Origin of the sequence: Nocardia sp. NPDC058705 (assembly GCF_042749305.1) — a bacterium.
GTDB lineage: Bacteria > Actinomycetota > Actinomycetes > Mycobacteriales > Mycobacteriaceae > Nocardia.
In genome coordinates this window covers 55996-103361 of the sequence record NZ_JBHYRN010000026.1, presented here as the reverse complement: position 1 = coordinate 103361, position 47366 = coordinate 55996, and the positions used below count along the sequence as shown (strand labels likewise).

Annotated in this window: 44 protein-coding genes and 1 pseudogene (1 of these 45 running past the window's edge); 24 read left to right on the top strand and 21 right to left on the bottom strand. The window is 68.5% G+C overall.

Going from position 1 to position 47366, the window contains the following annotated elements:
• Positions 1 to 130: 130 nt before the first annotated feature.
• Positions 131 to 1489: a class I SAM-dependent RNA methyltransferase gene (locus ACFW6D_RS25420; RefSeq protein ID WP_379332069.1), complete on the bottom strand. Its 1359-nt coding sequence runs from the start codon at positions 1487 to 1489 to the stop codon at positions 131 to 133.
• Between the two features lie 36 nt (positions 1490 to 1525).
• Entirely contained in the window at positions 1526 to 3523 is a 1998-nt protein-coding gene (locus ACFW6D_RS25415; RefSeq protein WP_379332044.1) for an APC family permease, read from the bottom strand.
• A 172-nt stretch (positions 3524 to 3695) separates the two neighbouring features.
• On the opposite strand from ACFW6D_RS25415, the gene ACFW6D_RS25410 reads away from it, so the two are divergent.
• Together ACFW6D_RS25410 and ACFW6D_RS25405 are read left to right on the top strand one after the other, a co-directional pair.
• Positions 3696 to 4361, top strand: a complete 666-nt coding sequence (locus tag ACFW6D_RS25410; RefSeq protein WP_379232037.1) for a potassium channel family protein — start codon at positions 3696 to 3698, stop codon at positions 4359 to 4361.
• A gap of 2 nt (positions 4362 to 4363) precedes the next feature.
• Positions 4364 to 5035, top strand: coding sequence for a potassium channel family protein (locus ACFW6D_RS25405; RefSeq protein ID WP_379332042.1), 672 nt, complete (start codon positions 4364 to 4366; stop codon positions 5033 to 5035).
• Positions 5036 to 5039: 4 nt separating this feature from the next.
• Here ACFW6D_RS25405 and ACFW6D_RS25400 read toward each other — a convergent pair whose 3' ends face one another.
• The 3 genes from ACFW6D_RS25400 to ACFW6D_RS25390 all read right to left on the bottom strand — a co-directional run bounded on the left by ACFW6D_RS25400 (position 5040) and on the right by ACFW6D_RS25390 (position 6966).
• Complete coding sequence (locus tag ACFW6D_RS25400) at positions 5040 to 5678, bottom strand: sigma-70 family RNA polymerase sigma factor (protein WP_379332068.1); 639 nt, start codon at positions 5676 to 5678, stop codon at positions 5040 to 5042.
• 130 nt (positions 5679 to 5808) lie between these two features.
• A complete protein-coding gene (locus ACFW6D_RS25395; protein ID WP_379332040.1) occupies positions 5809 to 6555 on the bottom strand; it encodes a DUF3159 domain-containing protein in 747 nt (248 codons plus the stop codon).
• Between the two features lie 3 nt (positions 6556 to 6558).
• Positions 6559 to 6966, bottom strand: coding sequence for an OB-fold nucleic acid binding domain-containing protein (locus ACFW6D_RS25390; protein WP_101466671.1), 408 nt, complete (start codon positions 6964 to 6966; stop codon positions 6559 to 6561).
• A gap of 74 nt (positions 6967 to 7040) precedes the next feature.
• Here ACFW6D_RS25390 and ACFW6D_RS25385 point away from each other — a divergent pair, with 74 nt between their 5' ends.
• A complete protein-coding gene (locus tag ACFW6D_RS25385; protein ID WP_379332038.1) occupies positions 7041 to 7790 on the top strand; it encodes an alpha/beta fold hydrolase in 750 nt (249 codons plus the stop codon).
• A gap of 188 nt (positions 7791 to 7978) precedes the next feature.
• Here ACFW6D_RS25385 and ACFW6D_RS25380 read toward each other — a convergent pair whose 3' ends face one another.
• Both ACFW6D_RS25380 and dut read right to left on the bottom strand, forming a co-directional pair.
• On the bottom strand, positions 7979 to 8872 hold the full coding sequence (locus tag ACFW6D_RS25380) for a DUF3710 domain-containing protein (RefSeq protein WP_379332066.1): 894 nt from the start codon (positions 8870 to 8872) through the stop codon (positions 7979 to 7981).
• Between the two features lie 5 nt (positions 8873 to 8877).
• Positions 8878 to 9348, bottom strand: coding sequence for a dUTP diphosphatase (gene dut, locus ACFW6D_RS25375; protein ID WP_379332036.1), 471 nt, complete (start codon positions 9346 to 9348; stop codon positions 8878 to 8880).
• 102 nt (positions 9349 to 9450) lie between these two features.
• Between dut and ACFW6D_RS25370 the strand changes: the two genes are divergently transcribed.
• Positions 9451 to 9957 carry a DUF3093 domain-containing protein gene (locus ACFW6D_RS25370; protein ID WP_379332064.1) on the top strand — a complete coding sequence of 169 codons (507 nt, stop codon included), beginning with the start codon at positions 9451 to 9453 and terminating at the stop codon, positions 9955 to 9957.
• A gap of 40 nt (positions 9958 to 9997) precedes the next feature.
• Here ACFW6D_RS25370 and ACFW6D_RS25365 read toward each other — a convergent pair whose 3' ends face one another.
• On the bottom strand, positions 9998 to 10300 hold the full coding sequence (locus ACFW6D_RS25365; protein ID WP_056811237.1) for a DUF4193 domain-containing protein: 303 nt from the start codon (positions 10298 to 10300) through the stop codon (positions 9998 to 10000).
• A 376-nt stretch (positions 10301 to 10676) separates the two neighbouring features.
• On the opposite strand from ACFW6D_RS25365, the gene cei reads away from it, so the two are divergent.
• Complete coding sequence (gene cei, locus ACFW6D_RS25360) at positions 10677 to 11360, top strand: envelope integrity protein Cei (RefSeq protein ID WP_379332034.1); 684 nt, start codon at positions 10677 to 10679, stop codon at positions 11358 to 11360.
• Here cei and ACFW6D_RS25355 read toward each other — a convergent pair.
• Positions 11357 to 12256, bottom strand: coding sequence for an inositol monophosphatase family protein (locus tag ACFW6D_RS25355; protein ID WP_379332032.1), 900 nt, complete (start codon positions 12254 to 12256; stop codon positions 11357 to 11359). The two genes, cei and ACFW6D_RS25355, sit on opposite strands and share 4 nt — an antisense overlap.
• Positions 12257 to 12352: 96 nt before the next feature.
• On the opposite strand from ACFW6D_RS25355, the gene ppgK reads away from it, so the two are divergent.
• The 3 genes and pseudogenes from ppgK to ACFW6D_RS25340 all read left to right on the top strand — a co-directional run bounded on the left by ppgK (position 12353) and on the right by ACFW6D_RS25340 (position 15841).
• A complete protein-coding gene (gene ppgK, locus ACFW6D_RS25350) occupies positions 12353 to 13111 on the top strand; it encodes a polyphosphate--glucose phosphotransferase (protein ID WP_379332030.1) in 759 nt (252 codons plus the stop codon).
• 229 nt (positions 13112 to 13340) lie between these two features.
• A pseudogene (locus tag ACFW6D_RS25345) lies at positions 13341 to 14732 on the top strand (RNA polymerase sigma factor); the annotation flags it as partial.
• A gap of 206 nt (positions 14733 to 14938) precedes the next feature.
• Positions 14939 to 15841 (top strand): MHYT domain-containing protein, encoded by a 903-nt coding sequence (locus ACFW6D_RS25340; RefSeq protein ID WP_379332028.1) that lies wholly within the window; start codon positions 14939 to 14941, stop codon positions 15839 to 15841.
• Here the strand turns inward: ACFW6D_RS25340 and ACFW6D_RS25335 are convergent, their stop codons facing one another.
• Genes ACFW6D_RS25335 through ACFW6D_RS25325 form a run of 3 tightly spaced genes read right to left on the bottom strand, consistent with a single transcriptional unit; the run spans position 15842 to position 17919 of the window.
• Positions 15842 to 17020, bottom strand: a complete 1179-nt coding sequence (locus tag ACFW6D_RS25335; protein WP_379332026.1) for a cation:proton antiporter — start codon at positions 17018 to 17020, stop codon at positions 15842 to 15844.
• 7 nt (positions 17021 to 17027) lie between these two features.
• Complete coding sequence (locus tag ACFW6D_RS25330) at positions 17028 to 17510, bottom strand: cation:proton antiporter regulatory subunit (protein ID WP_379232017.1); 483 nt, start codon at positions 17508 to 17510, stop codon at positions 17028 to 17030.
• Between the two features lie 37 nt (positions 17511 to 17547).
• On the bottom strand, positions 17548 to 17919 hold the full coding sequence (locus ACFW6D_RS25325; protein WP_379332024.1) for a DUF952 domain-containing protein: 372 nt from the start codon (positions 17917 to 17919) through the stop codon (positions 17548 to 17550).
• Positions 17920 to 18323: 404 nt separating this feature from the next.
• On the opposite strand from ACFW6D_RS25325, the gene ACFW6D_RS25320 reads away from it, so the two are divergent.
• A complete protein-coding gene (locus ACFW6D_RS25320; RefSeq protein ID WP_266291007.1) occupies positions 18324 to 18518 on the top strand; it encodes a hypothetical protein in 195 nt (64 codons plus the stop codon).
• A 105-nt stretch (positions 18519 to 18623) separates the two neighbouring features.
• On the opposite strand, the gene ACFW6D_RS25315 is transcribed toward ACFW6D_RS25320, so the two are convergent.
• Positions 18624 to 19376 (bottom strand): TetR/AcrR family transcriptional regulator, encoded by a 753-nt coding sequence (locus ACFW6D_RS25315; protein ID WP_379332022.1) that lies wholly within the window; start codon positions 19374 to 19376, stop codon positions 18624 to 18626.
• A 138-nt stretch (positions 19377 to 19514) separates the two neighbouring features.
• On the opposite strand from ACFW6D_RS25315, the gene ACFW6D_RS25310 reads away from it, so the two are divergent.
• Positions 19515 to 21437, top strand: coding sequence for a DEAD/DEAH box helicase (locus tag ACFW6D_RS25310; RefSeq protein ID WP_379332062.1), 1923 nt, complete (start codon positions 19515 to 19517; stop codon positions 21435 to 21437).
• Positions 21437 to 21985, top strand: a complete 549-nt coding sequence (locus tag ACFW6D_RS25305; RefSeq protein ID WP_379332020.1) for a hypothetical protein — start codon at positions 21437 to 21439, stop codon at positions 21983 to 21985. The genes ACFW6D_RS25310 and ACFW6D_RS25305 overlap by 1 nt, the downstream gene beginning before the upstream one ends.
• Before the next feature lie 191 nt (positions 21986 to 22176).
• On the opposite strand, the gene ACFW6D_RS25300 is transcribed toward ACFW6D_RS25305, so the two are convergent.
• A complete protein-coding gene (locus tag ACFW6D_RS25300) occupies positions 22177 to 22914 on the bottom strand; it encodes an SDR family NAD(P)-dependent oxidoreductase (RefSeq protein WP_379332018.1) in 738 nt (245 codons plus the stop codon).
• Between the two features lie 161 nt (positions 22915 to 23075).
• On the opposite strand from ACFW6D_RS25300, the gene ACFW6D_RS25295 reads away from it, so the two are divergent.
• Positions 23076 to 23678, top strand: a complete 603-nt coding sequence (locus ACFW6D_RS25295; RefSeq protein WP_379332016.1) for a TetR/AcrR family transcriptional regulator — start codon at positions 23076 to 23078, stop codon at positions 23676 to 23678.
• A gap of 52 nt (positions 23679 to 23730) precedes the next feature.
• Here ACFW6D_RS25295 and ACFW6D_RS25290 read toward each other — a convergent pair whose 3' ends face one another.
• Positions 23731 to 25458: a DEAD/DEAH box helicase gene (locus tag ACFW6D_RS25290; protein ID WP_379332060.1), complete on the bottom strand. Its 1728-nt coding sequence runs from the start codon at positions 25456 to 25458 to the stop codon at positions 23731 to 23733.
• Positions 25459 to 25646: 188 nt separating this feature from the next.
• On the opposite strand from ACFW6D_RS25290, the gene ACFW6D_RS25285 reads away from it, so the two are divergent.
• The gene (locus ACFW6D_RS25285) at positions 25647 to 26816 is read left to right on the top strand and encodes a YihY/virulence factor BrkB family protein (protein WP_379332014.1); all 1170 of its coding nucleotides are present in this window, start codon (positions 25647 to 25649) and stop codon (positions 26814 to 26816) included.
• On the opposite strand, the gene ACFW6D_RS25280 is transcribed toward ACFW6D_RS25285, so the two are convergent.
• A complete protein-coding gene (locus ACFW6D_RS25280) occupies positions 26783 to 27025 on the bottom strand; it encodes a DUF3039 domain-containing protein (RefSeq protein WP_379232005.1) in 243 nt (80 codons plus the stop codon). The genes ACFW6D_RS25285 and ACFW6D_RS25280 overlap by 34 nt on opposite strands.
• A gap of 143 nt (positions 27026 to 27168) precedes the next feature.
• On the opposite strand from ACFW6D_RS25280, the gene ACFW6D_RS25275 reads away from it, so the two are divergent.
• Positions 27169 to 27525, top strand: a complete 357-nt coding sequence (locus ACFW6D_RS25275) for a DUF3099 domain-containing protein (protein ID WP_379332058.1) — start codon at positions 27169 to 27171, stop codon at positions 27523 to 27525.
• Positions 27526 to 27549: 24 nt separating this feature from the next.
• On the opposite strand, the gene ACFW6D_RS25270 is transcribed toward ACFW6D_RS25275, so the two are convergent.
• A complete protein-coding gene (locus ACFW6D_RS25270) occupies positions 27550 to 28881 on the bottom strand; it encodes an MFS transporter (RefSeq protein ID WP_379332012.1) in 1332 nt (443 codons plus the stop codon).
• A gap of 300 nt (positions 28882 to 29181) precedes the next feature.
• On the opposite strand from ACFW6D_RS25270, the gene ACFW6D_RS25265 reads away from it, so the two are divergent.
• The 3 genes from ACFW6D_RS25265 to ACFW6D_RS25255 all read left to right on the top strand — a co-directional run bounded on the left by ACFW6D_RS25265 (position 29182) and on the right by ACFW6D_RS25255 (position 32661).
• Positions 29182 to 29919 carry a VOC family protein gene (locus tag ACFW6D_RS25265; RefSeq protein ID WP_379332010.1) on the top strand — a complete coding sequence of 246 codons (738 nt, stop codon included), beginning with the start codon at positions 29182 to 29184 and terminating at the stop codon, positions 29917 to 29919.
• A gap of 104 nt (positions 29920 to 30023) precedes the next feature.
• Complete coding sequence (locus ACFW6D_RS25260) at positions 30024 to 31523, top strand: methyltransferase (protein ID WP_379332008.1); 1500 nt, start codon at positions 30024 to 30026, stop codon at positions 31521 to 31523.
• Positions 31524 to 31692: 169 nt separating this feature from the next.
• The gene (locus ACFW6D_RS25255) at positions 31693 to 32661 is read left to right on the top strand and encodes a sigma-70 family RNA polymerase sigma factor (protein WP_379231998.1); all 969 of its coding nucleotides are present in this window, start codon (positions 31693 to 31695) and stop codon (positions 32659 to 32661) included.
• A gap of 258 nt (positions 32662 to 32919) precedes the next feature.
• Here the strand turns inward: ACFW6D_RS25255 and ACFW6D_RS25250 are convergent, their stop codons facing one another.
• Positions 32920 to 35913, bottom strand: coding sequence for a GNAT family N-acetyltransferase (locus ACFW6D_RS25250; RefSeq protein WP_379332006.1), 2994 nt, complete (start codon positions 35911 to 35913; stop codon positions 32920 to 32922).
• Positions 35906 to 37147 (bottom strand): acetoin utilization protein AcuC, encoded by a 1242-nt coding sequence (locus ACFW6D_RS25245; protein ID WP_379332004.1) that lies wholly within the window; start codon positions 37145 to 37147, stop codon positions 35906 to 35908. Before ACFW6D_RS25245 ends, ACFW6D_RS25250 begins: the two co-directional genes overlap by 8 nt.
• A 129-nt stretch (positions 37148 to 37276) precedes the next feature.
• Between ACFW6D_RS25245 and ACFW6D_RS25240 the strand changes: the two genes are divergently transcribed.
• The gene (locus ACFW6D_RS25240; RefSeq protein WP_379332056.1) at positions 37277 to 37963 is read left to right on the top strand and encodes an iron dependent repressor, metal binding and dimerization domain protein; all 687 of its coding nucleotides are present in this window, start codon (positions 37277 to 37279) and stop codon (positions 37961 to 37963) included.
• A 3-nt stretch (positions 37964 to 37966) separates the two neighbouring features.
• Positions 37967 to 38947: a UDP-glucose 4-epimerase GalE gene (gene galE / locus ACFW6D_RS25235; RefSeq protein WP_379332002.1), complete on the top strand. Its 981-nt coding sequence runs from the start codon at positions 37967 to 37969 to the stop codon at positions 38945 to 38947.
• Between the two features lie 43 nt (positions 38948 to 38990).
• Here the strand turns inward: galE and ACFW6D_RS25230 are convergent, their stop codons facing one another.
• Positions 38991 to 40166, bottom strand: a complete 1176-nt coding sequence (locus ACFW6D_RS25230) for a DUF4192 domain-containing protein (RefSeq protein WP_379332000.1) — start codon at positions 40164 to 40166, stop codon at positions 38991 to 38993.
• Positions 40167 to 40312: 146 nt separating this feature from the next.
• A complete protein-coding gene (locus ACFW6D_RS25225) occupies positions 40313 to 41158 on the bottom strand; it encodes a sensor domain-containing protein (RefSeq protein WP_379331998.1) in 846 nt (281 codons plus the stop codon).
• 131 nt (positions 41159 to 41289) lie between these two features.
• Between ACFW6D_RS25225 and ACFW6D_RS25220 the strand changes: the two genes are divergently transcribed.
• From ACFW6D_RS25220 to ACFW6D_RS25200, 5 genes are all read left to right on the top strand, one after another.
• Positions 41290 to 42243 carry a proteasome assembly chaperone family protein gene (locus ACFW6D_RS25220; protein WP_379231984.1) on the top strand — a complete coding sequence of 318 codons (954 nt, stop codon included), beginning with the start codon at positions 41290 to 41292 and terminating at the stop codon, positions 42241 to 42243.
• Positions 42244 to 42261: 18 nt separating this feature from the next.
• Positions 42262 to 44760: a DEAD/DEAH box helicase gene (locus ACFW6D_RS25215; RefSeq protein WP_379331996.1), complete on the top strand. Its 2499-nt coding sequence runs from the start codon at positions 42262 to 42264 to the stop codon at positions 44758 to 44760.
• Positions 44761 to 44863: 103 nt separating this feature from the next.
• Complete coding sequence (locus ACFW6D_RS25210) at positions 44864 to 45967, top strand: type III PLP-dependent enzyme (RefSeq protein ID WP_379331994.1); 1104 nt, start codon at positions 44864 to 44866, stop codon at positions 45965 to 45967.
• Positions 45968 to 45975: 8 nt separating this feature from the next.
• On the top strand, positions 45976 to 47178 hold the full coding sequence (speD, locus tag ACFW6D_RS25205; RefSeq protein ID WP_379331992.1) for an adenosylmethionine decarboxylase: 1203 nt from the start codon (positions 45976 to 45978) through the stop codon (positions 47176 to 47178).
• 173 nt (positions 47179 to 47351) lie between these two features.
• A protein-coding gene (locus ACFW6D_RS25200; protein ID WP_379331990.1) for a hypothetical protein crosses the window boundary here: on the top strand, positions 47352 to 47366 show its 5' portion. 507 nt of this gene lie beyond the right edge of the window; 15 of the gene's 522 nt are visible here — the first part of the coding sequence; it begins with the start codon at positions 47352 to 47354; its stop codon lies beyond the right edge, outside the window.

The following is a 47366-nucleotide window of genomic DNA, read 5'->3' as shown; positions in this document are numbered from 1 at the left end:
CGGCGCCGCCGCCTGCAACGCCGGCTAACCGGCGGCCCCTTGGGGCCGCGACTCGAGCGCGCCAGCGCTCCAATAAACACAGCGTCAAACCTCTGGGACTACTAAACCCCCGAAGCTCTGCCGCACAACCTCACCGGTCCAACATCGCCACACACTCAACATGATGCGTCCCCGGAAACGCATCAAACGCCCGCAACTCCGCCAGGTGATACCCCGCATCCAGATACAACCCCAGATCCCGAGCGAAAGCCGCCGGATCACAACCGATGTGCACAATCCGACGAGGATCCGCATCAGTCACCGCAGCGACAACATCCTTACCCGCCCCAGCACGCGGCGGGTCGAGAACAACAACATCCGACCGCCCCGAAGCACCCCGCGCCCACCGCTCGACACGATCGGCCCGCATCACCAACCACGGCAAATCCCCCAACACAGCCATCCCGTCGGCAACCGCCGACCGAGAAGACTCCACCCCGGTCACCGCCCCGGTCTGCCCCGTCTGCTCGGCCAGTCGAGAAGCGAACACCCCGACCCCGGCATAGAGATCCCAGCCTGACCCACCGGGAGCCAGCCCCGACCACTCAGCGATCAGATCCGAATAACATTGCGCCGCACCACGATGCGCCTGCCAGAACCCCGTCGCCGACAACTCCCACCGACGCCCCGCCACATACTCCACAACCCGACCCGAGCCTTCGACCACACACTCCTCACGCGGTGCGTTCATGGCCGACTTCCGCGAAGCCGCCCGATCCCGAATCGCCCCACGCTCGTCGCCCACCGGCGGCGTCGACTCACGACGACGCCCCGGACGCTGCCCACGACCACGACCCGCACCACGCGGAGTCTCGGGCCGACCGGCCGGACCCCCGGCAGGCGTCTCCGCCAGTTCGACGATGTGGCGCGCACCGTCGCCGTCCACCGCGACAACCAGGTCGGCCCCCGGCGTCCACAGCCGATCCGCGACACCGTCGAGCGCACCCGCGACAGGCTGCGGGCAGCGCAGATCGTTGATCACCTCGGTGCTGCGGTAGCGATGCACACCCGCACGCCCCGCGGAATCGACAACCAACCGCACCCGCGTACGCCAACCACCGGTGATGTCACCGGGATCCCCGGCGATCGGCTCGACCGTCACCTCCGGCTCGATCTTGGCCAACCGCCGCAACTGCTCGGACACCACCGTGGCCTTGAGCGCGCGCTGCGCCTCGGGAGTAGCGAAGGAGAAGTCACAGCACCCCGCACCACCAGGCCCCGACACCGGACAGGTGGCAGGCACCCGATCCGGGGACGCCTCGATGATCTCGATCGCGTCGGCCCGGCAGAACGACCCGCCACGGTCCTCGGTCACCCGGGCGCGCACCAGCTCACCGGGTAGCCCGTGTCGCACGAACACGACCCGCCCCTCGTGGCGCCCCACGATGAAACCACCGTGTCCGGGCGCCCCGAGACGCACCTCGAATTCCTGTCCGCTCCAATCACTCACGGTCACACCCACTCTCACCCTCGACCGGCGCGGCGCTCATTCGCGACGTCCTGGTCGTTCGAAACCTCGGCGCACCGAACCCGGTGCGTTCACTTCGCCTGCCTGCTTGGCCCTGGTGGAGGAACTGAGCTGCCACGGCACGCTCGTCACCATCACACCCGGCTCGAACAGCAGCCTGCCCTTCAACCGCAGCGCCGACTGGTTGTGCAGCACCTGCTCCCACCAGTGACCGACGACGTATTCGGGGATGAACACGGTGACCACATCACGCGGTGCGTTCTTGCGCACCCGCTTGACGTATTCGAGCACCGGTTTGGTGATCTCGCGGTAGGGCGATTCGATCACCTTCAGCGGTACGTTGATCTCGCTGTTCTCCCACTCGCGCACGAGCTTGCGGGTGTCGGCGTCGTCGACGTTGACCGTCACCGCTTCGAGAGTGTCGGGCCGGGTCGCGCGGGCGTAGGCCAGTGCGCGCCGGGTGGGCAGGTGCAACTTGGAGACCAGGACCAGGGAGTGGGTACGGCTGGGCAGCACACCGTCCCAGTCGGATTCGTCGAGTTCGCGCGAGACCGAGTCGTAGTGCTTGCGGATCAGCTTCATCACGATGAAGATCGCCACCATCACCACGATCGCGATCCAGGCCCCGGCGAAGAACTTGGTGGCCAGCACGATCACCAGCACCGCACCGGTGGCGGTCAGGCCGATCGCGTTGATCACCCGCGAACGCTTCATCTGCCTGCGCTGGGCCGGGTCGGTCTCGGTGCGCAGCAGGCGCGTCCAGTGCCGCAACATGCCGGTCTGGCTCAGCACGAACGACACGAACACACCGACGATGTAGAGCTGGATGAGCTTGGTCACCTCGGCGCCGAAGACCACCACGAACGCGATCGCCGCACCCGAGAGGAACAGGATGCCGTTGGAGAACGCGAGCCGGTCGCCGCGGGTGTGCAGCTGGCGGGGCAGATAGCGGTCCTGGGCCAGGATCGAGCCGAGTACGGGGAAACCGTTGAACGCGGTGTTGGCGGCCAGCACCAGGATCAGCGCGGTGACGATGGTGATGAAGAAGAAGCCGATCGGGAAGCCGTGGAATACCGCTTCGGCGATCTGCGCGATCAGGGTCTTCTGGTGGTAATCGGCGGGCGCGCCGACCAGATTCGCCGGGTCGTGGGCATAGACGACCTTGATCTTCTGGGCGAGGATGATGATGCCCATCAGCAGCACGATCGCGATGGTGCCCAGCAGCAGCAGGGTGGTCGCGGCATTGCGCGACTTGGGTTTACGGAATGCGGGCACGCCGTTGCTGATGGCCTCGACACCGGTCAGCGCCGCACAGCCCGACGAGAAGGCACGCGCGATCAGGAACGCGAAGGCCAGGCCGTAGAGGTGCTCGTCCTCGGCGTTGAGCCCGAAACCGGCGGACTCGGCCTGGACGTCGTCGCCGAGCACATAGCTACGGAACAGCCCCCAGCCCAGCATCGCGAACATGCCGACGATGAACGCGTAGGTGGGAATCGCGAAGGCGGTGCCGGATTCGCGGATGCCGCGCAGGTTGATCGCGGTGAGGATCGCGATCGCCACCACCGCGAACAGCACCTTGTGGGTGGCGACGAACGGGATGGCCGAACCGATGTTCGAGGCGGCCGAGGAGATCGACACTGCCACGGTGAGGACGTAGTCGACCAGCAGCGCGCTGCCGACCGTCAAACCGGCATTGGGGCCGATGTTCTTGGTCGCGACCTCGTAGTCACCACCGCCGGACGGGTAGGCGTGCACGTTCTGCCGGTAGCTGGCGACGACCACCGCCATCACCAAGGCGACAGCGACGCCGACCCACGGCGCGTACACATAGGCCGAGATGCCCGCCGCCGACAGCACCAGGAAGATTTCCTCCGGGGCATAGGCGACCGACGACATCGCATCGGAGGCGAAGACCGGAAGAGCGATACGCTTGGGCAACAACGTGTGGCCGAGCGAATCGCTACGGAACGGCCTGCCCAGCAGCACTCGCTTGGCTGCCGTCGTCAACTTGGACACCGGGCTGAGCATAGAGCAGTTCACCGGCACCTTCGCGCACACGTTCATCGGCGTCACGGCGAGGTCGAAGATTGTTTGCACCGCGTCGCCGAGGGGAAAATGGGCGATGGGAGCATCCGGCGGGTACGGTCCTTGCCGGACGCCACGGGTAGGCCAGGAACGAGGGTGCACGGTGTACGTAGTGATCATGGGGTGCGGGCGTGTCGGCTCGTCACTGGCGCGTGCGCTGACCCGGGTGGGTCACGAGGTCACGGTCATCGACCGCGATCCCACCGCCTTCCGCCGCCTGGGTGAGGGATTCACCGGACAGCAGGTGATCGGCGTCGGTTTCGACCGTGACGTACTGACTCGCGCGGGGATCGAGCGCGCCGACGCGTTCGCCGCGGTGAGCTCCGGTGACAACTCCAACATCATCTCCGCCCGAGTGGCCAGGGAGATGTTCGGCGTCGAACGTGTCGTTGCTCGCATCTATGACGCCAAGCGCGCCGAAGTGTACGAACGGCTGGGCATCCCGACCATCGCGACGGTCCCGTGGACCACCGACCGGTTCCTGCGCACCCTCATCGGCGACAACTCGACCACCACCTGGCGCGACCCCACCGGCGCGGTCGCGGTCACCCAGCTGACCCTGCACGAGGACTGGTCCGGGCGCACGGTGCGCGACCTGGAACGCGACCTGAAGGTGCGGGTGGCGTTCGTCCTGCGCTTCGGCCAGGGCCTGCTCCCCGAATCCAAGACGATCGTCCAGGCCGACGATGTCGTCTACGTCGCGGCCACGTCCGGCACCGTCGGCGAGGCGATCGCGCTGGCCGCCAAGGCACCACTGAGCGAGGACTGAACATGAAGGTCGCCATCGCCGGAGCGGGCGCGGTCGGGCGCTCGATCGCCAGGGAACTACTGCGCGGCGGGCATCGGGTGATGCTGCTGGAGCGCCAGCTCGATCACATCGACCCGGCCGCCATCCCCGACGCCGTCTGGGTGCACGCCGACGCCTGCGAGCTGTCGCTGCTGGAGAACGCCGATCTCGAGACCTACGAGGTGGTGATCGCGGCCACCGGTGACGACAAGGCCAATCTGGTGCACGCCCTGCTCGCCAAGACCGAGTTCGGGGTGCGCCGGGTGGTGGCCCGGGTCAACGATCCGCGCAACGAATGGCTGTTCAACGAGTCGTGGGGAGTCGACGTGGCGGTGTCGACGCCGCGGCTGCTCGCCTCGCTCGTCGAGGAGGCCGTGTCGGTGGGTGATCTGGTGCGACTGATGACGCTGCGGCAGGGCCAGGCCAACCTGGTCGAGATCACCCTGCCCGCCGACACCCGGCTGGCGGGCAAACCGGTGCGCACGCTGTCGATGCCGCGCGACACCGCGCTGGTGACGATCCTGCGCGGTGGCCGGGTGATCGTGCCCCAGCCCGACGATCCGTTCGAAGGCGAGGACGAACTGCTGTTCGTCACCTCGGTGGAGGCCGAAGAGGATCTGCGGCTGACCCTGGCCACCCACGACGTGAAGCCGTAAGCCTTTACGCCGCTTTCAGTTCCGCGCGCAGCTTGTTGAGCGCGCGGTGCTGCATCACCCGGACCACACCGGGGCTGGTGCCGATGGCCTCGGCGGTCTGGGCCGCGCTCCAGCCGAGCACGATCCGCATCATCAGCACCTCGCGATGATTGGGGGCGAGCACCTTCATCAGTTCAAGGGTGGCGGCGCGGCGTTCGAACGCCAGCACCCACTCCTCCGGACCCGCCGAGGTGCTCGCGGTGTCGGGGAGCTCGGCCGTCGGGTAGGCGGTGTGCTTGCCGCGACGGAAGGCGTCGGAGACCTTGTTGGCGGCGATGCCGTAGACGAAGGCCAGGAACGACTTACCCTGATCGCGGTAGCGCGGGATGGCGCTGACGGTGGCGATCAGGACTTCCTGGGTGACATCGTCAGCGGTGACGGTGAGGTGGCCGGTGGCCCCCATGCGGGCGGCGCAGTAGCGGCGGACCAGCGGGTGGACCAGGCGCAGGATCTCGGCGACGGCGTCGCGATCACCGCGGGCGGCGGGCCCGATCAGCTTGTCGAGTTCGAGGCCGATGCGCTTGCTCTCCGAGAGCACGGCCGTCTTGGCGGTGTCGCGTCGGGGTGCGGCGGCCGGTCGCTCGCTTCGGTGCTCGGTTGCCATCATGGTCGCCGTTCCTTTCACGATCATCGCGTGTTTTTCGGTACGCATTGATCGTGCGACGAACGGGGTCCGGCAACCAGACACCCCAGGGTGGGTACTTCCCCACCTCCGGCGGCGCGTTACCCCACCCTTACGCGGGCACGGATTCCGTTCCGGCCCCGGCCTTTTCTCCCTTTTCGGCGGGCATGTGCCCCGCCTTGCGCACCGCCCACACGGTGACCACCAGGGCGATCGCGGTGAGCGGCCAGCCCATGGCGATGCGCGCCACGGCCAGCCAGGTGGTGTGGTCGGTGTCGTAGAGCTGCGACTGCACCAGGTAGCGGGCGCCGAACACGACCACCCACACGACGGTGGCCAGGTCGTAGAGCTTGCGGATGCGCTTGTCGGTGCGCCAGCGGTGACCGTGGCCGTTGAGCGCGCCCCAGATCACCCCGACCAGCGGTCGGCGCAGCAGGATCGACAGCGCGAACACGCCCGCGTACACCAGGCTGGTGTAGATGCCGAACAGGAAGAAGCCCTTGGCCTCACCCACCCGCTGGGCGATGAACGCGCACAGGCCGACACCGAGGAAGCCGGAGATCGCCGGCTGGATCGGGCTGCGCTGCACCAACCGCCACACCAGGATGGCGGCGGCCACGCCGAGGGCGGCCCAGATGGCCACCGTCAGGTTCGTGAAGGAGTTCACCGGAACGAACACCAACACGGGCAGGGTGGAGTAGATCAGGCCGCTGAAACCGCCGAGCTGCTCGAGCAAGGTTTGTTCGGCCTTGCCGACCTCGGCGTCGATTTCCGGGTCCACCGTCTCATCGGTGACCACGGGCAACGCCACGGTGGCTTCGGGGTCCGCGCCAGTGCGGTATTCGTCGCTGGAGGGCATACGTCAGCTGTTCCCGCGCAATTCGTAGTAGGGGTTGAAGATCACTTTGCGGCCGTCGCGGTCGCCCACGCGCCCACGCACCAGGATGCGCCTGCCCGGTTCGATACCGGGAATGCGCCTGCGCCCGATCCACACCAGGGTGATGGCATCGGTGCCGTCGAAGAACTCGGCCTGCACCGTGGCACCGGCTGCCTTCGGACACGCCTCGACACTGCGGAGCCTGCCCAGAATCGTCGCCTCTTCACCACGACAGCAATCCTTGGCCCGACGGGCACCGGAGGCATCGACCGTCTCGGCCAGTTCCTCGGCGTCGAGCTGGTCGATATCGGCGGTGAGTCGGCGGCCGAGTCGTCGAAAATATCCTGAATCCGGGCCCGATCCCGACTTGTGTCCGCCCGTGGATGACGACATGGCACGCTTCTCCCGCTAGTTGGCCGTACACCGCCACTGTAGATGGGCAAACGCCCGGCCGCTACGCTGCGTCGGTGTTGCGCACCCCACCCCAGGTCACCGTGGTCGCCCTGCCGGGGACCGGCTCCGACGCCGATTTCGCGGCCCGCGCGTTCGGGCCCGCCGCCCACGCGCGCGGACTCGCGTTCCACGCCGTCGAACCGGACCCACAGGCCGTGATCAGGAGCTGTACCGCGGCTTTGGACGCTGCCGCGGCGCGCGGTCCGGTCCTGGCCGCGGGCATCTCCCTCGGCGCCGCGATCGCACTCGACTGGGCAGCCGAGCACCGTACCGCGGTTGTTGGTGTCATCACAGCATTACCCGCCTGGACAGGTCCCGAAACCGCCGCGTGCCCAGCGGCGTCGAGCGCCGCAGTTACCGCCGAGCAACTGCGCGCGGACGGGCTGGAGGCGGTGATCGCGCGGATGCGAGCCTCGAGCCCTCGATGGCTGGCCGATGCGTTGACCCAGTCGTGGCGCGGGCAGTGGCCGCATCTGCCCGCGGCACTGGACGAGGCCGCGGGGTATGCCTGGCCGTCGCTGGAAGCGTTGGCCGCCAACGATGTACCGGTCGCGGTGGTCGGGGCCGGTGACGATCCGATCCACCCGATCGCGGTCGCCGAGCAGTGGGCATCGACCTTGCCGTCAGCGCGGCTACACCGAGTGACGTTGGCCGAGCTGGGAGCGAACCCCGCGATCCTCGGACACGCCGGATTCGCCGCGCTCGACACTGTCGTGCCCGAGTTCATCGCGACGACGCGCCAGGGTCGACACACCCCCGACTGATCCCCGGGCGCACACTGCGCAGACGTCCGAGTGGGCCACTCGTAGCGAAAGCCAGGGCCGTCACCGATCCTGGTGCCGCCCGCACACGGCCCCACCCGACCACCAAGCGCCGACCAGCCGAATCCGTACGGACGCAACACAGCCGGCTTCGGTGAACTACATCGAAACCGGCTGTGCGACAGAGCTATTCAGTTGAGTCCGAGCTGCTGCATCGCCGACCCGTCGGCGCCTCGACGTGGCTCGTCGGGCAGTTTCGGCGGGAGGGCCGAGGGCGGCGGGGCGGCGGCCGCGGCGGCCTGGGCCTCGAGGGCGGCCTGCTGTGCCTCGACCTGCTGCTGGTGGGCCGCGGCGAGCTGTTCGGCCAGTTCCGTGGGCAGGACGACCGGGAGCGGGTCGCGCACCGGCAGCGGTTCGGTGCCGCGGCGGACCACGGCATCGGCCAGGACGGCGCGGGCCGCGGTGATCAGCGGGCTGCGGTCGTCGACGGCGCCCTTGGGGCCCGCGGCTACTAGGCGGATCATCCAGCGCGGGCCGTCGACACCGATGAAGCGCAGGTCGGCGCCCTCGGTGATCGCCTTGACCTCGCGACCCCACGGACCCTTCTCGACGGCCACGCTCGCGCCGTCACCGCGCAGCGACTCGGCCAGGTCCGCGGCGACCGTGCGCCATTGGCCCGCCGACTTCGGCGCGGCGTAGGCGGCGACGGTGAGCCTGCCGTGCTCGGTGGCCAGGTGCACCGCTTGCGGGGTGCCGTCGGGGCTCATCTCCACTTGCAGCTGCCCGCCCTGTGGCACCGGAATGCATACCGAGCCGAGGTCGAGGCGCCGCGCGATCGCCTCGTCGGAGACTTCGGTGATGTCGTAGGGACCTGCGGCGGCGTCGGGGGCGTGGTCGAAGTTGCCGTAGATGCGCTCGTCGGTGGGGGCGTCGTCGAAGTCGAGGCGGGCGAAGTCGGGGCGCTGGAACTCGTCGGTGTCGTACTCGTCGGAGTCGGCGTCCAGGTCGTAGTCGGCTTCGTCGTACTCGACCTCGTCGTATTCGACGTAGTCGTCCTCGCGCGCGCGCTTCTTCTTACCGAACAGACCCATCACCCCTCCTTGCCGGCCAGGCTGGCATGCCCGCCGCTTGACCCATACCCGCCGGTGCCACGGGCGGTGTCGTCGAGATCGTCGACCTCGGCGAAATCGACCAGTTCGACCCGCTGCACCAGCAGCTGGGCGATGCGGTCGCCGCGGCGCAGTTCGATCGCGGTGCGCGGGTCGTGGTTGATCAGACACACCTTGATCTCACCGCGGTAGCCCGCGTCGACCGTGCCGGGTGTGTTGACCACCGACAGCCCGGCCTTCGCGGCCAAGCCGGACCTGGGGTGGATCAAGCCGACCGTTCCGAGGGGCAGCGCGATCGCGATGCCGGTGCCGACCAGCACCCGCTCGCCCGGTTCGATGATCACATCCTCGGTGGTACAGAGGTCGACGCCCGCGTCACCCGGATGGGCACGCGTCGGCACAGGGATGCCGGGATCGAGCCGCCGCAGCGGAATCGGTGCAAGTGCGTTCACATCGGTCGAGACTACGCGCTCGAGGCCGGACCTTCTCGTCGCGACCCTGGTGCGGTGACCTAGTGTTGAGGGGTGTCCGACCAGCCCCATTCACCAACGACCGTGACCACCGACGCCGACCGGCACGCGCCGAGCGCGCCGGGTCCGTCGCCCTACTCCGAGCGCCTGTGGGTGCCGCTGTGGTGGTGGCCGGTCGGCTTCGCGATCGCGGGCCTGCTGGCGGCCGAGATCCACATGGGCGCGCCGGGGCTGCGGGCCTGGCTGCCGTATGTGTTGCTGGCGCCGGTCCCGGTGTGGATTCTGTTGTGGATGAGCAGGCATCGCCTGGATGTGACGGTGGCCGATGACGGTACGGCGGAACTGCGCGTCGACCGCGCCCACCTGCCGGTGAGCTTCGTCGCGCGCGCCGCGGCCGTCGCGCCGACAGCCAAGAGTGCGGCGCTGGGCCGACAACTCGACCCCGCCGCCTATGTGCAGCACCGGGCCTGGATCGGCCCGATGGCATTGCTGGTTCTGGACGACCCGGACGACCCGACGCCGTACTGGTTGATCAGTACACGTAGGCCGGACCGGGTCTTGGCCGCGCTCGGACTCCCGAGCGCGGGCTGACCCTTCCTCGCTGATCCCCTAGAGGATCAGTTTTCCTGCCTCAGAGCGCGCAGTCCATGCAGATGAGCTGTCCACCCTTTTCGGTGGCCAGTCGGCTGCGGTGATGCACGAGGAAACAGCTGGAGCAGGTGAACTCGTCCGCCTGCTTCGGGACCACCCGAACGCTGAGTACCTCGTCGGACAGGTCCGCGCCGGGAAGCTCGAACGATTCCGCTGTATCGGATTCGTCGATGTCCACGACGGCGGACTGCGCCTCGTTGCGGCGGGCCTTCAGCTCCTCGAGCGAATCCTCCGACACCTCGTCGGATTCGGTGCGCCGCGGTGCGTCATAGTCGGTTGCCATGTCGTCTTCCCCTCAGTCCTTACTCCGTATATCCCGGATCAGTCGATTGCCGTAACCCCGCAGGGTTCCGGCGTTCGTACCGCCCCGCCGGTGGTGCACCTCACACGTGCACCGGTCGTCTATCAGGTTCGATCGTCTGGCGATCAACTCCGACAGCGTTCGGTAAACGCAGGACATGCCCTTGTTGTTCCCGCGACCGACCACCGTTTCACCGGTAAATATTCGATCTGGGCGGGCAGACAATAGCGGACCAACGGACGAAAGTCGCAATCAAACCCGCGCGGGGCCGAAACCGACGACGAATCGTCACCTGCCTCCGAAACTCGCCGAGACCTCCCGGACTCGCGCACCGGCGCGGGACTCGTAGAGTGAGCGGGTGGTTTCACTGATCACCGAAGGCAGCGCGACTGATCGCGACGGCAAACCCTTTCCGCGGCGGCGGCCCGAGCTCTGGCTCGCGCTCGTCCTCGTGCTGGCTCTGGTGAGCCTGTTCGTCTGGATCACGGCGTTTCGAACCCGTGACGACAGCAACGAACCGATGGCGTGCAACGCGCCGAGCACGCCGACGGCAACCAACGCAGCACAGCCCGCAGCCCTTGGCACCCGGGTCGGTCCGACGAGACTCGCCGAGGTCGACCCGGCGGCCCTGTCGGAGTCGAAGGTGCGGGTGTTCAACGCCAACGGCAAGAGCGGGCAGGCGGGCAACATCGCCTCGGCACTGGCCGACCTCGGCTTCGCCGGCGCGCCGGGGACACAGGTCGGTAACGATCCGGTCTATGTCCTCGGCGACCTCACTTGCACCGGCCAGATCCGGTACGGCGTGAACGGCCGACCGGCGGCCGCGTCGGTGCAGCTCGTCGCGCCCTGCGCCGAGCTGATCGAGGATCCGCGCACCGACGACACCGTCGACCTGGTCCTCGGGCAGGCGTTCGGTGAATCGCTGCGCCCCGGCGCCGACGCCGAGGCGGTGCTCCGCTCGTTGAAGAACCTGGCCCCGGGGGCGAGCTCGTCCTCGATCGACCCGGACCTGATCGACGCCGCCCGCGAAGTGAAGTGTTAGTCCGGTAGGGCCGTCGGCGCGCCGACCCGGTCGAGCAGGTCGTTGAGGTCCTCGGCGATGCCAGGGGCCGCGACGACGGTCAGCTCGCCCGCGGCGCCGCCGACGGTGACCGGCGGGACGTGCACGACCGCGCCCGCTTCGGCGGCGATGAGTGCGCCCGCGGCCCAGTCCCAGGCGTTGAGGCCGTGTTCGTAGTAGGCGTCGAGCCTGCCCGAGGCGACATGGCACAGGTCCATGGCGGCGGCGCCGAGGCGGCGGATATCGCGGATCTGCGGGAGGATCTCGGTGAGCAGCCGGGCCTGACGGGCCCGGCGCGCGCTGCCGTAGGCGAAGCCGGTGGCTACCAGGGCCACCGACAGCGAATCCTCCGTACTGCAACGCAGAGTCACCCGGGTGCCGTCGGGGCGCACAGCGTGCGATCCAGCGCCCAGTGCAGCGCTGTAGGTGGTCGCGGCGGCTACGTCGACCACCGCGCCCGCGACGGGCTTGCCATCGACCACCGCGCCCACCGACACGGCGTAGCCGGGCAGCCCGTAGAGGAAGTTCACGGTGCCGTCGATCGGGTCGACGACCCACGTGACGGTGCCAGGGGTGGTGGCGCCGACATCGCCGCCGCCCTCCTCGCCGAGAATCGCGTCGGTGGGCCTGCGCTCGGCGAGCAACCCACGGATCAGCTGCTCGGATTCGGTGTCGACGACGGTGACCGGATCGGTGGCGTGTCCCTTGGTGGCGACAGCGCCCTCGACGGGTCCGCCGTCGGCGAACACCTCGGGTCTGCGGGCACGCACATGCGCGGCGGCCGCTTCGGCGAGCTCGACGGCCAGGCGCCGCAACTGCTCGTATTCGGCGGATGTGCTGGGGGCGGTTGCGTTCTCGGGCTCGGTGTATTCGGGCACCCACCCATCGCATCACATGTCGTGGCGCCTCGCTCGAGGGGTGACTACCGCTACTCTCTGTGAGGCACATCGACCGCGTCAGCAAGGGGTTGAACCATGTCCGCTCGGGGGCACGCATTCGGAATCGATATCGGCGGCAGCGGAGTGAAGGGCGCCGTGGTCGATCTGGCCACCGGTCTGCTAACGCATGACCGCATCAAGATCGCGACGCCGCAGCCGTCCACACCCGCCGCCGTCGCCGCGGCGGCGGCCGAACTGGTGGCACAGGCAGGCTGGGAGGGCCCGGTCGGCCTCACCATGCCGTGCGTGGTGCTGGACGGCCACACCAGGACCGCGGCCAACATCGACCAGGCCTGGATCGGCACCGACGCCCGCGCGCTGTTCACCGCGGCGCTGGGCGGGCGGACCGTCACCGTGCTCAACGACGCCGACGCCGCGGGCCTGGCCGAGGACTCCTACGGCACCGCACGCGACCTGCACGGGCTGACGCTGCTGCTCACCTTCGGCACCGGCATCGGCTCCGCGCTGCTCTACGACGGCGTGCTCGTGCCCAATTCCGAACTCGGCCATCTCAAGATCGAGGGCGTCGACGCCGAGGATCTGGCCGCGGCCTCGGTCAAGGACAACGAGAACCTCAGCTACCCCGAGTGGGCGCAGCGGGTGAGTCGCGTGTTGCGTCACATCGAGGATCTGTTCTGGCCGAAGGTGATCGTGGCGGGCGGCGGCATCAGCCGCGATCACGAACAGTGGATTCCCTTGCTCACCAACCGAACTCCGGTGATTCCGGCTGTGTTGAAGAACACCGCGGGTATCGTCGGCGCGGCGATGGCCATCGATGCGGGCATCGCGCCGTAGCCCCGCGCGGTGAGGTGACGCAACGCCTGGGTGGCATCGTGCCATGAGTACCCTGGTTGGATCGTTACAATGGAACACGTCCGGCGGTGAGCCGGTGAAACCTTCCGGCCGCGGCCGGTCGCGAGAAGGTCGGTGAACGAGCGCCGACTTCCCCCGGCCGACGCATCGCCGGTGCAACCCGACCGACCGCTCCGCCGGAAAATCACTCTGGCGTGACGCCGCACGAGACCGTCACGAAAGGGCGTACGTGGTAGCCACGAATACCCGTCAGACCGCCGACTCGGCCTCCGACGCCGATGCCGACGACGCCGTAACCCCGGCCAAGAAGGCGCCGGCCAAAAAGGCCGCCGCCAAAAAGGCGCCGGCGAAGAAGGCCGTAGCCAAGAAGGCGCCGGCGAAGAAGGCTGCCGCCAAGAAGGCTCCGGCCAAGAAGACCGCCGCGAAGAAGGCGACCTCGGGCGAAGGCGGTGAGGAGCAGCTCGACGACGAGTCGGTCGAGGTCGACGATCTCGGTGATCTCGAAGTCGCCGAAGACGAACTCGTCGAGGAAGTCGTCGTCGTCGAAGACGTCGCCGAGGAGACCACCGAGGTCGCCGAGACCGCGGAACCGTCCGAGAAGGACAAGGCCTCCGGCGATTTCGTCTGGGACGAGGAGGAGTCCGAAGCGCTGCGTCAAGCACGCAAGGACGCCGAACTCACCGCCTCCGCCGACTCGGTGCGCGCCTACCTCAAGCAGATCGGCAAGGTCGCGCTGCTCAACGCGGAAGAGGAGGTCGAACTCGCCAAGCGGATCGAGGCCGGTCTGTTCGCCGCGGAGAAGATGCGCGAGTTCGCCGAGGCGGGCGAGAAGCTCTCGGTCACCACGCGCCGCGATTTCAACTGGATCGTGCGCGACGGCAACCGGGCCAAGAACCACCTGCTCGAGGCCAACCTGCGACTGGTTGTCTCGCTGGCCAAGCGCTACACCGGCCGCGGCATGGCCTTCCTCGACCTCATCCAGGAAGGCAACCTGGGTCTGATCCGCGCGGTCGAGAAGTTCGACTACACCAAGGGTTACAAGTTCTCGACGTACGCGACGTGGTGGATCCGTCAGGCCATCACCCGCGCCATGGCCGATCAGGCCCGCACCATCCGTATCCCGGTGCACATGGTCGAAGTGATCAACAAGCTCGGCCGGATACAGCGTGAATTGCTCCAGGACCTGGGCCGTGAGCCCACGCCGGAGGAACTCGCCAAGGAAATGGACATCACGCCGGAGAAGGTGCTGGAAATCCAGCAGTACGCGCGTGAACCCATTTCGCTGGATCAGACCATCGGCGACGAGGGCGACAGCCAGCTCGGTGACTTCATCGAGGATTCCGAGGCGGTCGTCGCGGTCGACGCGGTGAGCTTCACCCTGCTGCAGGATCAGCTGCAGTCGGTGCTGGAAACGCTGTCCGAGCGTGAGGCGGGCGTGGTGCGGTTGCGCTTCGGCCTCACCGACGGTCAGCCGCGCACCCTCGACGAAATCGGTCAGGTCTACGGCGTGACGCGTGAGCGTATTCGCCAGATCGAATCGAAGACGATGAGCAAGTTGCGTCACCCGAGCCGTTCGCAGGTTCTGCGCGACTACCTCGACTAGTAGTTTCTCGAAGCGAGGCCCGTGCCACCCGTTCGGTGGTGCGGGCCTCGTTTTCTTTTCGCCGCGGTAATCATTTCGTGATCAACCCCACACTGCCGGATTGCACAGTGGAGGGCACGGATTGGCGATCTTCACCGTATCGTCACATCCAGCTTTTCGTTCTACCGCCTCAGGTCTTGCGGTATCGGCATTGAGGGTCTTCGCGCGTGCTCGACATCTATCACTTCAGCTACGGCTGGATCACTCCCGTTCTCGCCTATTTCATGTCGGTGACGGGGTGTCTGCTGGGGCTGCAGTGCGCGGCTCGCGGGCGCAATGCCACCGAGGGACGGGCGGGTTGGCTCATCGGCGCCGCGGTCGCCATCGGCGGAACCGGTATCTGGGTCATGCATTTCATCGCGATGCTCGGCTTCACCATTCGCGGCGCCGATATTCGCTATGACATCCCGTTGACGCTGTTCAGCGCGATCACCGCGATGGTGGTGGTCGGGATCGGGCTGTTCATGGTCAACAAACCGCAGCCGACTCTGCGTTCGTTGCTCGCGGGCGGCACCATCACCGGCCTCGGTGTCGGGACCATGCACTACACCGGCATGTACGCGATGAAATCCAGTGCGACAGTGGAATACGATCCGGCGCTCGTGGCGCTGTCGATGGTGATCGCGGTGGTGGCCTCGATCGTGGCCCTGTGGTTCACGTTGCGCGTCAAGGGTTTTCTCGCGACTGTCGGTGCGGCGGTGATCATGGGTGTGGCGGTGTGCGGCATGCATTACACCGGCATGGCGTCGATGCACGCGCACGCCGGACATCAGGGCGCGCCCACGAGTGGGGCCGAGGCGATGGAACTGCTGGCGCCGCTGATCGGGGTGAGCAGCATCGTGACGATGCTCGTGTTGATCAGCGTGAGCCTCACCGAGATCGAGAACGAGGAAGCGCTGCCACGGATGTGGCTGACCTCGCGCCACCGTCCGCAGCAGCGACCGGCCAAGCCTGCGCGGCCGGTCGCACCGGTTGCGGCGTCGGTCGCACCGCAGGCTCAGCACGATTACCGCACCGAGGAATTGCGCTACGACGGTGCTGGCGCCTGGCCGCGCCGGGTCGTGGACTGATCAGCTCGACGCGAGTCCAGCACGGCGCCTGACGAATTCGACCACCGGCTCGACCACCCGCGCCGCGATCGGCCCGAGGATCGCCATCAGCAGCACGTAGGCCGAGGCGAGCGCGGCCAGTTTCGCGTCGGCCTTGCCGTAGGCGACCGCCAATCCGGCGATGACGATGGAGAATTCGCCGCGCGCCACCAGCGCGGCCCCCGCTCGCGCGCGACCCATGCGCCGGATGCCCTGCTTGCTCGCCGCCCACCAGCCGACCGCGATCTTGGTACCGGTGGTCACCACCGCCAGCCCGACCGCCCAGGCGAACACGGGCGGGATCGCGGCCGGGTCGATCGACAGGCCGAACGCGACGAAGAAGATCGCGGCGAACAGATCCCGCAGTGGTTCCAGGAGTTTCGCGGCTTCGTGCGCGGTGGATCCCGAGATCGCGATGCCGAGCAGGAACGCCCCGACCGCCGCCGAGACATTGAGCGCCGAGGCCGCGCCCGCCACCAGCAGCGCGGCGCCGAGCAGTTGCAGCAGGAACACTTCGCGATCGGCGCTGTCGAGGACCGCCGAGACGACCCGCCCGAAGCGCAGCGCGACCACGAGCACCACCGTGATAGTCGCCAGCGCGATCGCAAGGGAGATCATTCCGCTGAGCAAGCTCAACCCCGCCAGCATCATGGTAAGAATCGGTAGGTACACCGCCATCGCGAGGTCTTCGAACACCAGGATCGACAGCACCACCGGGGTCTCGCGGTTACCGAGGCGGCCCAGATCGTCGAGCACCTTGGCCACGATGCCCGACGACGAGATGTAGGTGACTCCGCCGAGCACCACGGCGCCCAGCACACCCCAGCCCAGGATCAGCGCCACCGCCACCCCGGGCAGCGCGTTGGCCACCAGGTCCAGCACTCCGGCCCCCCAGGAGCGCCGCAGCCCGGTCATCAGCTCGGGAGCCGTGTACTCGAGCCCGAGCAGCAACAGCAGCAACACGACGCCGATCTCGCTCGCCATGTGCCCGAACTCGGTGGCGGCGTGGAGCTCGATGAAACCGCCCTGCCCGAACGCGAGCCCACCCAGCAGGTACAGCGGAATCGGCGACATCCCGAACCGGCCCGCCACCCGCCCGCAGATCCCCAGCGCGAACAAGATCACGCCGAGCTCGAGCAGAGCCAGGGCCTGCGAGGTCACGGCGCTGTCAGCCGTGACCGAGAATCTTCGCGGCCGCTTCCAAGCCGTCCGGGGTGCCGACGACCACGAGCAGATCTCCCTCGGTGAAGGTGAAATCCGGGCCGGGTGAGGGATGCAGCTGACCGGCGCGCATCACCGCGACGATCGAGGTCTTGGTGCGGGTGCGCATGCCCGTCTCGCCGAGAGTGCGTCCCGCATAGGGGGATTCGTCGACGATCGCGAGCTGGCGGGTGGTGATGCCGGGCAGATCGCGATGGTCGTCGTTGAGTTTGGCGACCAGTTGCGGCGCGCCGAGCAGGTTCGCCAGCACCGACGCCTCGTCGGTGGACAGCGGCACCTGGGCGGCGATGGCGTCCGGGTCGTCGGATTTGGACACGATCAGGTCGATATCGCCGTCGCGGTGGGCCACCACACCGACGCGGCGCCCCGACCTGACTTCGAAATCCTTACGCACTCCGATGCCCGGTAGCGCTGTGACGTCGACGTTCACCCTGTCAACAGTAGACGCGCTCGGTCTCGATTGTGGTCTACGCCACTCCCTCTCGGCGCGGTGTGGTGAACACGCCGTCGGCGTCGGGCAGGTACGGCTGCGCGGCCAGTACCGCGGCGACCGGCAACGGGGCGTAAAGGTGTGGGAAGAGCATCGACGACGGGTCGCTGGGCACGCCCGGTTCCCACTTCACCTCGCCGGTGAACGCCGTCGGTTCCAGCCACAGCACGACCATGTCGGCGCGCCCGGCGAAAAGTCGGTTGGCGGGCAAATGGACCTGCTCCGGGGGGGACAGGTGCACGAAGCCCGCATCGGCCAGCGACGGCGGTCGGCGTTCACCTTCGTTACGAGCTTGTTCCCATTCTTGGGAAGAACACAGGTGAACAAGCGTGTGAGTGTCGGATGTCACGGGTAATCTCCGGGTAGACAACAGGTTCGGACGGTCAAGACCCTGTCACAACTCGATCGTGTTCGGCCCGGTTCGGTGGTTACGCCCCGTGCGTAACGAGCAACACCGCAGCGAGCGACATATCGGTGAGTATCAGGATCGAGTGGGAGGTGGCATCAGCGCTTCGCGGGTGATCGGTGGGTGCTCGAGATCGAGGACCGGTGGGTGTTCGCTTTCAGCGAAACCGCAGGTCTGTTATCGAAAACACAAAGATTCGCTTCCGGGAACAAAGCCTGAACCCCGAACGTCTGACAGAGTAGTCGTACCACTGCTGGGAAGTAGCGGACGCGAGCCTCGTGGAGTGACCACGAGGCCCACACCTAGGCGAACGGCCACGCAGCGCCGGGAGCCGGGACGGAGGAGTCATGCCAGGAACCCTGACCAGCACCCCACTGACCGCAGTTGATCGTTGCGATCGTTGCGGGGCGGCTGCCCGAGTGCGTGCAGTTCTTCCCGCGGGTGGCGAGTTGCTCTTCTGCCAGCACCACGCGAATGAACACATGGACCGTTTGCGCGAGCTCGAAGCCGTCATAGACACCGACGCAGCGCCCGCGATCTGACCACTCCTCGCGTCCGAAACAACCACATCTGACAACAGAAAACCACCGACAGCGGGCGACCCGAACAGGGCGCCCGCTGTTGCTGTGTCCGGGTATCGACGCTGGTCAGATGTCGGCGAGGATGCCGTCGACGAGGGTGGCCACGCCGTAGTCGAACGCGCCGTCCGGGTCGGCGGGGGCCTGGTAGTGCTCGCCGGCGGCGGTGCCGACGCGGCCCGCGAGCGGGAATTCGTCGGCCGGCATCACCTGGGCCAGTAAAGGTCCGCTGACCTCCCACCAGCGCGCGTCACTCAGTTGCGCGGCGGCGCCCGCGGCCGCGACGGCGAGGCGGGCATTGCCGGTGGCGAAGTCGGTGAGAACCGCGATCGCGCGATCCATGGCCAGATCGCTCAGGCCGATGCCGTCGATCGCGGTCAGCTGCCGTTCGTAGCGGCGCATCCTGGCGGGGCCGAGCACCTGGCGCCATGGCGAGACCTCCAGGAGCCAGGGGTGCTCGATCAGTTCGGTTCTGATCTGGGTGGCGACGGCGATCATGCGGTCGCGCACCGGGAGGTCGGCCGGGATCGGGGTGTCCGTGGCGGCGACGGCGTCGACCATGAGCACGATCAGGGCGTCCTTGCTGGGGACGTAGGTGTAGAGGCTCATCGCGCGCAGGCCGAGTTCGGCGGCGACCGCGCGGATCGTCAGCTTGGCGATGCCGTCGCGGTCGGCCAGGGCGATACCGGCCGCCACCACGTCGTCGACGGTGAGACCCGGCTTGGGGCCGCGTGCGCCCGGCGTGGACGGCAAGGCGTGGCGCCACAGCAGTTCGAGGATCCGGGTGGCCTGTGCGGCGGATTTCGCGTCCTCGTCGGGCACTGCGGTCCTCTTTCGGAAATGGTTCGAGCGTTGGCGGAACAAACTCAGTACAGTGTACGTTGTTCGATTGTTCGTGCCGCTCGATCACAGGAGAATGTTCTGCCCGCCCTTCAGGCCACCTACCTCCCCGACCGTCACCTGTTCGCGCTGTGGACGTGGACCGGGCACGACGCCGGGCCCGCGCCGACGGGAATCGGCGATCCCGAACAGCTCACCCTCGCGCTGCCGGTGGGTGAGCGCGGGGCGATCGAGCCTGTCGAGGTCGCGACCGCGGTGGTGACGGCCACCGAGCTCGCGGGCGTCGTCGGCGAACTCGCGCCGTCGGCTCTGGCTTGGCGTGCCTTGCTTGCCCCGACCGACACCAGCGCCGCACGTCGGCAAGCCGAGGACGAAGGCGCTTCGCGTACCTCGCCGACCTCGTCAGGCGGGGTCGTCGGCGGTCCGGCAGGCACACATGCCGCGTCGACCGACCCGGTGGGCACGCTGCCCGATGCCGTTACCGATGCGGGGAGCGCCCCACGGCCGGTCGCCGCGCATGCCGTTCCCGACACAGTGGGCAACACGCTGCCGATCGCCGCGCATGCCGTTCCCGATGCGGTCGGGACCGCGATTGTGTCGGCCGAGCGGGCGGCTCGGGTGTTGCGCGAGACGCAGGCGCTCGACGGGGAGCTCGCGGGGGTTCTCGATGCCACGCTGCGGCCCTATCAGGTGCGCGGGGTGGGCTGGTTGCGCGAGACGGTCGCGGCTTACGGCGGGGCCGTACTGGCCGATGAGATGGGCCTCGGCAAGACGGTGCAGACCATCGGGTTCCTGCAGGGGCGGGCCGACGGGCCGCAGCTGGTGGTGTGTCCGACCTCGCTGGTCGGCAACTGGGTGCACGAGATCGAACGGTTCGCGCCGGGGTTGAAGGCGGTGTCGTGGCGTGGTGGTGCGGTGAACGCCGGGGCGGGGACGGTCGTCGTGACCGGGTATCCGACGCTGCGGCTGCACGGGGCGGCGCTGACCGGTGAGCAGTGGGCGACCATGGTGTTCGACGAGGCGCAGGCGTTGAAGAATCCCCGCACGCAGGTGTCGAAGGCGGCGCGGGCGTTGACCGCGGAGGCGAAGGTCGCGTTGACCGGCACGCCGGTGGAGAACCACCTCGACGAGCTGTTCGCGCTGCTCAACCTCACCGTGCCGCGACTGTTCGCGCATCGCACGCAGTTTCGGCGCAGGTTCGTGCGGCCGATCGAAGAGGGTTCGGCAACGGCGGCGGCCCGGCTGCGCGATGCTGTCGAGCCGGTTGTGCTGGGACGCAAGAAGCTTCAGGTGGCGGCGTCGCTGCCCGCGAAGATCCACAGTGATCTGCTGTGCGATCTCACCGCCGAGCAGGAACGGGTGTACGACGCGGTGCTCGCCGAGGCCCTTGACGAGGGATTCGGCACCGGCCTGCAACGTCAGGGACGCGTGCTGGCCGCGCTGACCCACCTCAAACAGGTGTGCAACCACCCCGGTCTGGTGTCCGGTGACCTGGACGAAATCGCCGGGCGCTCAGGCAAACTCGACCTGTGCACCGACATCGTCGCCACCAACCTCGACACCGGTGACCCCACGCTGATCTTCACCCAGTACCGCAAGACCGGCGACCTGCTGGTGCGCCACCTCGCCGAACAGTTCGGGATCGAGGCGCCGTTCTTCCACGGCGGGCTCGACGCCACTCAGCGCGGCGACCTCGTCACCCGCTTCCAGGCACCGGACGGTCCGCCCGTGCTGATCCTGAGCCTGCGCGCGGCGGGCACCGGCCTCACTCTCACCCGGGCGGCCGATGTGATCCATTTCGATCGCTGGTGGAATCCGGCGGTGGAGGCTCAAGCGTCGGACCGGGCGCACCGGATCGGGCAGACCCGCACCGTCACCGTCACCACCCTCACCAGCGCGACGACGGTGGAGGAACACATCGCGGCGATGCACACGCGTAAGTCCGCGCTGACGGACCTGTCCGATGCCGCGGGCATCGCCGAACTCGCCCGCCTCGACGACGACGCCCTCGTCGACATCCTGCGCCGGAAGCGAGAGAACTGATGGCCGACAACGAATTCGGATACACCCCATGGGGTATGGACTGGGTGCGCCTGGCCGAACCGCTACGCCAGACCCGCCCGGAACCCCTCCTTCCCCGCGCCCGCAGCATCGCCCGCAACGACGGTGCACGCCTCGAGATCGAGGGGCGAACGGTGCGCGCGCACCTGCATCGCGGCGGTCAGGCGTCGATCGCGCACGTCGAGGTAGCGCCGCTGTCGCGGGCGGCGGTGACCGCGATCGGTCACACGATCACCGATCCGACCGTCCTCACCGACGAGATGCACCGGGCCCTGCTCGACGCGGGCCACTCCCCCGCACCGAGCCTGGTGAGCACCGACTGTTCCTGTTCGGCACGCACCGCGCGCTGCGTACACGTGTTCGCGACCCTGTACACGATCGCGCGCAAGGTCGACGAGAATCCGCGCCTCGCACTGGAACTGCAGGGTTACTTCGACGCGACCGCCGAATCCGACGCGCCCGCACAGGAATCGCGCTGGACTCCCCTGCACACCCTCGACCCGACCGACTTCTTCGACGCCGCTCGCTAGACACGAGACATCCACGAGGACAACGGGTTATCCGTTACCGCGCCCGATCATCCAGTGTGGTCGGCTGGTCGGAGCCATCGGGTGCGGCGCGGGTGTCATGCCCGGCGGCGATATCGAGCGAAGGCGGCCCGCCTCCCTGACTCAGCGCAACGAAGTCAGCAGCGAGAGCCCGTTCGCGATATACCGGCGGCTCAGGCGTTGGTGCCGCCGTCGACGGTGAGGATCGCACCGGTGATCGATCGGCCCGACGGACCCGCGAGGAAGGCGACCAGGCCGGCGACATCGGCGGCGGCACCGTGACGGCCGAGCGCGTTGAATGCTCGTTGGGTCGCGGCGTGCTCGCCACCTGCCGGATTCATATCGGTGTCGGTGGGGCCCGGCTGGACGAGGTTGACGGTGATGCCACGCGGGCCCAGTTCGCGCGCAAGGGCTTTGGTGAAGCCGTTGAGGGCGGACTTGCTCAGGTTGTACAGCGACAGCCCACCGAAGAGCGCGCGTTCGGACAGGTTGGAGCCGATGGAGATGATCCGGCCGCCGTCACCGAGATACGGCAGCGCCGCCTGGCCCGCCACGAAGGCGGCGCGGGCGTGAATGTTGAGCGCGCGGTCGATCTCATCGAGGGTGAACTCTTCGTAGGGCTTGGCCGGGAAGATGCCCGCGTTGTTCACGAGCACGTCCAGGCCGCCGAGTGCGCTCGCGGTCTGTTCGACGGCGGCGACGACCTGTGCGGCGTCGGCGCTGTCGGCCTTGATCGGCAGCGCCCGCCTGCCCAGCGCCTCGATCTCGGCGGCCACGGCCTTGGCGGCGACCTCGTCACGCTGGTAGGTGAACGCCACATCGGTGCCCGCGGCGGCCAGGGTGCGGGCGATGGCGGCGCCGATCCCGCGGCTCGCGCCGGTCACCAGGGCCACGGCGTTTGTGCTCGTCATCAGGTTCGCTCCAATTATGTAGTGGTCGATACATAATTAGACAAGCGCACGCGGAGCACTGGCGTCAAGAGTTTCATAATGTTCGACACAGAATTGCCCCACGCCTGCCGTGACCACCGACGGGCGCGGTATGTTTACCGATCGGCACAGAAAGGTTTCCCATGGCAGAACGCGGCCGCCCACGCGGTTTCGACCGTGACATCGCCCTGCGTCGTGCCATGGAAGTGTTCTGGGAACTCGGCTACGACGGCGCCTCGATGAGCGACCTAACCGCCGCCATGGGCATCAACTCCCCCAGCCTCTACGCCGCGTTCGGCGACAAGGAAGCGCTGTTCCGGGCCGCCGTCGAGCTCTACGGCCGCACCGAGGGTTCACACACCGCAAGGGCGCTGCGCGAGCAGCCCACCGCCTACGCCGCGATCGAGACGATGCTGCGCGACAATATCGCCACCTACGCCGATCCCGGCCTGCCGAACGGCTGCATGGTGGTCCTCGCGGGCGCGACCTATGCCTCCCGCACCGCGTCGGTCCGCGAATTCCTCATCGAAGCCCGCCGCCACACCACGGCCGACATCCGCGCCCGGCTCGATCGCGGCGTCACCGACGGCGACCTCGCCCCAGGCACCGACACGGCATCGCTGGCCGTGCTCTACAGCACGCTGCTGTACGGACTGTCGATCCAGGCCAGGGACGGCGTCGGCGCCGACGAACTGAGCGCGGCCGTCGACAGCGCCATGCAGGCGCTCGGTGCCGCGAGTCGCTAGGCACTGCGCGCAATAATTCGGTCACCGGACGAGGAGCTGCTGCGGTGATCTCTCAGAGTCGACGTAACGCCGCGATGCGTTCGCCCAGTTGATCGACGCTCGCCAATGCTGTTGGCGGACCGCCACATTCGCGGCGGAGTTCACCGTGGATCACGCCGTGTGGTTTGCCGGTGCGGTGGTGGTGCATGGCGACGAGGCTGTTGAGTTCGCGGCGCAGTTCGCCCAGTTTGTCGGAGGTGGCGACGCGTTCGGCGACGGCCGCGGGGGGTGGGGTGGCTTCGGCGGCGGCGCTGCGGTCGGCGAGTTGGCGGGTCTGGCGGTCGCGCAGCAACGCGCGCATCTGGTCGGCGTCGAGCAGGCCGGGGATGCCGAGGTAGTCGGCTTCCTCGTCGCTGCCCGCGATGGTGGAGGTGCCGAAGGAGGATCCGTCGTAGATCACCTGGTCGAGTTCGGCGTCGGCGGCGAGTGCGACGAAGGACTTCTCGTCCTCGCCCGGCTCGTCCTTGGCCTTGTTCGCGTCGATCAGCAGTTCGTCGTCGAGGCCGTCTTTCTCGCGATGAGGCTTGCCGATGACGTGGTCACGCTGCAGCTCGAGCTGGGCGGCCAGGTCGAGCAGCACCGGCACCGACGGCAGGAACACACTCGCCGTCTCCCCCGGCTTGCGCGCACGCACGAAACGACCGATGGCCTGGGCGAAGTACAGCGGCGTCGACGCGCTGGTGGCGTACACGCCGACGGCCAGTCGCGGCACGTCGACACCCTCGGACACCATGCGCACCGCCACCATCCACGGCTGGGTGCCCTTGCCGAACTCGCCGATGCGCTGCGAGGACTGCGGGTCGTCCGACAGCACCACCGTGGGCCGCTCGCCGCAGATGTGTTCGAGCAGTTCGGCGTAGTCGCGGGCGCGTTCCTGATCGGTGGCGATCACCAGGCCACCCGCATCAGGCATCCCGGACGCGCGCAGCTGACGCAGGCGCATGTCGGCCGCGCGCAACACCGCCGAGATCCAGTCACCGGCCGGGTCGAGGGCGGTGCGCCAGGCGCGCGCGGTGTGCTCGGCGCTGAGCGGTTCGCCGAGGCGGGCGGTGTGTTCCTCGCCCGCGCTGTCGCGCCAGTGCGCGTCCCCCGAATAGGCCAGGAACACCACCGGACGCACGACGCCGTCGGCGAGCGCGTCGGCGTAGCCGTAGGAGTGGTCGGCGCGCGAACGCGGGAAACCGCCCTCGTCGGGCTCGTAGGTGACGAACGGGATCTTCGAATCGTCACTGCGGAACGGGGTTCCGGTGAGCGCCAGACGCCGCGTCGCGTCGCCGAACGCCTCCTCGGTCGCCTCGCCCCAGGTCTTGGCGTCGCCCGCGTGGTGGATCTCGTCGAGAATCACCAGCGTGCGGCGGTTCTCGGTGCGCACCCGGTGCCGGGTGGGGTGGGCGGCGACCTGGGCGTAGGTGACAACGACGCCGTGATAGTCGCCGGAGGTGCCGCCGGTGGAGTTGGAGAATCGCGAGTCGAGCTGGATGCCGGTGCGCGCGGCCGCGGCGGCCCACTGGTGCTTGAGGTGTTCGGTGGGGGCGACGACGGTGATCTGATCCACCGTGCGATCGGCCAGCAACTCCGCGGCTACCCGCAGTGCGAAGGTGGTCTTACCGGCGCCGGGTGTCGCGACCGCGAGGAAGTCGCGCGGCTTGGTGGCCAGGTACTTCGTCAGTGCGCGCCGCTGCCAGGCGCGCAACGAACCCGACGGGGCACCTCCCGCGGCAGTTTCGCCCGGTGTCCCCACTTGCTTCGCCGTAGCGGCACCACCCGACCCAGTCACGCAGTCGACCCTAGCCGCCCGATGCGGCGTGTCGCCAAACCGACGCGGGGTGGGCGACAGGCATCACATCAGCGCCCGTGGTCACCGGCCATTTACCTGTTACCCGCCGACACGATGCCCGACCCGCACCCCATGGACCGCCGACGTGGGAGATGCTTGACAGCGAGATGAACAACGACCAGGTACCGGCCGCCGACGCGGTGCACACGCCGCCGCCGCACCCGCCCGGCGACACGCCCGCACGCCCCGTGGCGGGAGCGCACGCCGTCGGGCAACGCCGCAGCGATCGCGCGCGGTGGATTCGATGGCTGGCGACCGCGTGGCGACTTTTCGTGCGGGTCTGCGTCAAGTGCTGGGACGACTCGATTTTCACCAAGTCCGCCGCCGCCGCGTTCTGGCAGACGTTGTCGCTGGCGCCGTTGTTACTCGGCATTCTGGGCAGTCTCGGCTATGTGGGCGGCCTGTTCGGGCCCGACACCCTGCAGGTCGTGGAGGCGAAGATCATCGCCTTCAGCCGCGAGTTCTTCAGCCCGTCGGTGGTCTCGGATCTGATCGAACCGACCGTCGACGATGTGCTCGGCAAAGGCCGCGGTGCGGTGGTGTCGGTGGGTTTCGTGCTGTCGCTGTGGGCCGGGTCCTCGGCCATGTCGACCTTCGTCGACGCCATCGTCGAGGCGCACGGGCAGCAGGATGCCCGGCATCCGATCTGGCAGCGGATCTTCGCGCTGGTCCTGTACGTCCAGTTCCTGGTGGCAGCAGTGTTGATTCTGCCGGTGATCGCGCTGGGGCCCGTGCGGATCGGGCGGGTGCTGCCCGAGTCGTGGCGGGAGCCGGGGTTGCGGCTGATCGACACGTTCTACTACCCGATCGTCGGGCTGCTGTTGATCGTCGGGCTGACCACGCTGTACAAGTTGGCCCTGCACAAGTCGCTGCCGTGGCATCGACTCTTCGGCGGTGCGCTGGTGGCCGGGGTGTTCTTCATGGCGGCGAGCGAGCTGCTGCGCCGGTATCTGTCGTCGATCAGCGCCACCGGCGTCAGCTACGGCGCGCTGGCCACCCCGATCGCGTTCCTGCTGTTCACCTATTTTCTCGGCTTCTCGGTGATCCTGGGCGCGGAGTTCAACGCCGCGGTGCAGGAGTTCTGGCCCGCGCGGGCCACCCGGATCGAGCAGGTGAAGGAATGGATCACCAGCCAGGTGCGTGGTGATGACGACGACGAGAGCGACGAGCACGACGAAACCGCCGGGGCCTCGGTGGAGGCACCGGCGTTACCAGCCGAGCTGTCAGCTCAGTCGTCGCCGCCCTTGCGCAAGCCCTCGTAGACCTTCTTGCAGTCCGGGCACACGGGCGAGCCGGGCTTGGCCGAACGCGTCACCGGGAAAACCTCGCCGCACAGGGCGACGACCATCGTGCCCATGACGGCACTTTCGGCGATCCGGTCCTTCTTCACGTAGTGGAAGAATTTGGGGGTGTCGTCGCTGGTCGTTTCGTCGGTCGTGGTTTCCGGGCGTACCAGAGTGTCTGTACTCACGCCTTCCATGATGCCGCATCCGTGGCCCGGCTCGCTGACCAGCCGCGTGTGCGCTCGCTGACGTGGAGTGGAAGACTCGGGGTATGCAGTCTCACGGCGATGTCCCAGGCGCCGACGAATCGAAGCCCGACCCGGAAGTCACGATGCCCGCCGAGCCGAAGCCCTCGCGTGGGTTCTTCCGTGATGTCTCCGCCGAACACGCTGTGCTGATCACGGAGGCCGCGCCGTCCCTGGACGACCAGCATCGGGCCAGGGTGCGTCGTTACACGTTCATCATGGCCTTCCGGATTCCCTGCCTGATCCTGGCCGCGGTCGCCTACAGCGCGTTCGAGAACCCGCTGCTGTCGATCCTGATCCTCGCCGCCTCGGTGCCGCTGCCGTGGATTGCGGTGCTGATCGCCAACGACCGTCCGCCGCGCACCAAGGACGAGCCGAGTCGCTGGGACGGCCGCGACAATCAGATCGCCTTGGAATCGGGCCACCGCAAGGCTGTGGAATAAGCGGCTGGCGCCGCGGGTGTTCGGCTATACGACGATTTTGGGTCTGCGGATCAGGATCGACATGATCGCCGCTATCCCACAGAGGGCTCCTGCCACGTACCAGGCGAGGTCGTAGGAACCCTGTAGATCGCGGATGAAGCCCGCACCGGTGGCGGCGATGGCGCTGCCCACCTGGTGGGCGGCGAAGACCCAGCCGAAGGCGATGGGGCCGTCGGCGCCGAAGAGTTCGCGGCACAGCATCACCGTCGGTGGGACGGTAGCGATCCAGTCCAGGCCGTAGAACACGATGAACACCCACATGCTGGGCTGGGTGTGCGGGCCGAGCAGCGACGGCAGAATCAGCAGCGACAGGCCGCGCAGTGAGTAATAGCCGAGCAGCAGGTATCGCGGGTCCACGCGGTCCGACAGCCATCCCGAGGCGATGGTGCCCGCCACATCGAAGACGCCGATCAGTGCCAGCAACCCGGCCGCGGTGGTCGGTGGCATGCCGTGATCGTGTGCGGCGGTGACGAAATGGGTGCCGACCAGGCCGTTCGTCGAGGCGCCACAGATCGCGAAACCGCCTGCCAGCAGCCAGAACCCGGGTCGGCGCGCAGCCGAAGCGAGCACCTTCAGCGCCCGGTTGGCACCGCCCGTGGCCGGGACACGCTCTCCCGCATCCGAATCCGCAGCGGCACCGTAGGCGCGCACACCGACATCGCTGGGGTAGTCCCGCACGAACAACCACACCAGCGGCACCACCGCCAACGCCACCGCCGCCACGATCAGCGAGGGCAATCGCCACCCGTGGGCGTGGGCCAGCATCGATACCACCGGCAGAAATATCAGCTGACCGGTGGCCCCCGCGGCGGTGAGTACGCCGGTGACCAGGCCACGGCTGCGGACGAACCACCGTCCGGTGATGGTCGCGACGAACGGCATGGACATCGATCCGACGCCGATACCTACGAGGAGTCCCCAGGTCGCCACGAGCTGCCAGGCCTGGGTCATGAACACCGTCAGCCCGGCGCCCGCGGCGATCAGCACCAGCGCCGAACACACCACCTTGCGGATGCCGAAACGATCCATCAGCGCGGCGGCGAACGGCGAAATCAGGCCGTAGAGCAGCATATTCAGCGAGACGGCGGTGGAGATCGTCGCGTGTGACCAGCCGAATTCGGTGTGCAGCGGCTCGATGAGCACACTCGGCACCGAGCGGAAGGCGGCGGCGCCGAGCAGGGCGACGAAACCGACGCCCGCCACGATCCAGGCGGGGTGGAGTCGACGGCGTACGTCATCGACCGATGCCGGTGCTGGAGCGAGATTGTCGGCCGGATCGTCGCCTGTGGGCGGCAGGGGCGCACGTAAATCGGTCACCAGGCCAGCGTGCCGGATCACGCCCCCGCGAGCGAGTGGCCGGTGTGACACGTTTCGCCAATATCCTGCCATCGAGGGCCGAGCCGTCATGCAGCCGGTCACCGAGCGTGCCCGAGGTCAGCGCGCACGCCGCACCGACCCACCTTCGAACACGGCACCCGCTCGCCGGTGTCGACCAGACTGTCGACACCGGCGCCCGGGCGGCCTACCGTTCGGACAGAACCACTTGCGATGCTCGACAGGCCAACCGGATTCGGTCGATGGATCGGCAGGTGCACCTCTTACCGGAAGGGAGACAGCATGATTCGCTGGACCTGGGCGTTTCTCGACCGGCCCGTCGATACGTTCGCCGCGTGCGCGCAGTTCTGGGCGGCGGTCACCGATTCCACCGTGTCGGCACCGCGCGGCGAACACGACGAGTTCGTGACGCTGCTGCCCGCCACCGGACCCGCCTGGATCAAAATGCAAGCGGTCGGTGACGACGGCGGCATCCACCTTGACCTCGACGTCGACGACATCCCCGCGGCGGTGGCGACCGCGACCGGACTCGGCGCCCGTGTCGTCGCGGAACTGCCCGACTTCACCGTGCTGGAATCGCCTGCGGGACAGACGTTCTGCCTCACCCCGGCCGCAACGGATGTCGGCCTCGGCCCGGCGCCGGTCACAGTGTCGACCGCGCCCGACGGCACCGTGACCCGCCTCGACCAGGTCTGCCTCGACCTGTCCCCCACCGACATCGACACCGACACCGCCTTCTGGCAGGCACTCACCGACTGGACGCACAAGCCCGGGCGCCGCCCCGAGTTCTCCCGCCTGCGCGGCCCCGACCAGCCGTTGCATTTCCTGCTCCAGCGCCTCGACGACCCCGGGCCCGCAGGCGCACACGCCGACCTGGCGTCATCCAACATCACCGCCACCGCCGCCTGGCACGAATCCCTCGGCGCCACCCGAATCACCGACGCCGAACACTGGATCGTCTTGCGAGACCCCGGAAACGCCCTGTACTGCGTGACTTCCAGGGACCCCTACACCGGCTGAGCCCTGTGACTCGAGGTCCGCGCGCGTGGCGACACGCACCGCCAGCTGGTCGATCTCGGCGCTCGCGGTGCTGGCAGAGTAGTCGGGTGCCTACGAACCCGACGATGACCGATTCCCTGCTCACCGCGCTGTGCCCGGACCTGCGCATCGCGCTGATCCGGGTCGGTTACGACGCCGACACGCTGGTCGAAGCATTGGGCCCGAATGTGCATGCGGCGCTGGGCCGTTCGGAGCCGGTTCCGGTACGCAGGGCCGCACGCGCGGCCGGTGATCTCGGCACGCTCGTGCGGTTGTTGCTGCTCGGCGACGCGCTGCCCGACCGTGACGTGGCCGCTGCGCTGGCGCCGGTTCGGGTCGACGACGCCGTCGCGGCGGGTCTGCTCGCGCGCGACGGCGACGAGGTCAGGGCCGCGCTGGATCTGCGTCCGCTCGACGCGGGCGCCGGGACGCGATGGATCCTGTCCGATCTCGACGACTCGATGCGACGTCGCACACTCACCTCCGATCACGTGCTCGGCGTCGGGCACGCATCACTGTCACTGCTGCGGGCGACGCCGACCGAACCGGTCGGCACCGTGCTGGACCTGGGCACGGGGTGCGGTGTGCAGGCTGTGCATGCGGCCGGTTACGCGGGCCGGGTCACCGCCACCGATGTCAACGCGCGGGCGCTGTGGCTGGCACAGGCCACCGCCGCGCTCAACGAACTCGACATCGAACTGCTCGAAGGGTCCTGGTTCGAGCCGGTCGCCGGACGACGTTTCGACCAGATCGTGGCCAATCCACCGTTCGTGGTCGGTCCGGCGCGCATCGAGCACACCTATCGCGACTCCGGGCTCGCCCTCGACGGCGCGAGCGAACTGGTCATCGGCAAGGCGCCCGAGCTGTTGGCGCCCGGCGGCACCGCGGCCATGCTCGCTGCCTGGGTGCACGTCGACGGCCAGGACTGGCGGCAGCGGGTCTCGAGTTGGTTGCCCGCGCACGGCGTCGACGCGTGGGTCGTGCAGCGCGATGTCGCCGATCCGGGTCTCTACGTCGGCACCTGGCTGCGCGACGCGGGCCTTGACCCCCGCGACCCGGCCGCCCAGGAACAGGCGGCGCGGTGGCTCGACGCCTTCGAGGCCGCCGAGGTGGCGGGTGTCGGGTTCGGGTTCGTCTATCTGCGGGCGATCGACGGGCCCACCGAACTGCTCGCCGAGGACCTCACCCACGGCTTCGACGACCCCCTCGGCACCGAAGTGGCCGGCTACTTCGCGCGATCGGCATGGCTGCGCGCGGTGGCCGCCGACGAGAACATCGCGTGGACTTCCCGTTTCGCGCCCAGCCCGGCGACCGCGTTGGAACGGGTGTACCTGCCCGGCGAGTTCGGCTGGACCGAGCAGGTGGCCCGGCTACATCGCGGCGACGGTCCGCGGTGGCAACACGAGGTCGACGAGTCCACGGTCGCGCTGGTCGCGGGAATGCGGCCCGACGGGCTGCCGTTGTACGAACTGATCGAACTTCTCGCTCTCGCCGACGGAGCCGAGCAGGTCACCCCGGAATTCGCCGCCCAGGCACTCGGGGTGGTCGCCGGGTTGGTCCGCCACGGTTTGGTGCGGCCCGTCTGAGGCGCTCCGGCGGCAGGGCGAGTTCCGACCACGGCATCCTTCTCAGGAACTTCTCAGCCGTTGGGGTCCGAACCAGCAGCTCAGGGCGGTTTACCGCGCACGAGATCGGGAACTTTCTCTAAGTCGGGTCCGTTGATCGGAGTAAGACACCACCGACAGGAGGCAAGTCATGACAAGCCCCGCCACCACTCGTTTGCGCCCCAGCGAGGCCGATATCGACGCCCAGAGCCCCGCAGCCGATTTGGTACGCGTGTACCTCAATGGTATCGGACGCACAGCGCTGCTCACGGCGGCCGACGAGGTCGAGTTGGCCAAGCGCATCGAGGCGGGCCTGTATGCCCAGCACCTGCTCGCGACCGGTAAGCGGCTGACCGCGGCCCGCAAGCGCGATCTGGCGATCCTGGTCCGCGAGGGCTCCGCCGCCCGCTCGCACCTGCTCGAGGCCAACCTGCGCCTGGTCGTCTCCCTGGCCAAGCGCTACACCGGCCGCGGCATGCCGCTGCTGGACCTGATCCAGGAGGGCAACCTCGGGCTGATCCGCGCGATGGAGAAGTTCGACTACGCCAAGGGCTTCAAGTTCTCCACCTACGCCACCTGGTGGATCCGTCAGGCCATCACCCGTGGCATGGCCGATCAGAGCCGCACCATCCGGCTGCCCGTGCACCTGGTCGAACAGGTGAACAAGCTCGCCAGGATCAAGCGGGAACTGCATCAGCAGCTGGGCCGCGAGGCCACCGACGCCGAACTCGCCAACGAGTCGGGCATCCCGGTGGAGAAGATCGCCGACCTGCTCGACCACAGCCGCGATCCGGTGAGCCTTGACATGCCCGTCGGCAACGACGAGGAGGCCCCGCTCGGCGACTTCATCGAAGACTCCGAGGCCACCTCCGCCGAGAGCGCCGTCATCGCAGGCCTGCTGCACCACGACGTGCGCAGCGTCCTGGCCACCCTCGACGAGCGCGAGCAGCAGGTCATCCGCCTGCGCTTCGGCCTCGACGACGGCCAGCCGCGCACCCTGGACCAGATCGGCAAGCTGTTCGGCCTGTCCCGCGAGCGGGTCCGCCAGATCGAGCGCGAGGTCATGTCCAAGCTGCGCAAGGGCGACCGCGCCGACCGTCTGCGCGCCTACGCCAGCTGATCGTAAATCTCGACGGCCCCACGGGGTCGTCTGCCGAAACGCCGACCGGCGACCGCGCACCCCTCCCCTCCGGGTCGCGAGCCGGTCGGCGTTGTTCGTCCTGCGGGCCGCGCACCACGCCGCGATCGGCTCATCGCGGCCCCCGCCGCGGACGGTGGACGGCAGGCTGACCGCCGGGAACCGAGTCAGGCCGTGGGTCAGCCGCTGTAGGTCCCCCGAGCAGGCGGGATTGCGCTCGGGGTGACGTCGAGCACGGGGTCAGGCCAGCCTGCGGGGGCCGGTGTCGAAACGGCTCGGTTCCGGGCCGATGCGGGCTCGGGCGTAGATGATCTCCGCCGAGGCCGCGGCGGCCAGCACGGGATCGCAGGAGAGTTCGCGCATCTGGGGGATGTCGTCGAAGAGGGCCGAAATGCGTTGGGCCAGTTCGGCCAGCGCGGTCTTGTCGACACCGGTGCGGCCCGGACCCTCCGACAACAGTGGTGCCGCGCGGGGTGCGTCGATGAGCGCGGTCGCTTCCTCCTCGGTCAGTGGGAGGGCCCGGTAGGCGCGGTCGCCGAGCAGGTCGATGATCATGCCGGACAGGCCGAATTGGATGACCGATCCGAACGAGGGGTCGTCGGTGACGCGCAGCACGCAGCCGACGCCCTTGGTCGCCATCTTCTGCACGTGCAGCAGCGGATCGCCGCAGATCTCCACCAGGTCGGTGTAGGCCTGGCGGACTGCGTCCGGCCCCCACAGGTCCAAACGGACGCCGATCAGATCCGGCCTGCGCCGCCACAGCTCCCCCGTCGCCTTCGCCGCGACCGGATAACCGAGCTCCTCGGCGGCGGCGACCGCCTGCTCGGCATCGCGGACAGCCCGGAACTCGACCACGTCGATGCCGTAGCACCCGAGCAATCGCGCCGCCTCCTCGTCGGTGAGCCACCTTCCGCCCGACTCCGTCAGCCACTCCTCAACCAGGGCCGCGGCAGCCGCGGTGTCGATCCCCGGCGGACGCACCACCGGCGAGATCGGCCGATCCCGCCACCGCGCGTACCGGTCGACCCTGGCCAGCGCACGCGCGGCCCGCTCGGGATCCGGATAGGACGGGATGGACCCGCGCGCCGGTGCGCCCCCGGTGGCCCGCACCGCCAACTGTCGCGGAATACCCGACTCCGCCACGAACGTCGTGAGTACCGGCTTGTCCGGCGCCGCCGCTGCGGCAGCCCGCAAAGCATCCCCGAAGCCTTCCATCGGCACCGGAACCGGCGGTGCGACCACAACGATCACCGCATCGACCTCGTCGCTGCGCAGCGCGGCGAGAATCGCTTCCCGGAAGTCGGCCGGCGTCGCCTCCGGCCCCAGATCCACCGGCCCATCCACGGTCTGTGTGGTCGGCCCCGCGCTGTCTCGAGACCGGCCGGTCGACCCACCACTGCCCGTGGTCAGATCTGTCGGCCCACCCTGACCCGTGGTCAGGTCGGTCGGCGCAGCATTGCCGCCGGTCCGGTCGCCCGCCGCCGCGCGCCCCTCTCCGCTGCCGGCTGGACCAGCGCTGCCCCCGGTCGTGTCCGTCGTCCCGGCGACCTCTGCGCCCCGACCTCTCCGCCGGGCTCGCAATCCCCACGCTGTCCGTCCGGCACGCTGCACGCCGTGTTCGGTGGGGCGGGCGCCGGGTCCTCGGTCGACAGCGGTGGCGGGCCGGTGCACCTGCAGGCCCTCGCTGCGGGCGGCGTCGATGGCCAGCCAGTTCAGCGCGGCGCTGTTGCCGACCACGGCGACGCGGGGGCCCATCGGGAGCGGCTGGCAGGCCAGGAGGGCTGCGCAGTCGAACAGTTCGGAGATGGAATCGACCTGGATGATTCCGGCCTGGCCGAAGAGGTCACGAACCACGGTGCGATCCATGTCGGCACCCGCCGCGAGGCGCCCACTGCTCACCGCGACGATCGGTTTTCCGCGGGCCACCCGACGCGCGAGCCGGGAGAACTTGCGCGGGTTACCGAAGCTCTCCAGATACAGCAGGATCACCTCGGTATCGGCGGCGGTGTCCCAGTACTGGAGCAGGTCGTTGCCGGAGACGTCGGCCCGGTTTCCTGCCGAGACGAACGTCGACAGGCCCAGGCTGCGGGCCGCGGCCTCGCCGAGGATCGCCGCGCCGAGGGGGCCGGATTGGCAGAAGAAGCCGATTCGGCCGCGTTGGGGAAGCACCGGGGCGAGAGTCGCGTTCAGCCCGACTGCAGGGTCGGTGTTGGCGATGCCGAGCGCGCTGGGGCCGACCACTCGCATCCCGTGCCCACGTGCCGCGGCGACCAGGTCGTGTTCGGCGGCCAATCCCGCCGCCCCGGTCTCGCCGAAACCCGCGGTCAGCACGACCAGACCCTTGACACCCTTGGCCATGCAGTCGTCGAGGACCGCCCCGATCGCGGCGGGTGGCACCGCGACCACCGCCAGGTCCACCTCGTCGGGGATCTCGCGCACCGTGGCGTAGGCCCGCACGCCGCGCACCGAACTCCGGTGCAGGTTCACCGGAAATATCGGCCCGCTGAAACCGCCTGCCAGCAGATTCGCGAGCACCGCACCGCCGACGCGGGTCTGTTCCGGCGAGGCGCCGATCACCGCTACCGAACCGGGTGCGAGCAGATTGCCGACGCTGCGCGCCTCCGAGGCCGCCTCCCGCGAATCCCGCACGGTGCGAAGCGCTTCGGTGGGATCGATGGCGAATTCGAGGTGTACTTCGGACCCGTCGCGGCTGCGCTGCAGTTGATAGCCCGCCTCTCGGAAGACCGTGATCATGGCTTCGTTCTCGGCCAGCACCTCGGCGACGAACGCGACCACTTCGTTCTCGGCGGCGGCGCCGGCGAGGTGCTCGAGCAGCACCGAGCCGAGCCCACGCCCCTGGTGCTCGTCGGCGATCACGAACGCCACCTCGGCCGCGCGGGGGCCCGGCCGGGAGAGCAGCTCGTAGCGGGCCACGCCGATGATCGCCGTGCCGAGCACCGCGACGAGTCCGACCCGATCGCGGTAGTCGACGTGGGTGGTGCGGTACATATCCTTCGGCGAGATCTGCGGGTACGGACCGAAATAGCGCAGATACCGGGTGCGATCGGACAGACCGGTGTGAAAAGCCGCGAGCGCGTCGGCATCGGCGGGCACGATCGGGCGCAACTGGACCACGCCACCATCGGCGGCGAGCACGTCGCCGTACCAATGTTGGGGCGGCGCAGGTGGATTCGCCGGGGTGTCGGAGGTGTCGGGCACCAGGGGTTCAGTCACGGGGATCCTCCGGGTCGAGTCCGAGCAGGCCGAAACTCGCCCGCCTGGTAGCCGTGATGGCGGTGTCGATCGCGCGCTGTGCGCGAATCTGGCCCGCGTCGCCGATCTCCGGAGTGCCGCCGGGACCGTCCCAGGCGCGGTAGGCGGTGTCGCCGCCGTCGCCCATGCTCGTCGGTGGTTGCACGCGCGGCGCGGACGCGCGGACCTGTTCGATCCAGTCGGTGGGCACGGGTGTGTCGGGGGCGAGGGGCCGGTCCAGCGCCGCGGCCAGCAGGTGGGTCCAGGCACGCGGCACCACCCGCACCACGCCGTATCCGCCGCCGCCGATGGCCAGCCACCGCCCTTCGGCGTATTCGTCGGCCAGGTCGCGCATCGCGAGGAAGGCCGCCCGCTGGCCGTCGACGGTGAGGTCGAGATCAGCGAGGGGATCCTCGCGGTGAGTATCGACACCGCACTGGCTGATGATGATCTGCGGCCGGAACGCGGCCACCGCACCGGGCACCACCGCGTGAAATCCCCTCAGCCACTGCGCATCCCGCGTCCCCGGCAGCAGCGGCAGGTTGATCGAGGTGCCTTCGGCCGCGCCGACACCGGTCTCCTCCGGCCAGCCGGTATTGGGCCACAACGTCGCCGGATGCTGGTGCAGCGACACGGTGAGCACCCGTGGATCGGCGTAGAACGCGCGTTGCACACCGTCGCCGTGGTGTACGTCGACATCGAGGTAGGCGATACGGTCGAAGCCGTGGTCGAGCAGCCACGAAATAGCGATCGCGGCGTCGTTGTAGACGCAGAACCCCGCCGCCGAATCCGGCATGGCGTGGTGCATTCCGCCACCGATGCTCACCGCGCGCCGGGTACGCCCTGCCGCGATCTCACGGGCGGCGGCGAGTGTGCCGCCCACGATCACCGACGCCGCTTCGTGCATGTGCGGGAACACCGGATTGTCGGCGGTTCCGAGCCCGTAGGCGGCGTCCTCGGGCGTCGGCGGGCCCTGTCCGGCCCGGCGGACCGCCTCGATGTAGGAGCTGCTGTGGACCCGCATGAGGTCGGCCTGGGTGGCCGCGCCGGGTGCGAGCGGCTCGACACCTTCGAGAACACCTAGGCTTTCGGCCAGCGACATGGTGTATTGCAGGCGGGCCGGCTTCATCGGATGCTCCGGACTCCAGGTGTAGCCGAGGAATCGCTCGGTCCACACGACGGTCCCTGCTGGTTCGCTGCGCGGCGACGTGACCATGCTCGCCACGCTAGCCGGAAGCAGCAGGCACCGTGTGGCGTTGACATGCAGTAGAAATAGGGCCGCTGGTCCGACGGGCGGACCGGCGTTCGCGCGTGGGTAGAATTCGTGTTGACGAAGGGGTATCAGGTGAAGGATCTGGTCGACACCACGGAGATGTATCTCCGTACCATCTACGACCTCGAGGAAGAGGGCGTGGTGCCGTTGCGGGCACGCATCGCCGAACGCCTCGAGCAGAGTGGTCCGACGGTGAGCCAGACGGTCGCGCGGATGGAGCGCGACGGCCTGTTGCTCGTCGCGGGCGACCGCCATCTCGAGCTCACCGACAAGGGCCGGTCCATGGCGGTGTCGGTGATGCGCAAGCACCGGCTCGCCGAGCGGTTGCTGGTCGACATCATCGGATTGGACTGGGAGAACGTCCACGCCGAGGCGTGTCGCTGGGAGCACGTGATGAGCGAGGAGGTGGAGCGGCGCCTGATCGAAGTGCTCAACCACCCGACCACCTCGCCCTACGGCAACCCCATTCCCGGTCTGGACGAACTCGGTCTCGCCGACGCTCCGGCCGCCGAGGAGAAGCTCGTGCGGCTCTCCGATCTGCCCCACGGCGCACTGCACGCGGTGGTCGTGCGCAGGCTCGCCGAGCACATCCAGACCGACCCCGAGGTCATCGGGCGGCTGCGCGAAGCGGGCGTGGTGCCCGACGCACGCGTGACCGTGGAGAACAAGCCGGGCGCGGTATTGATCACGGTGCCGGGGCACAACGGTTTCGAACTGTCCGAAGAGATGGCGCATGCCGTCCAGGTGAGGCTGGTCTGATTCGTGAAACTTCTTGTCACCGGCGGCGCCGGCTATGTGGGTGGCGGCTGTGCCGCCGTGTTGCTCGAGGAGGGCCACGAGGTGGTCGTCGTCGACGACCTCTCGACCGGTAATGCCGACGGTGTCCCCGCTGGTGCCCGGTTCGTCGAGGGCGATATCGCCGTGGCCGCCCCCGATCTGCTGCGCGCCGAATCCTTCGACGGCGTCCTGCATTTCGCGGCGCAGTCGCTGGTCGGCGAGTCGGTGGAGCAGCCGGAGAAGTACTGGCACGGCAATGTCGTGAAGACGCTGACGCTGCTCGAGGCGATCCGTGAGACCGGTACCCCGCGCCTGGTGTTCTCCTCCACGGCCGCGGTGTACGGCGAACCGGAACAGGTCCCGATCACCGAGGCCTCGCCCACTCGTCCCACCAACCCCTACGGTGCGAGCAAGCTGGCGATCGATCACGCCATCACCTCCTATGCGACGGCGCACGATCTGGCCGCGACCAGCCTGCGCTACTTCAATGTGGCGGGCGCCTATGCCGGGCTCGGTGAGAACCGGGTCGTGGAAACACATTTGATCCCCCTCGTGTTGCAGGTGGCGCTGGGCCACCGCAAGGCCATTTCGGTGTACGGCACCGACTGGCCGACGCCGGACGGTACGTGTGTGCGCGACTACATCCACATCCGCGATCTGGCGCAGGCGCATCTGCTCGCGCTGTCGTCGTCGCAGCCGGGCACGCACCGGATCTGCAATCTCGGCTCGGGCACCGGTTTCTCGGTGCGCGAGGTGATCTCGGCGTGCGAGCGGGTCACCGGTCTGCCGATCGAGACGATCGACGCACCGCGCCGCGCGGGCGATCCGGCCGTCCTGATCGCCTCCAGCGATCGCGCGGTCACCGAACTCGGCTGGCAGCCACAGCACAACGACCTCGACGAGATCGTCTCCGACGCCTGGGATTTCCTGCGTTCGCTCGGCACGAAAGCCCACAGCGCCCGCTGAATCGTCGACTGCCGCCGCTGAATCGTCGACTGCGGTCGCCGGATCACTTGTCGCATCCCGCGATCGGGCCGATGTCGACACCGAGGTCGGCCGCGATCTGATGACCGCAGTGCGCGAGTCTGCGCAGCCGTTCGGGTCGCAACCCGGTCTGCAGCGAGGTTTCGAGAAGCACCGCCATCGCGTGCTCGGCGTCGGCTTCGACGGCGGCGGCGATCGCGACGCCGGCGAACGGTCCGTCACCGCGCAGGTAGGCGCTGAATCCGAGCAGGGCCGCCGCCTCGGCGCGGTCGCTGCCCGGTGTCGCCCTGGCCAGCTGCGCCCAGAGCAGTTCGGCGGCTTCGGCGTGATCGCCCAGCGCAAGCCCGTACATGGCGTCGCGGATCGGCCTGTCACGCAAGGTCGCGGCCAGTCGGGCGAGTTCGCGTTCGGCCCGTGGCGAACCGGAGGCGGTGTCGGCGATCTGCCACAGCACCCATTCCAGTGCCCGCCGCTGGTAGGCCACCAGGTTCCCGGCGCGAATCGCCGCGGCGAGCCCGGCTCGGTATCGCGCGTCCGCCGCTGCGAGCTGGGTACGCACCCGTGCGCGCAGCAGATCGTCGGGGATCATCACTGCGGTCATCTCGTGGCGGGAGCCGCGAATCTGCTTGCCTTCCAGCACATGTGTCACCGCGACGATCGAGGACGACGGATCGGCGACCAGGCCGGTCGCGAAGGTGTCGAACACACTGCAGTAGCGTTCGCCTGCCGCGATCGCGGGCACCGACCAGGCGCCGCGTACCTCGATTCCCTCGTCGGCCAGCACCTCGATCAGGTCTATCGCGCGCAGGACTTCCTCGCCGTCGAACTCGGCGCGGTCCTCGACGAGCACGGCGAGCACCCCGGTCGACTCCTCGCGCAGGCAGATCGAGGTGAGGCAGGCGATGAACTGGTCGAACAGCCGCGTATCGGTGGCTACGTCCAGGTCGAACCGCACCACCGCCTCGATCGCGTCGGCGGCCCCGCCCGCGATGTCGTGCAGTACGGCGATGACGAGGGATCGTTCGGGAACGAAGCCGAGCAGGGCGGGCAGGGCTGCGATCAGTGCGCCGGGGTCGTCGACCCGCAGTGGTGGGCGCGGGCGTTTGCCGGGGTAGCCGGGGGTGGATTCGGCGCAGCCGAGTGCGCGGGGAAACGGTCCGGTGCGCGTGGCGCGGCGGGTGGAGTTCGTCGATGGCGTCATGGGTCCACCGTGCCCGGTGCCTGTCGGGCCACCAGTTCGGCGACCTGGGCTTTCATCTGCCCTGTGCATAGCGCCGAAGCTGTGGACTGATCCCGGTCCCGACGATGGACCCCGGGCGAATCTGTCACCGTCTCGTGGTAGGCGCTTCAGCTGCCGCGCACGGTGGCGACGGTGGTCGCGAACATGTCGTCCACGGCGGCCGTATCGGGTTGTCCCGCACCGAAAGTCATCGATGTGACGGTGATGCGGACGTCGCCGATCTGCCCGATCAAGGTCTGCATGGTCTGGGTCAGTCCGGCACCGCCGACATCGGGAACCACGGTGCGCCGCAACGCTATCGCATCGTCGGCACCGGCAGGGACGGCCTGGTCGAGCACGGTGGTGACAGTCGACCCCGCGCCCGCCCGCGAGACCTGGATCTGCCCGCAGCCGCGGAGTTGATCGCGCAGTCGCGACACCAGTTCGGGGCTGCGTGCCAGTTCGACGGTGAGGGTCGCTCGGCTGGCATCGTCAGTTCCGACCGCGACCGCCGCGGGTTCGCCGCCCGGTTCGACCTCGGGTGGTGCGCAGTGCGCGGGGCTCACGGTGTCGCCCATGCCGACCCCGTCGAGATCGCCCGCGGCCGCCGTCGCCACCTGCGCGGGCAGCACCACGGCCGGATACCGTGCGGGAAACTGCGCGGGCGACGGCAGCAGCTCGGCCAGCGGACCGTCGATGTGCCGTACCGACACCGCACTCTCGGCGACCGGCGTCCCGCTGACGCTCTCCGCGCACCCCGCCAGGGCACACGTCGCCGCCGCCAACCCCAGCCACCAGCGGCGCAGGCCCGGATCACCCGCGCGGATCTCTGTCGCACGCGCCACATTCACACCGTCCACTGTGCCCCACCACCGCTGACGGCCCGGCCCCGCCACGCCGTGCGGGAATTCATCCAGCGCCCCACGACCACCGTCAGACCCCGGGCCCGCAACGCCCTTCGGGAATGCATCCATCGCCCACGCTGTTGCCTACCAGGACGAGCCGTCCCCGGCCGTGTGCGATGGCACTGCTCGCGTGGGGGACAATGGAGATCCGCTTCCCCACCCCGCGAGCGATGGTGGACCGCGCAGGAAGGAGAAACGCGATGGATGACCAGTCGCATATGTACGAACTGGAGTTCCCGGCACCGCAGTTGTCCTCGGACGACGGTGCGGGCCCCGTGCTGGTGCACGGCCTGGAAGGTTTCACCGACGCCGGCCACGCCGTGCGCCTGGCGACCACCCATCTGCGCGAGAGCCTCGAATCGGAGCTGGTGGCGTCGTTCGATGTCGACGAGCTGCTCGACTACCGTTCGCGCCGCCCGCTGATGACGTTCAAAACCGATCATTTCGCCGATTACGCCGAGCCGGAACTGAACCTGTGGGCGCTGCGCGACACCGCGGGCACCCCGTTCCTGCTGCTCTCGGGCCTGGAACCGGATCTGCGCTGGGAGAAGTTCACCACCGCGGTGCGGCTGCTGGCCGAACAGCTGGGCGTGCGCCGCACGATCGGCCTTTCGGCGATTCCGATGGCGATCCCGCACACTCGTCCGCTCGGTGTCACCGCGCATTCCTCGGACAGTTCGCTGATCGGCGAGCACCAGCGCTGGCCGGGCGAGCTCCAGGTGCCCGGTAGCGCGTCGTCGCTGCTCGAGTACCGGATGGCCCAGCACGGCCATGAATCGGTCGGTTTCTCGGTCCATGTGCCGCATTACCTGGCTCAGACCGATTACCCCGAGGCCGCGCAGACCCTGCTGGAGAATCTCGCCGAGAACGCCGACCTCGATCTGCCGCTGTCGGCGCTGGGCGAGGCGGCCGCGCGGGTGCGTGAGCAGGTCGCCGAGCACATCGCGGGCAACGAGGAGGTGGAGACGGTCGTCACGGCGCTGGAACGCCAGTACGACAGCTTCGTCACCGCACAGGAACGCCAGTCCAGCCTGCTGGCCGCCGACGGTGAGCTGCCCAGCGGCGAGGAGCTCGGCGCGGAGTTCGAGCGCTTCCTGGCCGAGCAGGGCGGTTACGACGACACCTCCGGCGACGGTAAGGATCGACCCGCCTGACCCACTAGGGTTGGCCGAGTGGATCTGACCGACCTGCTGGAAATTCCCGGAACCGACGCCGACGCACTCTACGAGTCGTTCGCGCTGTGGGCCGCCGAGCGGGGCACAACGCTCTATCCCGCGCAGGACGAGGCGCTGATGGAGTTGGCGTCGGGGTCCAATGTCATTCTGGCGACCCCGACCGGCTCCGGAAAGTCCCTCGTCGCGGTCGGCGCGCACCTGTTCGCCATGGCCAACGGTCAGCGCAGCTACTACACCGCGCCGATCAAGGCGCTCGTGAGCGAGAAGTTCTTCGCGCTGTGCGAGGTGTTCGGCGCGGAGAACGTCGGCATGGTCACCGGTGACGCGGCGGTCAACGCCGACGCCCCGATCATCTGCGCCACCGCGGAGATCCTGGCGAACCTGGCATTGCGCGAGGGCGCCGACGCCGAGGTCGGCCAGATCGTGATGGACGAGTTCCACTTCTACGCCGACCCTGACCGCGGCTGGGCGTGGCAGGTGCCGCTCATCGAACTCCCCCGCGCCCAATTCCTGCTGATGTCGGCGACTTTGGGCGAAGTGGACTTCTTCGCCGCCGACCTCGAGGCGCGCACCGGCCGCTCCACCACGGTGGTCGCGGGCACCGAACGTCCTGTCCCGCTGACGTTCTCGTACGTGCGCACCCCCATCACCGAAACCCTCGAAGAGCTGGTGACCACCCACCAGGCGCCGGTCTACGTCGTGCACTTCACCCAGGCCTCCGCGCTCGAACGGGCCCAGGCGCTGACCAGTGTGAACTTCGCCTCGAAGGCCGAGAAGGAGGCGATCGCCGCCGCCATCGGCGATTTCCGGTTCGCGACCGGCTTCGGCAAGACCCTCTCACGCCTGATCCGCCACGGCATCGGCGTGCACCATGCGGGCATGCTGCCCAAATACCGCCGCCTGGTGGAAAAACTCGCCCAGGACGGCCTGTTGAAGGTCGTGTGCGGCACCGACACCCTCGGCGTCGGTATCAACGTCCCGATCCGCACGGTCCTGCTGACCGGCCTCACCAAGTACGACGGCGTGCGAACCCGCAGGCTCAAAGCCCGTGAGTTCCATCAGATCGCCGGTCGCGCCGGCCGCGCGGGCTACGACACCATGGGCACCGTGGTGGTGCAGGCGCCCGAGCACGAGGTGGAGAACACCCGCCTCATCGCCAAGGCGGGCGACGACCCGAAGAAGCAGCGAAAAGTGGTGCGCCGCAAGCCACCAGAGGGTTTCGTGTCGTGGAGCGAGGAGACCTTCGACCGTCTGATCTCCGCCCCGCCCGAGCCGATGGTGTCGCGCTTCGCGGTGACGAACTCGATGTTGCTCAACGTGATCGCCCGCCCCGGCAACTGTTTCTACGCCATGCGACACCTCCTCGAGGACAATCACGAGCCGCGCCCCGCGCAGCGAAAGCACATACTGCGAGCCCTACGGCTCTACCGTTCGCTGCGCGATGCCGGTGTGGTGCAACAACTTTCCGAACCCGACGCCAAGGGCCGGATGGCACGGCTCACCGTCGACCTGCAACGCGATTTCGCGCTCGATCAGCCACTGTCGCCGTTCGCGCTGGCCGCATTCGACCTCCTCGACCGCGAAAGCCCCACCTACACACTCGATGTCGTCTCGCTGATCGAGGCCACCCTCGAAGACCCGCGCCAACTGCTGATGGCACAGCAGCACAAGGCCCGTGGCGTCGCGGTCAACGAGATGAAGGCCGACGGCATCGAATACGAGGAGCGCATGGAACTCCTCGAGGAAGTCACCTGGCCCAAACCTCTTGCCGAACTGATCGATCCGATGTTCGAGACCTACCGCGCAGGCCACCCCTGGGTGTCGGAATTCGCGCCGTCGCCGAAGTCGGTGGTGCGCGACATGATCGAACGCGCGATGACCTTCGCCGAACTGATCTCGCACTACGAACTCACCCGCTCCGAAGGCGTGGTCCTGCGCTACCTCGCCGACGCCTACCGCGCCCTGCGCCGCACCGTCCCCGACGCCGCCCGCACCGAAGACCTCGACGACATCACCGAATGGCTCGGCGAACTCATCCGCCAGGTCGACTCGAGCCTCCTCGATGAATGGGAACAGCTCACCAACCCCGGCGCCGAGAACGACACCGAGCAGATCGCCTTCGGCGCCGAAACAGTGCGCCCCATCACCGCCAACGAACGCGCCTTCCGGATCATGGTCCGCAACGCCATGTTCCGCCGCGTGGAGCTGGCATCGCGGCGCCGCTGGTACGAACTCGACCAACTCGGTACCGGCCCCGACTGGGCCGAGGACTTCGCCCCCTACTTCGATGAGTACGCCACCATCGGCACCGGCCCGGACGCGCGTGGCCCACAGCTGTTCCAGATCGAGCAGCGGCCCGGTTTCTGGCACGTACGCCAGGTGATCGACGACCCGGCGGGCGATCACGGCTGGGCGCTCACCGCGATCGTGGATCTCGAGGAGTCCGACGCCGCGGGCGAGGTCGTGTTCGACGAGGTCACAGTCGCGGCAGGCTGAGTAATACCCGCTGCCTATGAACAATATGACGAATGTTTGACGAATTCGTTGTTGGGTAGGCGCCGCTGATAGTCTCTCCCGGCCCCCCAGGAGAAAGTTCACCGTGCCCGATTCGCCGTACCTTGTCATCGACCCCGAGCGGGTACGTACCAACTACCGAACCCTCGACGCCGCCGTCGCGGTCGGCACCAGGATCAGGTACGCGGTCAAGGCGGCACCGGTGGCCGAACTGATCACCCTCCTCGACGAGGAGGGCGCTGAATTCGACGTCGCCAGCATCGGCGAGATCGAGCAGTGCCTCGACCTCGGCGTGGCCCCCGAGCGGCTCTGCTACGGCAACCCGATCAAGAAGAGCGCCCACATCGGGCGCGCCTTCGCCCGCGGCGTGCGCCGCTACGCCTTCGACACCGAAGACGACCTCGACCGCATCGCCGAGCATGCCCCCGGCTCCGAGGTCGAATGCCGCTTCCTATCGAGCGCACCCGAATCACGCACCCCGTTCGGCACCAAGTTCGGCTGCGCGCCCACCGAGGCCCTGCGCCTGCTGGTGCGCGCCCGCGATCTCGGCCTCACCGTCGGTGGCCCGTACTTCCACGTCGGCTCCCAGCAGCTCGACCCGGCCGCATGGCGGATCGGCATCGAGCAGGCCGGTGCGATCGTGAAAGCCTTGGCGGACAAAGACATTCCCGTCGTCGCGGTGAACGTGGGCGGCGGTCTGCCGATCTCCTACGTCGACGCCGCCCCCGAACTCGACGCGATCGCGGCCGCCATCTCGAGCGCCGCCGCCGAGTTCCTGCCCGCGACCACCGGCCTGATCGTGGAACCCGGCCGTGCGCTGGTGGGCAACGCGGGCACCATCCACGCCGAAGTAGTCGGCGTTCGTTTCGCGCCGGATGGCCGGCGCTGGGTGTATCTCGACATCGGCCGATACAACGGTATGGCCGAGACGGAGAACGAGTACATCGCCTACCGTTTCGTCACCGATCGCGACGGCGATCCGGTGGACGAGGCGGTGGTCGCGGGTCCGACCTGCGACGGCGACGATGTACTGTATCAACGCACGAAGGTCCTTCTGCCGACCACGTTGCGAGCCGGTGACCGGATTCAGATCCTGCACACCGGCGCCTATACCGCGAGTTATTCGTCGGTGTCCTTCAATGGTTTTCCGCCCTTGACCGTTCATGTCTCGGGCGCTGAGCGAGAGTGAGTTTGCCCATGACGGCGGAATTCACCGGTTGGCACGTGCTGGCCGAGTTCGGTGGCGTCGACACAGCCCTGTGTGACGATCTCGAACGACTCGAATCGGCGTTGCGTGATTCGCTGCTCGCGGCGGGCGTCACCATCTGCGAAGTCGTCCACAAAAAGTTCGATCCGCAGGGGGTGACCGTCCTCGCGCTGTTGGCGGAGTCTCACGCCTCGATTCACACTTATCCGGAGTCCGGCGACATCTTCGTCGACGTCTTCACCTGCGGCAGCATCGGTGCGGGCGCGACGAAAGCCGTCGAGCTGCTCCGAGACAAGTTGTCCCCCACCACAGTTCGGATGCAGACGGTCCAGCGTGGCCACGGCGCCGAGAAGATCTACGAACCGGTGGGCGACGGCCTGACCCGGATCTGGGATCTGCACGAGGTGATCGTCGACACCAACACCCCGTTCCAGCACATGGTGATCGCGCGCACCGATCAGGGCATCTCCCTGTTCTCCGACGACGATCGTCAGTCCACCGAGTTCTCCCAGGTCACCTACCACGAGGCCATGATGGTCCCGGCGTTCGTGCTGGCGGAGAAGCTCGACCGGGTGCTGATCATCGGTTCCGGTGAGGGTGTGGCCTCGCAGATGTCGGTGGCGGCCGGGGCGACCCTGGTCGACCACGTCGACATCGATCAGCGCGAAGTGGAGCTGTGCGCCGAGCACCTGCCCTACGGCTACACCACCGAAGAGCTCACCGCCGCCGTCAAGCACGAGAGCCCGATCCACGTGCACTACGCCGACGGCTGGGACTTCCTGGCCAAGGCGCAGGAGGCGGGCACCCGCTACGACGTGATCGTCATCGATCTGCCCGACGAGCGCGTCGAGGACGCCCAGCACAACCGCCTCTACGAGTCGGAGTTCCTGTCCCGATGTAAGGCACTGCTGGCCCCCGGCGGCGTGCTGTCGGCCCAGGCGGGTTGCGCGACCATGTGGCGCAACGAGACGCTGAAGCGGTCGTGGGGTCGTTTCCAGGACCAGTTCGCCACCGTGGTCCCCTACGGCAGCGACGAGCACGAGTGGACCTTCCTGTTCGGCCTGAACGAGAAGATCGACGACCCGGTCCGCGGCATGCGCGACCGGCTGGCCCTGCTCCCCTACCGCGCCGAGACCATCGACGCGCGGGCACTGGAGCGCGGCGCGATCGAGCCGTACGCCTTGCGCGGCTGAGTGATCACATAACGGGCCGGAACGCTGTCGAGCGTTCCGGCCCGTTGCCGTTTCGCCCGGGTGCAGGACTTCGGTACCCGTCGGTCGCGGATGTTTGGCACTATGCGAGGGTGCTCGACCCAACAGATTCGCCTTCGCCCACCCCGCAGCCTCCCCTGTCGGGGACCGGTTCGATGCCGGTAGGGCGA

Coding starts and splice junctions, on each gene's coding strand:
- ACFW6D_RS25405 (WP_379332042.1), top strand. CDS start 4,364: ATGAAGGTCGCCATCGCCGGAGCGGGCGCGGTCGGGCGCTCGATCGCC.
- ACFW6D_RS25400 (WP_379332068.1), bottom strand. CDS start 5,678: ATGGCAACCGAGCACCGAAGCGAGCGACCGGCCGCCGCACCCCGACGC.
- ACFW6D_RS25395 (WP_379332040.1), bottom strand. CDS start 6,555: ATGCCCTCCAGCGACGAATACCGCACTGGCGCGGACCCCGAAGCCACC.
- ACFW6D_RS25390 (WP_101466671.1), bottom strand. CDS start 6,966: ATGTCGTCATCCACGGGCGGACACAAGTCGGGATCGGGCCCGGATTCA.
- ACFW6D_RS25365 (WP_056811237.1), bottom strand. CDS start 10,300: ATGGCAACCGACTATGACGCACCGCGGCGCACCGAATCCGACGAGGTG.
- ppgK (WP_379332030.1), top strand. CDS start 12,353: ATGTCCGCTCGGGGGCACGCATTCGGAATCGATATCGGCGGCAGCGGA.
- ACFW6D_RS25320 (WP_266291007.1), top strand. CDS start 18,324: ATGCCAGGAACCCTGACCAGCACCCCACTGACCGCAGTTGATCGTTGC.
- ACFW6D_RS25305 (WP_379332020.1), top strand. CDS start 21,437: ATGGCCGACAACGAATTCGGATACACCCCATGGGGTATGGACTGGGTG.
- ACFW6D_RS25300 (WP_379332018.1), bottom strand. CDS start 22,914: ATGACGAGCACAAACGCCGTGGCCCTGGTGACCGGCGCGAGCCGCGGG.
- ACFW6D_RS25295 (WP_379332016.1), top strand. CDS start 23,076: ATGGCAGAACGCGGCCGCCCACGCGGTTTCGACCGTGACATCGCCCTG.
- ACFW6D_RS25285 (WP_379332014.1), top strand. CDS start 25,647: ATGCTTGACAGCGAGATGAACAACGACCAGGTACCGGCCGCCGACGCG.
- ACFW6D_RS25275 (WP_379332058.1), top strand. CDS start 27,169: ATGCCCGCCGAGCCGAAGCCCTCGCGTGGGTTCTTCCGTGATGTCTCC.
- ACFW6D_RS25265 (WP_379332010.1), top strand. CDS start 29,182: ATGATTCGCTGGACCTGGGCGTTTCTCGACCGGCCCGTCGATACGTTC.
- ACFW6D_RS25260 (WP_379332008.1), top strand. CDS start 30,024: ATGACCGATTCCCTGCTCACCGCGCTGTGCCCGGACCTGCGCATCGCG.
- ACFW6D_RS25255 (WP_379231998.1), top strand. CDS start 31,693: ATGACAAGCCCCGCCACCACTCGTTTGCGCCCCAGCGAGGCCGATATC.
- ACFW6D_RS25245 (WP_379332004.1), bottom strand. CDS start 37,147: ATGGTCACGTCGCCGCGCAGCGAACCAGCAGGGACCGTCGTGTGGACC.
- ACFW6D_RS25230 (WP_379332000.1), bottom strand. CDS start 40,166: ATGACGCCATCGACGAACTCCACCCGCCGCGCCACGCGCACCGGACCG.
- ACFW6D_RS25225 (WP_379331998.1), bottom strand. CDS start 41,158: ATGGATGCATTCCCGAAGGGCGTTGCGGGCCCGGGGTCTGACGGTGGT.
- ACFW6D_RS25220 (WP_379231984.1), top strand. CDS start 41,290: ATGGATGACCAGTCGCATATGTACGAACTGGAGTTCCCGGCACCGCAG.
- speD (WP_379331992.1), top strand. CDS start 45,976: ATGACGGCGGAATTCACCGGTTGGCACGTGCTGGCCGAGTTCGGTGGC.